57 protein-coding genes, 5 tRNA genes and 1 riboswitch (1 of these 63 only partly in view) are annotated in these 57,671 nt (G+C 36.9%); of the genes, 60 read left to right on the plus strand and 2 right to left on the minus strand.

The genetic code is table 11. The features are described from left to right. Positions 1-76 precede the first annotated feature (76 nt). The 35 genes from tnpA to DW000_RS01310 all read left to right on the plus strand — a co-directional run bounded on the left by tnpA (position 77) and on the right by DW000_RS01310 (position 30,316). Positions 77-541 (plus strand): IS200/IS605 family transposase, encoded by a 465-nt coding sequence (tnpA, locus tag DW000_RS01140; protein ID WP_038125930.1) that lies wholly within the window; start codon positions 77-79, stop codon positions 539-541. Between the two features lie 363 nt (positions 542-904). Continuing rightward, on the plus strand, positions 905-1,711 hold the full coding sequence (locus DW000_RS01145; protein WP_120054737.1) for a basic amino acid ABC transporter substrate-binding protein: 807 nt from the start codon (positions 905-907) through the stop codon (positions 1,709-1,711). Positions 1,712-1,722: 11 nt separating this feature from the next. Further along, positions 1,723-2,379, plus strand: a complete 657-nt coding sequence (locus tag DW000_RS01150; protein ID WP_004693053.1) for an amino acid ABC transporter permease — start codon at positions 1,723-1,725, stop codon at positions 2,377-2,379. After that, entirely contained in the window at positions 2,376-3,101 is a 726-nt protein-coding gene (locus DW000_RS01155; RefSeq protein ID WP_012864269.1) for an amino acid ABC transporter ATP-binding protein, read from the plus strand. Before DW000_RS01150 ends, DW000_RS01155 begins: the two co-directional genes overlap by 4 nt. Before the next feature lie 516 nt (positions 3,102-3,617). Beyond that, the gene (locus DW000_RS01160) at positions 3,618-3,815 is read left to right on the plus strand and encodes a cold shock domain-containing protein (RefSeq protein WP_004693056.1); all 198 of its coding nucleotides are present in this window, start codon (positions 3,618-3,620) and stop codon (positions 3,813-3,815) included. Positions 3,816-4,056: 241 nt separating this feature from the next. Continuing rightward, on the plus strand, positions 4,057-4,584 hold the full coding sequence (raiA, locus tag DW000_RS01165) for a ribosome-associated translation inhibitor RaiA (RefSeq protein ID WP_008600782.1): 528 nt from the start codon (positions 4,057-4,059) through the stop codon (positions 4,582-4,584). Between the two features lie 218 nt (positions 4,585-4,802). Further along, entirely contained in the window at positions 4,803-7,238 is a 2,436-nt protein-coding gene (secA, locus tag DW000_RS01170) for a preprotein translocase subunit SecA (protein WP_004693148.1), read from the plus strand. A gap of 120 nt (positions 7,239-7,358) precedes the next feature. Then, positions 7,359-8,466, plus strand: a protein-coding gene (prfB, locus tag DW000_RS01175; protein WP_012864272.1) for a peptide chain release factor 2 whose coding sequence is annotated in 2 segments (ribosomal slippage) — positions 7,359-7,415 and positions 7,417-8,466 — 1,107 coding nt in all. Because the reading frame shifts where the segments join, the coding sequence is not laid out codon by codon here. 8 nt (positions 8,467-8,474) lie between these two features. Then, positions 8,475-9,170 (plus strand): LmeA family phospholipid-binding protein, encoded by a 696-nt coding sequence (locus DW000_RS01180; protein WP_004697145.1) that lies wholly within the window; start codon positions 8,475-8,477, stop codon positions 9,168-9,170. 12 nt (positions 9,171-9,182) lie between these two features. Continuing rightward, a complete protein-coding gene (locus tag DW000_RS01185; RefSeq protein WP_120054738.1) occupies positions 9,183-11,225 on the plus strand; it encodes a DUF5693 family protein in 2,043 nt (680 codons plus the stop codon). Further along, entirely contained in the window at positions 11,218-12,318 is a 1,101-nt protein-coding gene (gene csaB / locus DW000_RS01190; RefSeq protein ID WP_004693157.1) for a polysaccharide pyruvyl transferase CsaB, read from the plus strand. Before DW000_RS01185 ends, csaB begins: the two co-directional genes overlap by 8 nt. A 33-nt stretch (positions 12,319-12,351) precedes the next feature. Further along, complete coding sequence (locus tag DW000_RS01195) at positions 12,352-13,188, plus strand: transketolase (RefSeq protein WP_012864276.1); 837 nt, start codon at positions 12,352-12,354, stop codon at positions 13,186-13,188. Next, positions 13,188-14,120 carry a transketolase family protein gene (locus DW000_RS01200; protein ID WP_004697368.1) on the plus strand — a complete coding sequence of 311 codons (933 nt, stop codon included), beginning with the start codon at positions 13,188-13,190 and terminating at the stop codon, positions 14,118-14,120. The genes DW000_RS01195 and DW000_RS01200 overlap by 1 nt, the downstream gene beginning before the upstream one ends. A 14-nt stretch (positions 14,121-14,134) precedes the next feature. After that, positions 14,135-14,821 (plus strand): cell division ATP-binding protein FtsE, encoded by a 687-nt coding sequence (ftsE, locus tag DW000_RS01205; protein WP_004693165.1) that lies wholly within the window; start codon positions 14,135-14,137, stop codon positions 14,819-14,821. Next, positions 14,811-15,698, plus strand: a complete 888-nt coding sequence (gene ftsX, locus DW000_RS01210) for a permease-like cell division protein FtsX (RefSeq protein WP_004693167.1) — start codon at positions 14,811-14,813, stop codon at positions 15,696-15,698. Before ftsE ends, ftsX begins: the two co-directional genes overlap by 11 nt. Next, on the plus strand, positions 15,698-16,885 hold the full coding sequence (locus DW000_RS01215; RefSeq protein WP_120054739.1) for a M23 family metallopeptidase: 1,188 nt from the start codon (positions 15,698-15,700) through the stop codon (positions 16,883-16,885). The genes ftsX and DW000_RS01215 overlap by 1 nt, the downstream gene beginning before the upstream one ends. Before the next feature lies 1 nt (position 16,886). Continuing rightward, on the plus strand, positions 16,887-18,026 hold the full coding sequence (locus DW000_RS01220; protein ID WP_008600791.1) for a S41 family peptidase: 1,140 nt from the start codon (positions 16,887-16,889) through the stop codon (positions 18,024-18,026). A gap of 17 nt (positions 18,027-18,043) precedes the next feature. Then, the gene (gene obgE, locus DW000_RS01225) at positions 18,044-19,315 is read left to right on the plus strand and encodes a GTPase ObgE (RefSeq protein WP_004693173.1); all 1,272 of its coding nucleotides are present in this window, start codon (positions 18,044-18,046) and stop codon (positions 19,313-19,315) included. Between the two features lie 8 nt (positions 19,316-19,323). Next, positions 19,324-19,608 (plus strand): ribosome assembly RNA-binding protein YhbY, encoded by a 285-nt coding sequence (yhbY, locus tag DW000_RS01230; protein WP_004693176.1) that lies wholly within the window; start codon positions 19,324-19,326, stop codon positions 19,606-19,608. Positions 19,609-19,679: 71 nt separating this feature from the next. Beyond that, entirely contained in the window at positions 19,680-20,801 is a 1,122-nt protein-coding gene (gene proB / locus DW000_RS01235; protein WP_004693178.1) for a glutamate 5-kinase, read from the plus strand. A gap of 9 nt (positions 20,802-20,810) precedes the next feature. Further along, entirely contained in the window at positions 20,811-22,070 is a 1,260-nt protein-coding gene (locus DW000_RS01240) for a glutamate-5-semialdehyde dehydrogenase (RefSeq protein WP_004697040.1), read from the plus strand. A gap of 139 nt (positions 22,071-22,209) precedes the next feature. After that, positions 22,210-22,824 (plus strand): nicotinate-nucleotide adenylyltransferase, encoded by a 615-nt coding sequence (gene nadD / locus DW000_RS01245; protein ID WP_004693184.1) that lies wholly within the window; start codon positions 22,210-22,212, stop codon positions 22,822-22,824. 3 nt (positions 22,825-22,827) lie between these two features. Then, positions 22,828-23,397 (plus strand): bis(5'-nucleosyl)-tetraphosphatase (symmetrical) YqeK, encoded by a 570-nt coding sequence (gene yqeK / locus DW000_RS01250; RefSeq protein ID WP_004693186.1) that lies wholly within the window; start codon positions 22,828-22,830, stop codon positions 23,395-23,397. Positions 23,398-23,409: 12 nt separating this feature from the next. After that, entirely contained in the window at positions 23,410-24,531 is a 1,122-nt protein-coding gene (locus DW000_RS01255) for an LCP family protein (protein ID WP_021148082.1), read from the plus strand. 16 nt (positions 24,532-24,547) lie between these two features. Continuing rightward, complete coding sequence (rsfS, locus tag DW000_RS01260; RefSeq protein ID WP_021148083.1) at positions 24,548-24,910, plus strand: ribosome silencing factor; 363 nt, start codon at positions 24,548-24,550, stop codon at positions 24,908-24,910. Position 24,911: 1 nt separating this feature from the next. Then, a complete protein-coding gene (locus DW000_RS01265) occupies positions 24,912-25,820 on the plus strand; it encodes a S1-like domain-containing RNA-binding protein (RefSeq protein ID WP_024061794.1) in 909 nt (302 codons plus the stop codon). 5 nt (positions 25,821-25,825) lie between these two features. Beyond that, entirely contained in the window at positions 25,826-27,166 is a 1,341-nt protein-coding gene (gene trkA, locus DW000_RS01270; protein ID WP_008713810.1) for a Trk system potassium transporter TrkA, read from the plus strand. A 12-nt stretch (positions 27,167-27,178) separates the two neighbouring features. After that, positions 27,179-28,666, plus strand: a complete 1,488-nt coding sequence (locus DW000_RS01275) for a TrkH family potassium uptake protein (protein WP_120054740.1) — start codon at positions 27,179-27,181, stop codon at positions 28,664-28,666. Positions 28,667-28,681: 15 nt separating this feature from the next. Beyond that, the gene (locus DW000_RS01280) at positions 28,682-29,278 is read left to right on the plus strand and encodes an MBL fold metallo-hydrolase (RefSeq protein ID WP_021148086.1); all 597 of its coding nucleotides are present in this window, start codon (positions 28,682-28,684) and stop codon (positions 29,276-29,278) included. Between the two features lie 50 nt (positions 29,279-29,328). Further along, positions 29,329-29,404, plus strand: a tRNA-Asp gene (locus tag DW000_RS01285). Between the two features lie 5 nt (positions 29,405-29,409). Beyond that, a tRNA-Phe gene (locus DW000_RS01290) sits at positions 29,410-29,485 on the plus strand. Positions 29,486-29,492: 7 nt separating this feature from the next. Next, positions 29,493-29,567 (plus strand) — tRNA-Gly (locus tag DW000_RS01295). Between the two features lie 9 nt (positions 29,568-29,576). Further along, positions 29,577-29,651: transfer RNA gene (locus DW000_RS01300), tRNA-Cys, on the plus strand. 14 nt (positions 29,652-29,665) lie between these two features. Next, positions 29,666-29,754: transfer RNA gene (locus tag DW000_RS01305), tRNA-Leu, on the plus strand. Positions 29,755-29,860: 106 nt separating this feature from the next. Beyond that, positions 29,861-30,316 carry a DUF523 domain-containing protein gene (locus tag DW000_RS01310; RefSeq protein WP_120054741.1) on the plus strand — a complete coding sequence of 152 codons (456 nt, stop codon included), beginning with the start codon at positions 29,861-29,863 and terminating at the stop codon, positions 30,314-30,316. 94 nt (positions 30,317-30,410) lie between these two features. Here DW000_RS01310 and DW000_RS01315 read toward each other — a convergent pair whose 3' ends face one another. Then, positions 30,411-32,243, minus strand: coding sequence for a phosphoethanolamine transferase (locus tag DW000_RS01315; RefSeq protein ID WP_004693202.1), 1,833 nt, complete (start codon positions 32,241-32,243; stop codon positions 30,411-30,413). 169 nt (positions 32,244-32,412) lie between these two features. On the opposite strand from DW000_RS01315, the gene DW000_RS01320 reads away from it, so the two are divergent. The 13 genes from DW000_RS01320 (at position 32,413) to DW000_RS01380 (ending at position 43,468) form a co-directional block, all read left to right on the plus strand. Further along, complete coding sequence (locus DW000_RS01320; RefSeq protein WP_077708377.1) at positions 32,413-33,138, plus strand: segregation/condensation protein A; 726 nt, start codon at positions 32,413-32,415, stop codon at positions 33,136-33,138. 12 nt (positions 33,139-33,150) lie between these two features. After that, on the plus strand, positions 33,151-33,660 hold the full coding sequence (scpB, locus tag DW000_RS01325) for an SMC-Scp complex subunit ScpB (protein WP_004693207.1): 510 nt from the start codon (positions 33,151-33,153) through the stop codon (positions 33,658-33,660). Position 33,661: 1 nt separating this feature from the next. Next, a complete protein-coding gene (locus tag DW000_RS01330) occupies positions 33,662-34,390 on the plus strand; it encodes a pseudouridine synthase (RefSeq protein WP_004693208.1) in 729 nt (242 codons plus the stop codon). Then, entirely contained in the window at positions 34,387-35,634 is a 1,248-nt protein-coding gene (locus tag DW000_RS01335; RefSeq protein ID WP_024061799.1) for an NAD(P)/FAD-dependent oxidoreductase, read from the plus strand. Before DW000_RS01330 ends, DW000_RS01335 begins: the two co-directional genes overlap by 4 nt. A gap of 8 nt (positions 35,635-35,642) precedes the next feature. Further along, on the plus strand, positions 35,643-36,326 hold the full coding sequence (cmk, locus tag DW000_RS01340) for a (d)CMP kinase (RefSeq protein ID WP_004693214.1): 684 nt from the start codon (positions 35,643-35,645) through the stop codon (positions 36,324-36,326). Next, positions 36,319-36,939, plus strand: coding sequence for a lysophospholipid acyltransferase family protein (locus DW000_RS01345; RefSeq protein ID WP_008600814.1), 621 nt, complete (start codon positions 36,319-36,321; stop codon positions 36,937-36,939). Before cmk ends, DW000_RS01345 begins: the two co-directional genes overlap by 8 nt. Next, positions 36,930-38,828, plus strand: coding sequence for a bifunctional 4-hydroxy-3-methylbut-2-enyl diphosphate reductase/30S ribosomal protein S1 (locus DW000_RS01350; protein ID WP_008600816.1), 1,899 nt, complete (start codon positions 36,930-36,932; stop codon positions 38,826-38,828). Before DW000_RS01345 ends, DW000_RS01350 begins: the two co-directional genes overlap by 10 nt. Before the next feature lie 113 nt (positions 38,829-38,941). Then, positions 38,942-40,276: a ribosome biogenesis GTPase Der gene (gene der / locus DW000_RS01355; RefSeq protein ID WP_008600817.1), complete on the plus strand. Its 1,335-nt coding sequence runs from the start codon at positions 38,942-38,944 to the stop codon at positions 40,274-40,276. Then, positions 40,276-40,872: a glycerol-3-phosphate 1-O-acyltransferase PlsY gene (gene plsY, locus DW000_RS01360; RefSeq protein WP_008713826.1), complete on the plus strand. Its 597-nt coding sequence runs from the start codon at positions 40,276-40,278 to the stop codon at positions 40,870-40,872. Before der ends, plsY begins: the two co-directional genes overlap by 1 nt. A 3-nt stretch (positions 40,873-40,875) precedes the next feature. Then, positions 40,876-41,874, plus strand: a complete 999-nt coding sequence (locus DW000_RS01365; RefSeq protein ID WP_004693223.1) for an NAD(P)H-dependent glycerol-3-phosphate dehydrogenase — start codon at positions 40,876-40,878, stop codon at positions 41,872-41,874. A gap of 67 nt (positions 41,875-41,941) precedes the next feature. Continuing rightward, positions 41,942-42,493, plus strand: a complete 552-nt coding sequence (gene rsmD / locus DW000_RS01370) for a 16S rRNA (guanine(966)-N(2))-methyltransferase RsmD (RefSeq protein WP_008713828.1) — start codon at positions 41,942-41,944, stop codon at positions 42,491-42,493. A gap of 4 nt (positions 42,494-42,497) precedes the next feature. Next, positions 42,498-42,989: a pantetheine-phosphate adenylyltransferase gene (coaD, locus tag DW000_RS01375; protein WP_004693226.1), complete on the plus strand. Its 492-nt coding sequence runs from the start codon at positions 42,498-42,500 to the stop codon at positions 42,987-42,989. 11 nt (positions 42,990-43,000) lie between these two features. Further along, positions 43,001-43,468, plus strand: coding sequence for a hypothetical protein (locus DW000_RS01380; protein WP_004693228.1), 468 nt, complete (start codon positions 43,001-43,003; stop codon positions 43,466-43,468). 167 nt (positions 43,469-43,635) lie between these two features. Here DW000_RS01380 and DW000_RS01385 read toward each other — a convergent pair whose 3' ends face one another. Beyond that, on the minus strand, positions 43,636-45,351 hold the full coding sequence (locus tag DW000_RS01385; protein ID WP_008713830.1) for an NFACT RNA binding domain-containing protein: 1,716 nt from the start codon (positions 45,349-45,351) through the stop codon (positions 43,636-43,638). A gap of 127 nt (positions 45,352-45,478) precedes the next feature. Between DW000_RS01385 and DW000_RS01390 the strand changes: the two genes are divergently transcribed. The 12 genes from DW000_RS01390 to rsmB form a co-directional block, all read left to right on the plus strand. Beyond that, the gene (locus DW000_RS01390; RefSeq protein WP_118091443.1) at positions 45,479-46,360 is read left to right on the plus strand and encodes a YicC/YloC family endoribonuclease; all 882 of its coding nucleotides are present in this window, start codon (positions 45,479-45,481) and stop codon (positions 46,358-46,360) included. A gap of 14 nt (positions 46,361-46,374) precedes the next feature. Next, entirely contained in the window at positions 46,375-46,644 is a 270-nt protein-coding gene (locus DW000_RS01395; protein WP_004695657.1) for a DUF370 domain-containing protein, read from the plus strand. A gap of 8 nt (positions 46,645-46,652) precedes the next feature. Continuing rightward, positions 46,653-47,282 carry a guanylate kinase gene (gene gmk / locus DW000_RS01400; protein WP_004695659.1) on the plus strand — a complete coding sequence of 210 codons (630 nt, stop codon included), beginning with the start codon at positions 46,653-46,655 and terminating at the stop codon, positions 47,280-47,282. 4 nt (positions 47,283-47,286) lie between these two features. Beyond that, complete coding sequence (gene rpoZ, locus DW000_RS01405) at positions 47,287-47,502, plus strand: DNA-directed RNA polymerase subunit omega (RefSeq protein WP_004695660.1); 216 nt, start codon at positions 47,287-47,289, stop codon at positions 47,500-47,502. 52 nt (positions 47,503-47,554) lie between these two features. Then, positions 47,555-48,754 (plus strand): bifunctional phosphopantothenoylcysteine decarboxylase/phosphopantothenate--cysteine ligase CoaBC, encoded by a 1,200-nt coding sequence (gene coaBC / locus DW000_RS01410; RefSeq protein ID WP_118091442.1) that lies wholly within the window; start codon positions 47,555-47,557, stop codon positions 48,752-48,754. A gap of 51 nt (positions 48,755-48,805) precedes the next feature. Next, positions 48,806-50,470, plus strand: coding sequence for a SulP family inorganic anion transporter (locus tag DW000_RS01415; RefSeq protein ID WP_120054742.1), 1,665 nt, complete (start codon positions 48,806-48,808; stop codon positions 50,468-50,470). A gap of 44 nt (positions 50,471-50,514) precedes the next feature. Continuing rightward, positions 50,515-50,615: riboswitch (SAM riboswitch) on the plus strand. A 49-nt stretch (positions 50,616-50,664) separates the two neighbouring features. Further along, complete coding sequence (metK, locus tag DW000_RS01420; RefSeq protein ID WP_004695665.1) at positions 50,665-51,855, plus strand: methionine adenosyltransferase; 1,191 nt, start codon at positions 50,665-50,667, stop codon at positions 51,853-51,855. A gap of 62 nt (positions 51,856-51,917) precedes the next feature. Then, a complete protein-coding gene (gene priA, locus DW000_RS01425; protein WP_120054743.1) occupies positions 51,918-54,101 on the plus strand; it encodes a primosomal protein N' in 2,184 nt (727 codons plus the stop codon). Positions 54,102-54,114: 13 nt separating this feature from the next. Beyond that, positions 54,115-54,603, plus strand: coding sequence for a peptide deformylase (gene def, locus DW000_RS01430; protein WP_004695669.1), 489 nt, complete (start codon positions 54,115-54,117; stop codon positions 54,601-54,603). Then, the gene (fmt, locus tag DW000_RS01435; protein WP_004695671.1) at positions 54,596-55,606 is read left to right on the plus strand and encodes a methionyl-tRNA formyltransferase; all 1,011 of its coding nucleotides are present in this window, start codon (positions 54,596-54,598) and stop codon (positions 55,604-55,606) included. The genes def and fmt overlap by 8 nt, the downstream gene beginning before the upstream one ends. After that, entirely contained in the window at positions 55,590-56,384 is a 795-nt protein-coding gene (locus DW000_RS01440; RefSeq protein ID WP_004695673.1) for a DUF116 domain-containing protein, read from the plus strand. The genes fmt and DW000_RS01440 overlap by 17 nt, the downstream gene beginning before the upstream one ends. Next, positions 56,365-57,671: the 5' portion of a 16S rRNA (cytosine(967)-C(5))-methyltransferase RsmB gene (gene rsmB / locus DW000_RS01445; RefSeq protein ID WP_120054744.1), read on the plus strand. The gene runs 49 nt beyond the window's last position; only the first 1,307 of its 1,356 coding nucleotides appear in the window; the start codon lies at positions 56,365-56,367; the stop codon falls past the right edge of the window. Before DW000_RS01440 ends, rsmB begins: the two co-directional genes overlap by 20 nt.

Here is a 57,671-nt window from a genome sequence, read left to right on the forward strand (position 1 = left end):
AAGGAAAGAACCTCCTAGTGCTAGAATGGAGTTGGTCTGGCAACCACAACATTTCAACATAGGAGGTTCAATGTCAATGAATGACGTAAAAAGCTTATCACATAGTAAATGGAGATGTAAATATCATATTGTTTTTGCTCCAAAATATAGAAGACAAATAATTTATGGTCGGATAAAAGCTGATGTAGGTAAAATTCTAAGAGATTTATGTAAAAGAAAAAATGTAGAGATTATCGAAGCGGAATGCTGTCCGGATCATATCCATATGCTAGTAACAATTCCACCACATTTAAGTGTATCAAGTTTTATGGGGTATTTAAAAAGCAAAAGTAGCCTCATGATATTCGACAAACACGCAAATTTAAAATATAAGTATGGAAATAGACATTTCTGGTGTAGAGGATATTATGTGGATACGGTAGGACGATATGAAGGAGCGATAAAAGAGTATATTCGCAATCAACTACAAGAAGATATAGCACAAGATACATTAAACTTTAAAGAGTATACCGACCCGTTTACGGGTGAGCCGGTAAAATAGGCAAAAGAAAAGCCCCCGAGTAGGGGGCAGCCAGTGGTAATAGAGTGGTTGTCAGATCATTCAATGCCCTCTTTAGAGGGCCACCACTAGAGAAAGACCCTTATAGGGTCAGAGCAAACCACCCGTTCTACGGGTGGTTATGATTATACAGTTGTATATTATAAAATCTATAGAAAACCACTAACTATGGGAAAGTTTTTATACATAACCGTAATATTTATACAAACAATGTATAAAATTAAAATATAAATATAGCGATTTTGCGATTGTATCTAAAATTATATACAAAATTATTGACATAATTATACTAAATCTATATACTATTATAAAGTAGTAGTAAGTTAAAATAATGAGGTTGATAATATGTTAAATAGCAAAGTAAAAAAAATAATTCTTGGCGGTTGTATGTTAGTGATGGCGGCTTCTTTAGTTGGTGGATGTGGTTCCTCTAATCAACCTACATCTAATAAACTTGTCGTTGGCACTAATGCTACATTTGTTCCATTTGAGTTTAAAGATGAAAAAACTCAAGATTATACAGGTTTTGATATTGAATTGATTCGTGCGATCGGTAAGCGTATTAATAAAGATGTGGAGCTAAAAAATGTAGCTTTTGATGCTTTGATTCCAGCTTTGAACACACATGATATTGATGTTGCTGCATCTGGTATGACTATTACAAAAGCGAGAAGTGAAAAAGTATTATTTTCTTCTCCTTATTATGAAAATGCCTTAGCAGTAGTATATAAAGATGGAACGGCTGTGAATTCTCTTGATGACTTAAAGGGTAAAAAAATTGCAGCCCAATTAGGTACTACTGGTGCAGATTTAGCTCATAAAATTGAAGGTACTACTGTAAAAGAATTTGACCATAGTAATGAAGCTTTGTTAGAATTACAAAATAGTGGAGTAGATGCAACTGTAATCGATTTACCTGTAGCTCAATATTACAGTACTAAGCATCCTGACCAACATATTAAATTTATGGCATATCCAAATACTAAAGAATATTTGGGCTTAGCAATTAATAAGGATAACAAAGCATTGCAAGAAGAAATCAATAAAGCAATTGCTGATATGAAGGCTGATGGTGAATTTAATACATTATATAAAAAATGGTTTAATGTAGATGCACCTGCTGATATGCCAGTAGTTTTAGAATTTAAATAATAGGAGAGATTATGAGTTTTAATTGGGGGTTAATTGCGGATAATTTACCGCTCTTGCTACAAGGTGCTCTAGTGACTGTAGAAATTACAGCCATGTCTGTAGGTTGTGGCTTTTTTATCGGTCTTTTAGTATCTTTAGCAAATTTATCTAAATTTAGATTAGTTAGATTGCTTGCAAAATGTTATGTAGATATCATTCGTGGTACACCATTACTGGTGCAAATTTTCCTAATCTATTTTGCTTTGCCTATGATTACAGGTCAACGGATTGATCCATATATTGCGGCTGTTACCGCATGTAGTATTAACTCTGGTGCTTATGTATCTGAAATTTTCCGTGCTGGTATTCAATCTATTGATAAAGGTCAAATGGAGGCCGGTCGTTCTCTTGGTTTAACTTGGGGACAAACCATGCGTTACATCATTATGCCTCAAGCTTTTAAAGCAATTATTCCTCCGTTAGGGAACGAATTTATTGCCATGTTGAAAGATTCCTCTTTAGTTTCTGTTATCGGTTTCGAGGAGTTGACACGTCGTGGTCAATTAATCATTGCTAAAACCTATGCATCCTTTGAAATCTGGGGTACGGTTGCTGTGATTTATCTTATTATGACAGTGACTATCTCACAATTAGTTGGATATCTTGAAAGGAAATATAGCATTAAATGATTAAATTAGAAAATGTACATAAATCTTTTGGTAAAAATGAAGTACTAAAAGGTATTAATTTACATATTGAACAAGGTCAAGTAGTTGTAATCATCGGTCCTTCTGGTTCTGGTAAAAGTACGGTACTGCGCACTATGAACTACTTGGAGGAACCTACATCTGGTAAGGTTATCGTAGATGGTATGGATCTTTCTGATAAGAAAAAGTTAAATGACGTTCGTGCTGAAGTAGGAATGGTATTCCAAAACTTTAATTTGTTCCCGCATATGACGGTTATGGAAAACCTTACCTTAGCTCAAACTAAGGTTCGTAAAACATCTATGGAAGAGGCTAAGAAGATAGGTCAAGCTTTACTTGATCGAGTAGGCTTGGCGGATAAAGCCAATGCATACCCTGATTCTTTGTCAGGCGGTCAAAAGCAGCGTGTTGCTATTGCTCGCGCTTTAGCTATGAAACCAAAAGTAATGCTTTTTGATGAACCTACTTCAGCTCTTGATCCTGAAATGGTTAGTGAAGTGCTAGATGTTATGAAGTCTTTAGCTGAGGAAGGTATGACGATGGTCATCGTTACTCATGAAATGGGCTTTGCGAAAAAGGTAGCGGATAGAGTGTTATTTGTTGATGGTGGCTTGATTTTAGAAGATAATACACCTGAACGCGTATTTGATGCACCTACCAATGAAAGAACAAAATCATTCTTAGATAAAATTTTGTTAGATTAAATAATATAATTATAGGAAGCAAATTCTAGAATTAGAAATTGCTTCCTGTTTTTTTACATTAAATTTAACCTATCTATTTATATTAATTTTTATTATATATGTATAGCTTAATATCTATTAATATATTTGATAACTTTTAGACTGAATTTATTAATTATAAAGAGTTTGTATAAAGCTTTACAGGGTAGATTAATCTGAAAAACACGATTATTGCTATAAATATTTGTGATATAATAATAATTTATACAGTCATTTTTAAAAATAATAATTTTTAATTCACATATTTTTATGATTATAAAAATATATAATTAATTTATAGGGCGTATATAATTATTTATAACATGTATAGATATAGGGATTGTTGAGATTTATAGCAAATGATATTCTTATTTCTAGTGTTTGTATATTCATTAAAAATGTAAATATTGTTGTTTGATATTTTATACATGCTGTGTTATGATACACATATAGAGCAAGACAGCAAGACAATATATATATTTTTAGGAGGATGTTACCATGTTAGGTAAAGTAAAATGGTTCAGCGCAGAAAAAGGTTATGGTTTTATTGAACGTGAAGACGGTAGCGATGTATTTGTACACTACTCTGCAATCCAAGACGAAGGTTTCAAATCTTTGACTGAAGGTCAAAATGTAGAATTTGAGATTGTTGATGGAAACCGTGGACCTCAAGCCGCTAACGTTGTTAAAGCGTAACTACATACCAAAAAAATTATAAAAACAATATATAATTGGACCCTGATAGTATATACTATCAGGGTTTTTGATTTTCTATATACATTTTATACATAATTCTACAAAAAATATAAGATTTTTAGATAAAAAAGAAGGAGTTTTACAGTTGGATGTAGAAATACTAAATATAACACGAGAGATAAGGTTATATAATACCACACACTCGCATCTCGTGGATGATTTTTAGAAAGGGTGTTGACTTATGAAAGTAGCAATTAGAGGAAAAAACATTGAAGTAACAGATGCCTTAAGAGCATATATCGAAAAAAGATTGAGTAAATTGACTCGTTACTTCGATGATGAGTTAAATGCACAAGCGGTTTTATCCGTTGTAAAAGATAAATCTACAATTGAACTTACATGCTTTGTTGATAAAATCGTTCTTCGTGGTGTGGAAACCAACGATGATATGTACGCAGCTATTGATTTAGTAGTGGATAAAATTGTTCGCCAAATCCATAAGTATAAAACTCGTTTGGCTAAACGTTTCAAAAAACAAGAAGCTTTCCATCCTGAAGCTTTGGCAACTCCTGTGGAAGAAGAAACTATTGAAGTTGTAAAACGCAAACACTTTGTTGTGCGTCCTATGGATGTTGAGGAAGCGATTTTACAAATGAATCTTATTGGTCATGATTTCTTTATGTTCTTCAATGCTGAAACTGAATCGATGAACGTTGTATATCGTAGACATGATGGTTTCTATGGTTTGATCGAGCCAGAACTTCAATAATATATAATGTCGGCTGAACTTAATCCTAACTCCTTTCTACTTTAAATCAGCCGATTATTATATTAAGGTGGATGACTTAAAATAGTCATCCACCTTTTTTGCCAAAATAATATTATAAATAATCTTGAAATGCCTTGAATTCTTTGACTATTCAAGGCTTTTTCGTTATAATAAGTTAGATAAAATAATGTAAGATGTCCCGTAGAGGAGTGATTTGTTTGTTAAGCTTTTTACAAAGGCTATTAGGCAATAATAACGCAAAAGAAATTAAAAAAATGCGTGCTATTGCAGATCATATTAATGAAATTGAACCTAATTATATTAAATTAAGTGATGCTAACTTAGTGGCAAAAACTGATGAGTTTAAACGTCGTTTGCAAAAAGGGGAAACGTTAGACGACCTATTGCCAGAAGCATTCGCTGTAGTTCGTGAAGCATCTAAACGCGTTTTAGGCATGCGTCATTTCGATGTACAGTTAATGGGGGGCATTTGCCTTCATAATGGTAATATCGCGGAGATGCGTACTGGTGAAGGTAAAACATTAGTAGCTACATTGCCCGTATATTTGAATGCATTGACCGGTAAGGGTGTACACGTTGTAACAGTAAATGATTATTTGGCGACTCGTGATAGCGAGCAAATGGGACGTTTATATAATTTCTTAGGACTTTCCACGGGTCTTATTGTGGCTAATCTTGACTTTAATCAACGTAAAGAAGCCTATGCGTGTGATATTACATATGGTACAAATAATGAGTTTGGTTTTGACTATTTACGCGATAACATGGTAACCGATGTTGTTCAAATGGTACAACGACCATTGAATTATGCCATTGTGGATGAAGTAGACTCCATTCTTATTGATGAAGCAAGAACACCATTAATTATCTCAGGCCCTGGTCAACGTTCCACTGATAATTATTATAAATTGGCTAAAATTGTTCCTCACCTTATAAAAGATGAAGACTATGTTATCGATGAAAAACAAAAAACTATTGCCCCTACAGATTCTGGTATCGCAAAGGTTGAAAAAATGCTTGGTGTTGAAAACCTATATGATGCAGAAAATATCGAGTTGAATCATTTGCTTGGTGCTTCTTTGCGTGCCTATGCTATGATGCATCGTGATACAGACTATGTGGTTAAAGATGGTGAAGTTGTTATCGTCGATGAATTTACGGGCCGTTTGATGTTTGGACGCCGTTACTCTGATGGTTTGCATCAGGCTATTGAGGCTAAAGAAGGTTTGAAAGTTGAACGCGAAAGCCAAACCTTAGCATCTGTTACATTCCAGAACTATTTCCGTATGTATGATAAATTATCAGGCATGACAGGTACTGCTAAAACAGAGGAAAAAGAATTTATCGATATTTATGGATTAGAGGTTATACCAATTCCACCAAATAAGCCTTTAATCCGGATGGATTTGCCTGATCAAATTTTTAAAACTAAAGCTGCTAAATATCGTGCTGTAGTACGAAATGCAGTAGAACGCCACCAAATAGGGCAACCTATTCTGATTGGTACTACATCTATTACACAGTCTGAAGAACTTTCAGACATGTTGTTGCGTGCAGGTGTACCTCATAAAGTATTGAATGCTAAACATCATGAACAAGAAGCAGAAATCGTTGCAGCTGCTGGACAAATGGGAATGGTAACAATCGCTACTAATATGGCTGGTCGCGGTACAGATATTACTCTTGGAGAAGGTGTGCCAGAACTAGGTGGTTTAGCAATTTTGGGGACAGAACGCCATGAAAGCCGACGTATCGATAATCAATTACGTGGCCGTGCTGGTCGTCAAGGGGATCCTGGTTCTTCTCAATTCTTCTTATCATTAGAAGATGACTTAATGCGTATCTTTGGTGCTGACAATATTACAGGTATCATGGATAAACTTGGTATGGAAGAGGATGAACCTATCGAGCATTCTTTGATTACTAAATCTATTGAACGTGCTCAAAAGAAAGTAGAGGATCATAACTATAATATTCGTAAATATGTACTCGAGTATGATGATGTTATGAATCAACAACGTGAAGTATTATACGAACAACGACGTCGTATTTTACGTAACGAATCCTTGCGTGAAACAATTAATGAAATGATTGACAAGCTTGTTACCGAATCTGTAGATGCTTATGCTGATGAAAAGCTCTATCCAGAAGAATGGGATTATGAAGGTCTCTATAAACATTTAAGTCAATATTTCTTAACAGAGGAGATTATGTCTTCTCAAGATATGGAAGAATATAGTCGTCAAGACTTATTAGAACGCTTATTAGAAATTGCTCATGAAGAGTATCAAGATCGCGTTGATATGCTTGGAGAGGCTATGTTTAGTCAACTTGAAAAGGCGATTATGTTGCGCGTTGTTGATAATAAATGGATGGAACATTTGGATAATATGGATATGCTACGAGAAGGTATTGGCCTCCGTGCATATGGTCAAAAGAATCCGTTGGTAGAATATAAGTTTGAAGCTTTCGATATGTTCCAAAACATGATTGCAGCTATTCAAGATGAGACAATCATGGCATTATATAAAATTCGTGCACAATTGATTCAAGAAATCGAAGAACCAGTTGATCACTTAGAAGGTGCACAATCCCATCATGAAGATGTGTTGGAGCCACAAAACATAGATTAAGATTTGTGAATGGCACGTTGCTCAAAGGGATTTCCACTGGGCAACGGCCATTTTTCTATTTTGTTAAGGTAATAGTTTATTGATGTAATAGGCTAATTAACTAAAGGTGGTGAACATAAATTGTTAGAAGATTTAAAACCGATTATTTCTAATCTAGAAGAACGTATTTATGGGATGAGGGATTCACTTTAACATCGCTCAGAAGGAAGACCGAATATTTACACTTGATGTACAGATGAGTGATCCTACATTTTGGGATAATCCAGATAAAGCTCGTGAGATTTCTCAAGAGGCCACACAACTAAAAAATGCTGTAGAAAGCTATAAGCAACTTGTTAGTGATATTGAAGATGCTAATGTGATGCTTGAAATGGCTATAGATGAAGATGACCTCTCCATGGAGAGTGAAATCAAGGAATATGTTAAGCAAATAGAAGAAACCTTGGAGAAGCAAGAAGTACTTTTATTGTTAAGTGGTGAATATGATGCAAATAATGCTATTTTAACATTTCATGCTGGTGCTGGTGGGACGGAGGCACAAGATTGGTGTTCTATGTTAATTCGCATGTACTTGCGCTGGGCTGAAAAATCTGGCTTCTCCATCGAGTTAATGGATGAACAACCTGGTGATGAAGCAGGGATAAAATCTGCTACATTCCTTGTTAAAGGTGAAAATGCCTTTGGTTACTTGAAGTCTGAGAAAGGTGTGCATCGTCTCGTTCGTATTTCACCATTTGATGCCGCGGCTCGACGTCATACATCATTTGCTGCTGTCGATGTAATGCCTGAAATCGATGATACTGTAGAAATTAATATCGATATGAAAGACGTTCAAGTTGATACATATCGTGCTAGTGGCGCTGGTGGTCAGCATATTAATAAAACCGATTCTGCTGTTCGTATGACCCATAAGCCAACAGGTATTGTAGTACAATGCCAAACACAACGTTCTCAAATGCAGAATAGAGAACAAGCTTTACGTTTGTTACGGGCGAAACTATTTGAGTTAGAGCTCGAAAAGCAAGCTGAACTTAAAGAACAGATTGGAGGTACCTACCAAGCAATTGAGTGGGGGAGTCAAATTCGTTCCTATGTATTCCATCCATATAATCTTGTTAAGGATCATCGTACTAGTGTAGAAACTGGTAATGTTCAAGCTGTTATGGATGGCAACTTAGACCCATTTATCGAAGGTTTCTTAAAAAAAGAGGCTAACTTAACAATTTAGGAGATACTATGAAAAAGTTTTTACTATTCCTATTAGTGCTAATTATTGCTCTTGTAGTGGCATCCCAATTTTTATTACCATCTTTTATTGGCTCTCGTATTGAAAGTCAATTAAATGAAACATTGAAACCAACGGCTCAAACAGTAAATGTTGAGGCTCAACCTGCTTTCAAAATTTTATATGGTGAGGTGGATCGTGTTTATGGCACTTTGGAGAATATTAAACTGGGTAAATTGAATTTTGCTAGCTTCCGATTTGATGCTAAACAAATTTTTGTTAATCCAATTTCTTTATTAGCTAGTCAACAAATTGATATCGTTAGTGTTGGGAATGCTAGTATTGATGGGACTATTAATAAAGCTGATTTAGGGACTTTCTTAAGTAATGAAGCAGGTAGTGATATTCAAGACGTACAAGTTGACATTAGTAAAGATAATATCAGCCTAACCGGTAAAATGAATGTAGGCATGGTGTTTAAAGGGGATGTTAAATTAGATGGGAATTTAGAGTTAAAGGGCAATACATTATTGTTTTCACCTAAAAAGTTCACCATAAATGGTGCTACAATTCCTGGTATGACATCTAATGTGTTAGAAAGTACTCAAATTTATGACTTTAACAATTTTCCAATTCCTGTAAAAGCGGAAAGTTTAACTGTTGATAATGGTGAAATTCTCATTAAAGTTAAACCTGTACTCAACTAGAAAGGATTTGTCGTGAATCATCGGAACGCACAAAAAAGTAAGTACTCATGGATTCTTATACTTTGTATTATTATAGGTCTTTTATCTTCCTTATACTTAGTATTTGAACGCCATCAGATTGAGAAATCTCAAAATCATATTGAAAATATTGTAGACTATGATGCAGTTTTACGAGCCAGCGCCTTTGAAAAGCGTAGTCAACAAGAAGCTTTTGATGCATTACGTAATGCTGGTGTGACTGCTTTTGCTATTTATGATCGCACGTTAGAAAAAGCAAAAGATGCGGGCCAAGTTAAAGTATTAAGCTCTGAAGAGATGGACTCTGTTCGTGTTAATGGCGCTGCGATTAAACCTGGGGCGACTTATGTGGCATTAATTTCAGGTAAAGAAGGTTATTATAAAGAAATTCGAGAGGATTTATACCACCGTATTGGCAAGGACAAGGTGAAAGAGCTTAATACAAGTATTGGTCCTGTTCTTGAATTGTATGGTGCAACAGCAGATAGCTATGCAAAGATGAATCTTGGTATTTCAAAGTTGCAAGCACAAGAGGTTGTAGATCGTGGTTTCAATGTTATCGTTCGTCCAACAAACTATAGAAACGTAACATCTGAAGATATTCAATATGTATTTAAACGACTTGAAGGCATTCCTCATGTAACAGGGATGATTTTTGCTGGTAAAGAAGCTCTAGGTGCACCTAATTTAACGGATGAAACATTAGCATTACTAAATAAAAACCATATTCCACTAGTTGGTATCGAAGCTGTAAATCAGTTGCAGTATGAGCCACAACAAGGTTTCTTGGAAATGGCGGCCAAAAATAATTATAGTGTAGGTCGTGTGTATACTATCGCTAAAGAGGAGTTAAAGAAAATTACCCCTGAAGAAGCGGCACAACGCTTTTACATTAGTGATATAGAGCGAAATATTCGTTTTAACTTGTTTCCGATGTATGAAACAGGTATAAATAATGAAACTGTATTACAGACTACAATCAACTATATTAACATAGCTACAGAGAAATTGGCTGTAAAAGGTTATGAATTTGGTCCAGCGGATATTTATCCTGCTTATACACCAAATCCATTATTAGTAGTTATTACAATGATCGGGGCTATAGCACTTTTTGTATATGTTCTACAAATGATGTTACCAATGTCTAAGCATACGCAACTTGTGGCCTTTTTTGGAATTTCTTTGGCATCCATTGTTGTATTTATTCTTACAAGTGGTACCTTAATTACTCAAATATGGGCTCTATCTAGTGCTATTATGGCTCCTGTAGGTGCTATGATACGCTTGATGGAAGAGTGGCGCCGTTATGATGGTGCACGTCCATTAGGTGCCATTAAGTCTACGATTCTTGCCTTATTATATCTTGTAATTGCTGCATTATTTGCTGCTATTGGCGGAATGTATATCGCATCTTTATTGGGCAATACGAAATTCTTTATGGAGTTTGCTCTCTTTAGAGGTGTTAAGTTGACCTTTGTTCTGCCAATTATTTTAGTTATTATTGCGTACCTTCAACGATTCCCATTGTGGAACGGCCGCATGATTAATTCCAAAGAAGAAGCGAAAACATTTGTAGTGGAATTCTTAACTATGGATGTTAAATTATATGTATTCTTTATAATAGCAGCACTTGGTGGTGCAGTATGGGTATTTGTTGGCCGTAGTGGACACACTGCAGGTGTTCCTGTACCAGGCTTTGAACTTATGCTACGTCGTTTTCTTGAAAATACAATGTATGCGAGACCGCGTGAAAAAGAGTTCATTATTGGTCATCCTGCTTTAATGCTAGCTACCTTTGCGTTCATGCGTAAGTGGCCTACAGTAATTCATTTCTTGTTAACTCTAGCTGGTGTTATTGGCATTGCTTCGATGGTTGAAACCTTCTGTCATCTTAGAACGCCAGTGTTCATGTCCATCATGCGTGGTTATGATGGTTTGTTAATTGGCGCCCTTTTTGGAGTGCTTCTTATCATCGCAGTACGGTTTATGATGTACGTAACACAATGGTTCCAAGCTAGGGAGGTTGACCATGAGTAATATTGTTATCTCTGGTTATTATGGCTTTGGTAATGCTGGTGATGAGGCCATGCTTTGTGCTATTATCGATGCTATTCGTAAAGAAGAGGCTGATGCACATATTACTGTAATTTCTGGTAATCCTAAAGAGACTAGTAAAAAGCATAATATTAATGCTGTAGGTACATTTTCTGCATTGGGTATCTTAAAAGCAATTGCTCATTCGGATCTTGTTATTAGTGGTGGTGGTAGTTTATTACAAGATGCTACTAGTATTCGCAATACTTACTATTACTTAAGTATTATGGCGTTAGCAAAGTTGCTTGGGAAAAAAGTAATGCTATACTCCCAAGGTATTGGTCCTTTAAATCGTTCATCAACACGTCGTGCCGTTGGATTTGTATTGCGTTTTGTAGATACTATTACAGTTAGAGATTCTATTTCAAAGGATGAACTAGTTTCTTTGGGAATTGAAGATGTAGAAGTTACTGCAGATGCGGTATTGGCCATGCAACCAGCAGATCTTTCAATTGGCTCTCATATTCTGAAAGGGTATATATCTAAAATATCTGAAGCAGATGAACAACGTAAACGAATTGGTGTGGCGGTTCGTAGTTGGAAAGAGGATACAGAGTATAGAGAATCCTTAGCTAATGTATTGAGCAGATTACAAGAACAAGATAATGTGGAAATTATCTTTATTCCTATGTCACATCCTGAGGATACAAAAGAGGCTAAGATCATTGCCAGCTATATGCCGAATGGCGCTATTGTGCTAGAAGGTCCGTTCTCTACAGAGCAACAAGTGTCATTATCTGGAAATGTGGACCTCATGATTGGTATACGTCTTCACGCTTTAGTTTTTAGTTCTTTAATGGGAAAACCAGTTATTGGTATTTCCTATGATCCTAAAATTACAAGCTTTTTACATATGATTGGTCAAGAGCCTATTGGCACAATGACTCATTTGCGTGAAGAAGCCTTATATCAATGGTGTCATAAATTGTTGAATTCTCGTGAGGAGTATCAAGCATCTTATGATCGCATTGAATCATTGCGTGTAGATTCCCAACGCAATGCAGAAATTGCTATTTCATTACTTAAAGATTATTAATATATTGGATTTTATCCAGAAAGTGAGGTCTCTATGGCTACATTAACACAAGATGTTAAACAATTAGTTCAAGAGAAGGCAAAAGCTATTCGCGTTGGTATTGTACAGTCTGTAACGGCAGCGAAATCCGGTCACCCAGGTGGTTCATTATCCATCGCCGATGTGATGGCCTTGTTGTACTATGTTGAGATGAATGTAGATCCAGCAAATCCAAAAGCTCCTAATAGAGATCGTTTTGTCCTTTCTAAAGGTCATGCAGCGCCTGCACTATACGCTACATTGGCTGAAAAAGGTTATTTCCCTAAAGAAGAACTTTTGAACTTACGTAAAATTAATCATATGTTACAAGGCCATCCTGATATGAAACACACACCAGGTGTAGATATGTCTACAGGTTCTTTAGGACAAGGCATTTCTGCGGCTTGTGGTATGGCATTGGCAGGCAAAATTGATAATGCAGATTACCGTGTATACTCTATTCTTGGTGATGGTGAGCTTGAAGAAGGTCAAGTGTGGGAAGCTGCAATGTTTGCTGGCTTTTATAAACTGAATAATTTGACAGCTTTTGTCGATTTTAACGGTCTTCAAATTGATGGTGATATTACTAAAGTTCTTTCTCCATTACCAATTCCAGAAAAGTTCAAAGCTTTCAATTGGAATGTTATTGAAGTTAATGGTCATGACCTTGATGAGCTTCATAATGCTATTGAAACTGCGAAAGCTTTCACAGAAGGCCCAACATGTATTATCATGCATACTGTAAAGGGTAAAGGCGTTGAAGAGATGGAAGGTCAAGCAGGCTGGCATGGTAAAGCACCAAGTGAAGAGCAAGGTGTAGCCTTTGTTAATGAAATTATGGGGGTGCAATAATGGGTAAAGCAACACGTGAAGCATATGGTAATGCGCTAGCTCGCATTGGTAAAGAGAATACTAATATTATCGTACTAGATGCGGATTTATCCAAATCTACTAAAACAGATACATTTAAAGCTGTGTGCCCGGAACGTTTCTTTAACGTAGGTATTGCAGAGCAAAACTTGATTTCTGTTGGTGCTGGACTTGCAGCGGCAGGTAAGATTCCATTTGTATCATCTTTCTCCATGTTTGCTACAGGACGTGCATTTGAACAAATTCGCAATGCTGTATGCTATCCTAAATTAAACGTGAAAGTATGTGCTACACATGCGGGCATTACTGTTGGTGAGGATGGTGCAACGCACCAAAGTTTAGAGGATATTTCCTGTATGCGTACATTGCCAAATATGACTGTAGTGGTGCCTGCTGATGAGCGTGAAACAGAGGCTGTTATCGAATGGGCTGCATCTTATAACGGCCCAGTATACGTTCGTTTGGGGCGTGCTGGTGTAGATGATGTAACAACAGAAGGCTACTCATTTGTGCCAGGTAAATCTACTATTTTGGTAGATGGTTCTGATGTTACAATTATTGCTTGTGGTGCATTAGTTGGACCTGCTGTAGAGGCATCTAAAACTTTATCTGAATCTAATATATCTGCACGTGTTATTAATATGGCATCTATTAAACCTATTGATGCTGAAGCAATTATAAAAGCCGCTGCGGAAACTGGTGCTATCGTTACAGCTGAAGAACATAATATTATTGGTGGCCTCGGTTCTGCTGTATCTGAAGTAGTAGTATCTAATAAGCCTGTACCTATGGAATTCGTTGGTGTCCAAGATACATTTGGGGAGAGTGGAACACCAAAAGAACTAATGGCAAAGTATGGCTTAACTGCCAATGATATTGTAGAAGCCGTAAAACGTGTAATCGCTCGTAAATAATCAAAGGGGATCCCATGATTGAATTTAAGAATGTTAGTAAAGTCTATGATAATGGTTCTGTTGCATTAGACGATGTGTGTTTAACCATTAACGATGGTGAATTTGTTCTCGTTTGTGGTCACAGTGGTGCAGGGAAATCAACATTATTTAAGTTATTAACACATGAGGTAGTGCCAGATGCTGGTACTGTCATTGTTGATGACTTTGATGTTACGCGTATGAAGCGCAGTAAAATTCCTAAATTGCGGAGAAAGCTTGGCGTTGTATTCCAAGACTTCCGATTATTGCCTAATAAAACGGTAGCAGAGAATATTGCTTTTGCTCTTGAAGTTATTGAAGAAAAACCAAAAATTATTAAAGAAAAGGTGAGTCATGTATTAGACCTTGTTGGTTTATCTGAGAAGGCTAATGATTTACCAGAGGATCTTTCTGGCGGGGAACAACAACGTGTTGCTATTGCGCGTGCAATTGTTAATCGCCCAACAGTATTAATTGCTGATGAACCTACTGGTAACCTTGATCCTGATACTAGTAAGGATATTGTTGAATTGTTTAAGCATATTAACAATTTCGGCACTACCGTTATTATGGTTACCCATAATATGGATCTTGTTTCATACTTGAATAAACGCGTTATTCGTTTAAAAGACGGCCGTGTTCAAAGTGATAATATGAGAGGTGCAGAAATTAATGAAGCCTAGAACGATAAAATACTATTTTAAAGAAGCACTGAAGTCTATGAAACGTAATGGACTTATGACATTAGCGTCCATTTCTACAGTGGCTTTATCCTTATTTATGCTCGGTGTATTCCTTTGTGGTGTCATTAATTTGAATAACATGGCATCCAGTCTAGAAAATCAAGTACAGTTAAGTATTTACTTAAAGGATGGCTTAACAACTGATCAAATTATGGCAGTAGGAAAGCAAATTAAGGCTATACCTAACTTAAAGCATTTAGAATTTGTTAATAAAGAGCAAGCTATGAAGGAGTTCAAAGAACGCCTTGGTGATCAGCAACAATTGGTGAATGCTTTAGGTGATGTAAATCCGTTGCCTAACTCATATGTGTTAACCTTTGATAATCCTAGCGATGTAAAAGCAACTGCAAAATTAGCTACGACATTCCAAGGCGTAGAAAGTACACACTATGGTCAAGATATTGTAGAAGAGCTTTTCCGCATTACGCAAGTAATTCGTATTGGTGGGATTGTATTGATTGCTTTCCTAGCAGCTGCAACACTATTCATCATTTCAAATACAATTCGGTTGACTGTATTCGCACGTCGTAAAGAAATTGCAATCATGAAATATGTAGGTGCTACTAATGGATTTATTCGTTGGCCATTTTTGATTGAAGGCATGTTGTTAGGCTTAATTGGTGCTATCATTGCCGTTCTTTGCGTTGGTGAATTTTATCACTTCATCACAATGGAAGTTTCTGAATCATTAGCATTCTTCCCTTTAGTACCAATGTTCCCATTCTTCTATGATGTAGCCCTTTATATCTTAGGTGGCGGCATAGTAGTAGGTGCTATTGGTAGTACTATTTCTTTGAAACAATACATGAAGGTGTAATGTTTATGAATAATAGTATATTTAAATCTCGCTTCGTAGCGGTAATTTTGACTGGTATAGTGGTATTGGGAACACCATTATACATCGTTGCAGAGGACGAAGATTTAACAAATCAACTTGATTCAATTCAACAACAAGTTAATCAACAAAATGCTAAAAAGGCAGATGCTGAAACTGTAATAGTCAGTGTATCCGAACAGTTACGTCAAATCGAAGAACAATTACGTCAGGCTCAGCAACAATTGGATTCTATTCAACAACAACGTATAGCTGTTGAAAATGATATTACAGTGAATGAAAAATTACTTGCTGAAGCACAAAAGCGACTAGAAGGGCGAGAAGCCGTATTTTATAAGCGTGTACGTGATATTTATATTAATGGTCGTTTAAGTTACTTAGATGTAGTTATTGGATCTAAAGATTTTACAGACTTTGCTAATCGTTTAGAAATTTTAAAACGAATTATTGATTCTGATATTAAATTAATTGAGGAAATCAAAAAAGAGCGCGCTGAAATAGCGGCTCGAAAGCAAGCACTAGAACAGTCTCGCGCAAAACTAGTTGAGCTTGAAAAAGCAGCTGCGGCAAAACGAGCTGAAATAGAGCAAAAGAAGAAAGAACGTGAGGTAGTTCTTCAAAAGGCTCAAAATGATCGTGCTACAGCAATGCAAGCAGTAGAAGAATTAAATGCATCTTCTGCACAGATTACAGCGTTATTGAAAGCACGTCAAGCAGAGCGTGCCGCTGCTCGTGCTGCAGCAGCGGCTCAACAATCTTCACCAACTTACTCTTGGGTACAAGGGTCTGGTCAACTTGGGTGGCCTGTAAGTGGTGAAATTACCTCTCCATATGGCTATCGTACACATCCGATTTGGGGCACTACAATTTATCATTCTGGCATTGATATTGGTGTTGATGAAGGTACACCTGTTCATGCTGCAGATGGTGGTACTGTTGCTTGGTCGGGTTGGATGGGTGGCTATGGTTATGCCGTAGTTATCGATCATGGTAATGGCATGTCTACTCTTTATGGACATAATTCTGAACTTGCTGTCTCTGAAGGGCAAGATGTAGGTAAGGGTCAAGTTATTGCCTATGCTGGTAGCACAGGTAATAGTACAGGGCCACATGTACATTTTGAAGTTCGTATAAGTGGGGATCCTGTGGATCCTATGGGATATTTATAATATGAAATTTGATACACGTACAGTGTTATGGAGTCTATTGAAATATATAGGCTCTGGCATTGTTATTATGTGGCTTACATTTTGGTATCTTTCCGGTTCATTCTGGGGGCTACCAAGATTATTTATAGCCTATTATACTGCGAGTCAAGTTTTTATGACACCTATGGCTAAAACTACCCTTTATGATGGTATGCTAAAGGGGTTAATTGACTCTTTGGGAGAACCGCATAGTGTTTATTTAAATGCAGAAGAATATAAATCTATGAAAATGCAAACATCTGCAACATATGCTGGTGTTGGTATGGTCCTTGGTACTGATGATAAAGGTCTATATGCAGTTAGCGTAATGGAAGACCAACCAGCTTTTAAAGCTGGAATTAAACCTGGAGACCACATTATTGCTATCGATGGACAATCCACTACTGAAATTCCGGTAGAGGAAGCATCTTCTCGTATTCGTGGCGAAGCTGGTACTACTGTATCTCTAGATATTGAACGTAATGGTGAAAAGTTGCATTTTGATATCACTCGTGAATCCATAGTTTTGCCTACTGTTAAAAGTAAAATGCTTACTAGCACAGTTGGATATATTCGTATTAGTCAGTTTGCAGAAAATACCGCAGAAGATTTTGCCACTCAATATAAAGAGCTTCAATCTCAAGGTATGAAGGCTCTTGTCTTGGACCTACGAGATAATCCAGGCGGTTTATTATCTACTACTGAAAAGATATCTAACTATATTATGCCTCCAGGTACACTCGTAACAGTACAAAATCGATCAGGTAAAAAGGATACTTATAAGTCAGATGGACCTGATGTAGCTATGCCATTGGTTGTTTTAGTTAATAAGGGCTCTGCTAGTGCATCAGAAATCATAGCAGGGGCTGTTCAAGATCGTAAATTAGGCACTATCGTAGGTACTAATACATATGGTAAAGGTACCGTTCAAACTATTTTCCCTAGTTTAGATGATGAAGGAATTAAAGTAACTATTGCTAAGTACCACACGCCAAGTGATCGTGTTATTGATGGAACAGGTATTAAACCTGATGTAGAAATCGATTTACCAAAAGGTGTACATCCATCTAGTACATTAGATGATATTCAAATTAAAAAAGCATTAGAGCTATTACAGCAATAATGCATAGGAGTTAAATTATGTTTATAGATAGAGCGCGCGTCTTTGTTAAAGCTGGTGACGGTGGGGATGGTATGTCCAGCTTCCGTCGAGAAAAATACGTTCCAAATGGCGGCCCTAGTGGTGGTGATGGTGGTAAAGGTGCGGATGTTGTTTTTAAAGCTGACAAGAATATTAATACGCTTGTAGACTTTAGATATAAACGTCAGTTTAAGGCACCAGCTGGCGGTAATGGTGAAAGCTCTAATAAGCACGGTCGAGGTTCCGATCCTCTTATCATTCCAGTTCCATTGGGTACAGTAATTAAAGATGAGGAAACAGGAAAAATCTTTTGCGATCTTGTCAACGATGGCGATACCTTTGTTATTGCCAAAGGTGGTCGTGGCGGCCGTGGCAATGCTCGATTCCAAACTAGTGCTAACCGTGCACCAACCTTTGCAGAAAAGGGTGAACCTGGTGAAGAATTCTGGTTACAATTAGAGCTTAAAGTATTAGCTGATGTAGGTTTATTAGGTTATCCATCTGTTGGTAAATCTAGTATTTTGCGAAAAGTATCTAAAGCTCAACCAGAGGTGGCAGCATATCACTTTACTACACTAACACCAGTACTTGGGGTAGTTACAATTTCTGGAGATCGTAGCTTTGTTTTGGCCGATATTCCGGGCCTTATTGAAGGGGCTAGTGAAGGTGTAGGTTTAGGTCACAATTTTCTACGTCATGTTGAACGTACGAATATTTTAATTCATGTTCTAGATGTATCTGGTATGGAAGGCCGAGACCCTAAGGTCGACTTTGATGCGATTAATGAAGAGTTACGTAAATACTCTGAAAAATTGGCTAATAAGAAACAAATTGTAGCTCTCAATAAGATCGATATGGTCTTTGATGACACGACGATTCCCGAAACAAAAAAATATTTTGAAGATAAAGGCTATGAAGTATTTCTCATTAACGCCTTAAGTGGTGAAGGTTTGTCAGAGCTTATGGAACGAGCTTACTACTATGTAGAAAACTACGAACCAGAGCCTGAAGCAAATGATGACACAGTTGTATACGAAGCAAAACAAGATGTAGAATTTGTCATTACTCGTGGTGATGATGCTGCTTTCTACATTACTGGTAAACGTATTGAACGATTAGTAGCTATGACAAATCTTGACGATGATCAATCTCTTCGTAGATTTCAACGCATTTGGCGCTTTATGGAGCTTGATGCAAAATTGAAGGAAAAAGGCTGTAAAGACGGTGATGAAGTTGTAATCGGCGATCAGCGCTTTACTTTCCAAGAGTAGGAGTAATAATGACAGGAAAACAAAAACGGTATTTACGTTCATTGGCGGCTACAATACCACCGGTTGTCCAAATTGGTAAAAATGGTTTAGAGGATAGCGTTATAGATAGTGCTCGTGCAGCGATTACAGCACGTGAGCTTATTAAGGTTAAATTACATAATAATAGTCCTGAAGATAAGACAATTTTTCAAGACTTAGCAGATATGCTTGGCGCTGAACTAGTTCAAGTGATTGGTTTTAATGGTGTTTTATATAAAGCTAAAAAAGAACCTAAAATCATTTTGCCAAAATAATTTTATATCTAGTAGATCATAAAAATTTGTATACATCGTAGTTAAGAATTTCAACCTTAGGAGGTTAGTCTATGCGCAGCGCCATCGTTAATGCAAAACGAATTGTAGTCAAAGTTGGTAGCAGTACGCTTTGTTACACTAACGGACATTTAAATTTGGAGCGTATTGAAAGATTAGTGCGCCAATTATCAGATTTGGCTAACCAAGGTAAAGAGATTATTCTTGTTTCCTCTGGTGCTACTGGTGCAGGTCTTGCCCCTTTAGGCTTTAAAGAAAAGCCTAGAGATCTCGTATTAAAACAAGCAGCTGCTGCAGTAGGTCAAGGTATTCTCATTCATATGTACGAGCGCATGTTTCGAGAATATGGTCGAACCGTAGGGCAAATTCTTTTAACGAAAGAGGATAGTACTGGACGACATAGTTATCTTAACTTGCGTAATACATTACATACTTTATTGCAACTTAACGTTATTCCTATTATTAATGAAAATGACGTGGTTGCTATCGAAGAATTTAAAATCGGTGATAACGATACATTATCTGCTACTGTTGCAGGTATTGTAGATGCAGATTTACTTATCATTTTGTCAGATATTGAAGGCTTATATACAGCTAACCCAGCCACTAATCCAGATGCTACTTTGATAGAAACTGTTTCTGAAATTAACGATGAAACCTATGCTATTGCAGGTGGTGCTGGTTCTAATATGGGAACGGGTGGTATGTATACAAAAATTAAAGCTGCTCATATGGCAACAAATTCTGGTGTACCAATGGTTATTACCTCAGGTGAAGTAGAGGATTCTGTTCGTCGTGTATGTAAGGGTGAACAAATTGGGACACTCTTTGAAGCCCATGATGCAAGTTTATCTGGTAAACATCATTGGTTAGCTTTTGGTAAACGATTAAAAGGCTCCATTACGATTGATGACGGGTGTGCTCGCGCTGTTTTAGATAAGGGTGCTAGCATTCTGCCCGCTGGTATTATTGAAGTAGAGGGGACTTTTGGACCTGGTGATACAATTTCCATTTATCATGATCATAAGGAAATTGGTCGTGGACTTATTAATTATAGTATTGATGATATGAAGGCGATTAAAGGTCACAATACAAATGATATAGCCGAGATTCTGGGTATTAATACGACCTATGATGAGGCTGTACATCGTAATAATCTAGTTTTATTACACTGAGGAAATCCTATGAACCAGTATGAAAAAATTTGTAAAGATATGGGCCAGAGAGCTAAAACGGCATCTTTTGAATTAGCCCAACTCGACCAAGAAACTTTAGATTCTGCATTGTTAGCAATTGCTGATGCTGTAGAAGCACAAACAGATGAAATTATGGCGGCTAATGAGTTAGACCTAGAAAAATCTGTTGACTATAATTTACCTCGAACTATGATAGATCGATTGACTTTGACACCTAGTCGCATTGCTTTAATGGCAGAAGGGGTGCGTCAAGTGGCTGCTCTTGAAAGTCCTGTAGGTTCCATTATAGAAACAATCACTCGTCCTAATGGTTTGATTATTGAAAAGCGATCCGTACCTTTTGGTGTAATTGGTATTATCTTTGAAGCCCGTCCTAATGTAACCATAGATGCAGGTGTTCTTTGTTTAAAGACAGCAAATGCTACAATTTTACGAGGTGGTAAGGAGGCATTTCACACGAATCAAATCATCGTGTCTATCATGCGGAATACCTTAGAGTCGTTAGGTATTAATGGTGACTCTATTCAACTCGTTGAGGTGCTTGATCGAGATCTGGTTGGAGTACTTTTACAACAACGGGAATATATTGATGTAATCATTCCACGTGGGGGTGCTGGACTTATTCGTCGTGTTGTAGAAGATAGTAGTATCCCTGTTATTGAAACTGGTAGCGGTGTATGTCATACCTTTGTTGATGAATTTGCTGATTTAGAGATGGCTTTAGAAATTGCAGTCAATGCTAAAGTCCAACGTCCATCTGTATGTAACTCTATGGAAACCTTACTAGTTCATCAAGCTGTGGCTAGAGAGTTTTTACCACGCCTTAATATAGCACTACTAGAATATGGTGTTCGTATTCATGGTGATGAGGCTGTAGCTCAATATATGGTAAATACAATTCCTCTAACAGAAGAGTCTTTCAGCACAGAATACAATGATATGGACTTAAATGTGCGTATCGTTGAAAATCTTGAAGAAGCTATTGATCATGTGAATCGGTATACTACACATCACTCTGAGGCTATTATCACAGATGAACCTATGCGTGCTAATGTGTTTATGAATTTAGTGGATTGCTCTACTGTGTATCATAATGCATCTACACGTTTTACAGATGGCTTTGAGTTTGGCTTTGGTGCTGAGATTGGCATTAGTACACAAAAACTCCATGCTCGAGGTCCTATGGGGTTACAGGCTCTAACATCTTATAAATATTTTGTATTTGGAGAAGGCCAAGTACGGACGTGAAGAAATTATATTATTTTTTAAGGGCATACTATAGATATATTCAAACACCAAAGGGACGATATGAATGGATATCCTATATAAAAGCATTGCTCATATTCATCATTATTTGTGTCATTGTCATTAAGGGAGTGACCACATTATGGTAGATAAACGTCGTATAGGTATAATTGGTGGAACATTTAATCCCATTCATTTAGGTCATCTAATGATTGCAGAGGTGGCTTGTGAAAGCTTTAATTTAGAAAAGGTTATCTTTGTACCTGCTCGTATTCCACCACATAAGCAACATGATGTGATTGATAGTCATCATCGCTATGCTATGACGGCGGCCGCAGTTTCGGATAATCCAAATTTTGAAATTTCTGATGTAGAGATGCGCCGAGAAGGCCCTTCGTATACCGTTGATACGATTCAATATTTTAAAAAACTATATGGTCCTACTGTTGAATTTTACTTTATTGCAGGGACTGATACTATTCGTGCATTACCGACTTGGAAATTTATAGATGAACTTATAGATGAGGTTCATTTTATTGGAGCTACTAGGCCAGATGGATCAAGTGCTATTGATTCTACTTTGGATGAGTTAGGATCTAAAGCACGTGAAAAAATACATGTTATGGAAGTGCCTGAAATGAAATTGTCTGCTACGTATTTACGAGAGCGCTTACGGTCTGGAAAGACCGTTCGTTATATGTTGCCTAAATGTGTAGTGGATTATATAGAAGAAAACCATATATATGGGAAGGAATAAATGATGTTATCGTTTGATGAAATACAACATAGGGTAAGCCAATGGATGGGGAAAAAACGTTTTAAGCATACTCTAGGTGTTGTTGAATCCGCAACTCAGTTGGCTAAACTTTATAATGTTGATGTAGAAAAAGCACGATTAGCGGCATTGCTACATGATTGTGCTAAAGAAATGCCTTTGAAAGAGATGCAAGATTTGGTGAAGGAGAATAATTACAAAGCTGATGAAGAATTATTAGCCAATGGTAATCTTTTACATGGATTAGCAGGTATGATTCGAGCTAAACTTGAGTTCTCTATAACCGATTCAGAGATTTTAGAAGCTATTCGTGTTCATACAACTGGTAAGGTGGGAATGTCTAAATTAGATAAAGTTATATTCTTAGCAGATTATATTGAACCCAATCGTGATTTTCCAGGTGTTGATGAACTTCGAAATGTGGCTAAAAAAGATCTAAATAAGGCTGTATTGCTTGGTTTTGACAATACTATTAACCACCTTATTGAGCAACATCTTTCAATTTATCCTTTGACCATTCTTGGTCGTAATGATGTATTAAAATCTTGTAAATAATGGAGTTTTTATATGGACGAACGTGAACGTGCAAGAGCTCGCCGACGTAGAAAAAGACGTCAACAAAAGCCATCTGTGAAGTGGCCTAGAGTTATTTTGGCTATTGTTGTAGTTTTCACTTTGCTCGGTGGGATAGGGTATGGCATATATAGTGGTGTATCTTATGCATATAGAGCAATTGTAGGAACTACTGAAGCTACTGAAGCCGTGACAGATAGTGGAAATAAACAGGACGCAAATACTGTATCAGTAGAGCAAAAAGGCTTAGATAAACCTTTATATATTTTGGTTATCGGCACTGATGACAATAATCCTAGTCAAGGTGATAGTCTATTCCTATTATCTGTAAACCTTGATCAAAAAACGATGGACGTTATCGGCATTCCAAGTAATAGTAAAATCGATAATCGTGATCAAACCGATGCGACTATGTTAAATAGTATTTATGAAAAAGGAGGCATTGAACTTACTAAAGCTGTTATTGAGGATATGTTCCATATTTCAATCCCGTACTATGTAGTAGTTAATCAAACTGCCTTCAAGAAAACTAATGATGTGTTAGGAAATCAGCAAATTTATGTAGAACAACCGATGGAACATATTGATGCAGAAGGCAATATAGATATTGATTTGCGACGTGGTTACCAAACTTTAGATAGTAATAATGCCTTAGCGTATTTACGATATTCAGATCCTAAACACGATACCTTTACTCGTGTGCAACGACAAGAAAGATTCCTAAAATTGTGGGTGGAACAAGAACATAATGCATTTTTCTTAACAAATGCATGGCATATTTGGCGTATTTGGGATCATTATGATAGTAATATTTCTACTTTAGATGCTATTAAGTTGGTATACAATGCGAGCAAAATTAATAAGGAAGAAATTCATTTCTATATTCTTCCTGGAGAAAAAGAGCTTATAGGTGAAACGACTTATTGGAAGGTAAACCCTACGGAAGCTCAACGTTTAGTAGGGATAACAATGGGTAATTTGCCAGCTAATGAAATGACACAATTTATATCTGCACCAACTAATAGTACGTCGAAGGTTGCACCTGAATCAGAACATAATGGTGGCACTATTACAAAGCCAACAGAACCTGGTGAGGAGAGCGGTAGTAAGCGATAAGATAAGAGGCTAAATAATGAAAAAGAAAGAAGATATTAAACAAATCGTATTAGAGCTTGCACAAGCTGCATTTGATAAAAAGGGGAGAGATATTGAGATTCTTGATTTAGAAGGAATTTCTATGTTAGGCGACTATTTCTTAATTGTTAGTGCAAATAATAGTAAGCAATCTCAAAGTATTGCTGATGAAATGGAAGATAAAGCAGCCGAATTAGGTATAACAGTACAGCATAGAGAAGGTTATCGTGAAGGTGAATGGATCTTATTGGATTTTGGCGATATAATTTGTCATGTCTTTGGTGGTGATGAATTGCGTGAATTCTACAGTCTAGAAGAATTGTGGAATGATGCTGGTCGAGTTCCATTTGAAGGAGTATAATATGGCTACAGAATTGTTGGAAAATACAATTGCCACATTAAAAGTGTTGCGTACTAGTGATCAAGGTGCTTTTTTAGATGGTCAAACTGGCAATACTAATGATGATATATTGCTTCATAAAGATCAACAAATTGCTCCTGTGGCTATCGGAGATGAAGTCGAGGTTTTTTTATATCGAGATCCAAAAGGTCGTTTAACTGCCTCTATGCGTCTACCAGCCATGAAGGTTGGCCAAATTGGTTATGTTGAGGTTATCAATACTACAAATTTTGGTTGTTTTGTTGAGGTAGGTACAGAACGTGGTATCTTTATGCCTCATGCGGAGATGCGTGGTAGACCTCAGGTAGGTGAAAAAGTATGGGTTCGTCTATATACTGATAAATCCGGTCGTTTGGCGGTATCCATGGATGTAGATGATGAAATGCGTCGTGCTTCTAAAGCTGCAACAGAAGCTATGGTAGGACAACTTGTAAAGGGGGCAATCTATAATTTAACTAGTGAGGGGGCTTTTTTTATTACCCCTGAGCGTTGGATTGCCTTTTTGCATCGTTCCGAAATGACGAGAAAGTTAAAAGTAGGGGAAATGATTGAAGGCCGTATTACTTTCAAACGTGATGATGGTCGCGTTAATGTCTCTATGCGTCCTACAAAGGAAAAGGCTCTTGTTTCAGATGGAGATATTATCATGGGGTACCTGTTAAATCGTGGGGGTAAGATGCCTTATAGTGATGAATCTTCTGCTATGTTGATTAAAGATAAATTTAACATTAGCAAATCTGCCTTCAAACGTGCTTTGGGGCATTTAATGAAAGAGAAAAAGATTGTTCAAGAGGAGGGGTGGACATTACTTACCGACATAGGTCGGCAGTGGACACCGCCTGCTAATAATGAGTCCCAAGATGAGGAATAAAGTCAATGAAAATAGTCATTGTAGGTGCTGGTAAGGTTGGTTATTCATTAGCACAACGACTTATTCAAGATGATCATGATGTATATGTCATCGACCGTTCTCCAGAACGCATTCATAATCTTGAAAATACGTTAGATGTTAGTCTAGTTCTAGGGAATGGCAGTGATGTTCAATTATTGAATGAAATCGATATGTCTGATGTTGGTATGTTTATTGCTGTTACTGATTCAGATGAGGTTAATATGCTATCCTGTTCGGTAGCAAAAATAAAAGGTGTTCCTACGACTATTGCACGCGTTCGCGATAATAGTGTGGCGGAACATATGGATGAGGAAATACGAGCTCAATTAGGTGTTGATCTCTTCATCAATCCTGAAATGGTTACAGCTCAAGAGTTATTACGAATTTTAGAAACACCATCAGCTATAGATGTTGAGGAGTTCGGACAGGGTGCTGTGCGCCTTATGGAATTCAAATTGAATAATGAATTTCCTCTATTAGGACAGCCATTAAAAGAGATTCGCTTTCCTGAAGGTGTTCTGTTAGTTGGTATTTTACGCTATGGTGAAATGATTATTCCTCATGGTGAAAGTCGATTACAGGCTGATGATAGTGTATTTTTCCTAGGTTTGAAAGAGTCCGTTTCTGAAGTGGAGAACCTTTGGTTCCATAATTATAATACATTCTATAAACGGGCTGTCATTATTGGGGCAGGTCTCTTAGGTCGGAACTTAACTGTATTACTAGAAAAAGCTGGTTTTTCTGTGAAGGTTATTGAAAAAGACTTTGACCGTTGTGAGAACCTGGCAAATCAAGTGGATAAAGCTATGGTTATCAATGGAGATGGCACTGATTTTGATTTGCTTGAAGCTGAGGAAATTGCTGATAGTGATGTAATTATTGCTCTAACTGATGACGATAAACTTAATTTACTAGTAGCACTCGTAGGTAAGCATATGGGCATCCCAAAAACCGTTGTTCGTGTGGGACGGCCAGAATATATTATGCTGATGGAGCAAGTAGGTATTGACGTTGTATTTTCTCCACGTTTATTAACAGCAAGTCAAATTTTGCGCTTTGTACGAAGTGGAGAAGGGGTTGTATCTATTTCCACCTTTGAAGGTGGTAAAGCCGAATCTATCGAAATTGAAATTACCAATGAATCGCCTGTGGCAGGTAAACAATTGAAAGATATACGTTTACCTGGGAAGGCCTTAGTAGGTGTAATTTTACGGGAAAATGAAGCTATCGTACCTCGTGGTAATACTCAAATTTTAGATGGTGATCATATCGTTCTCTTTACATTACCTGAATCGGTAAGCAAATTGCTTAAATATCTTACTTAGTAAGGAGGGGCTATGCGAATTCAAATCGTTATGTCCTTAGTGGGTCGACTACTCTATATATTTGGGGTTTTTACTTTAATCCCTTTTATATACAGTGTTGTATTTGAAACTGCATATTGGTCATTCCTTATAACTACAAGCCTTTCTTTAGTTTTGGGGACGCTTTTATCTTATTACGGTTGTGAAAGTCAAAGCTTTAGTATTCGTGATGGGTTCTTAGTTGTATCCTCTACTTGGATATTCACGGTTATTTTGGGGGCTTTACCTTTTTTGGGGAGTGGCATATTGACTAATGTTTTTGATGCTTTATTTGAAGCCACTTCGGGTATTACTGCAACTGGTGCAACTATTATTTATAGTGTTGATGCGTTACCAAACACATTTGTATTGTGGCGTGGTCTTATGCACTGGGTTGGAGGGATGGGGATCATCGTCCTTATCTTATCATTTTTAAAGAATTTAGGAGCAGATGCAGCACATTTCTTTAATGCAGAGGCATCTGTACCAAAGCCTGGCGTTGTAATGCCACGTATTCAATCAATGGCCACCAAGCTTTGGCAGTTGTATATTGCCTTTACTGCTCTTTGCTTTCTTATGCTGTGGGCTGGCGGCATTGAACCTTTTGATGCGTTAAACTATGCCTTTTCTATTATTGCCACAGGTGGATTTGCACCGACATCAGCAGGGGCTTTTATTTATGAACAAAGTAATTATATTTGTTTCGTATTTATATTCTTTATGTTTCTTGCTGGTGGCAATTTCTCTGTGTATTACAATGCACTTCAAAAAGGAATTCGCGTTTTAATTAATGATTTTGAAACACGTATGTACTGGCTTGTAGTGTTTATTGGTATTGCCATTGTATCAATATCTCTAGCATTACAATCTAGCTATTCTAGTCCTTTAGAGATTGTTAGAAATGCTGCCTTTAATTTAGTTTCGCTTCAAACTGGTAGTGGTTTTGCTATTAGTGATTATGATTTGTGGCCTGCTGCAGCACAGATGATGTTATTTATTTGTACATTTTTTGGTGGTTGTAGTGGTTCTACAACGGGCGGTGTAAAAATTATACGACTTATTATTTTGATTAAGAGTTCTATAATTTATCTGCGAAAATCAATTCATCCTGATATGGTTCAAGTAGTACGTATTAATGGCAAACCGATGCCTACTAAATGGATCCAGATGACACATCAATTTTTATTTTTATATTTAATGATTTATGTGATATCTGTTTTTCTAATGACTTGTACTGGTCTTAATACATATGATTCTATGCAAGTGGTTACGGCCTTTCTTAGCAATGTAGGACTAGGGTTTGGTGGCTTTGGTCCTACTGATTCCTTTAATGTTATGCCGGATACTGCTAAATGTATTGCTATTGTAGACATGTTACTAGGTCGTTTGGAGTTATTTACGATTTTAGTTATGCTTCACCCTCAGTTTTGGGAAGGGTATTTTATTAAAAAAGAGGTTCCTAAACGATATCGTATTCTATAGGAGGGCGGGAACTATATGGAAGTTATAAAACGTCCTCTAGGGCTTTATAAAGCAAATTGTTATGTGCTTATCAAAGAGGGAAAATCTATAATTATTGATCCGGGCTTTCATTGTAACCATATTATTGATATGGTTGCAGATTCTGAACCCATAGCAGTTTTATTGACACATGGTCATTGTGATCATGTGTCAGCCTTGGATGAAGTGTGTACACATTATAATATTCCCGCTTATTTACATCCTTTAGATCAAGAGTTGTTACAGTTAATTCGACGGAGACCAAGTGTATATAAGAAAAAAATGTATACACATTGTAATGATTTAGTAGAGGGGCAATTAAATTTAGATCCTTTTGATATATTAGTTCATCATACACCTGGGCATAGTGCGGGATCGGTTTGTTTAGAAATTGAAGGGTATCTATTTACTGGTGATACCTTATTTAAGCAAAATGTGGGAAATACAGATAATTATAAAAGTGATCCAGCTGATTTGATTAAGAGTTTGAAATATCTTTTAACTTTGTCCAAGGATTTGATTGTTGAGCCAGGACATAGGGAATCTACCATATTAAAAAATGAGGAAGAATTTATTAAAAATATTGTAGTATAGTGTTGACAAAAGTCCTGATAACCGATATACTAAGCAAGTACTTTGGTTACGGCCCCGTGGTGTAGCGGTTAACATGTCGCCCTGTCACGGCGAAGATCGTCAGTTCAAATCTGATCGGGGTCGCCATTTATGCCTCGGTAGCTCAGTTGGTAGAGCAACGGACTGAAAATCCGTGTGTCGACAGTTCGATTCTGTCCTGAGGCACCATTTATATGCGGGAATAGCTCAGCGGTAGAGCACCGCCTTGCCAAGGCGGGGGTCGCGAGTTCGAATCTCGTTTCCCGCTCCAATTTTATATGGCGGCATAGCCAAGCGGTAAGGCAGAGGTCTGCAAAACCTTTATTCCCCAGTTCGATTCTGGGTGCCGCCTCCACAATCGTTACCCATGCCGGGGTGGCGGAACAGGCAGACGCAACGGACTTAAAATCCGTCGGTTGGAAACAACCGTACCGGTTCGATTCCGGTCCTCGGCACCAATTAAGACTAACTTAGGGTTAGTCTTTTTTCTTATATACAATTAAAACGATTTGTGAAAATTATTACTATAAGTTACGTATAAATATATAAGAGATAGATAAATCTATGAATAAGAAACCTAAGTTATTAATTAGTGAATGCCTATTTGGTGTACCTTGTCGATATGATGGCAAAGACAATTATATAGAAACGATAGAGGCTCTAAAGGAATATTATGAATTAGTACCTGTATGTCCGGAAGTGTTAGGGGGACTTAGTACGCCTCGTGATCCTGCGGAGCGGCAGGGTGAACGTATATGTACTGTTAATGGAGCTGATGTTACCGATGAGTTTGTAAGAGGTGCTCAATTAACAGTTGATATTGCACTAAAATATGGTTGCAAGCAAGCTTTGATGAAGGCGAAAAGTCCTAGCTGTGGATATAAGCGCATTTATGATGGAACTTTTACTAGAACAATGAAAAATGGCCATGGATGTACTGTAGAGGCTCTACTTGAAAAGAATATAACAATTTATACTGAAAATGATATAGAGCTTTTACTTGCAAAAAAAAAGAGATGAGTTTAACTCATCTCTTTTTGATTATATCAAGTTATTTTACTAGTAAAATAACTCAATATAATAGAAAAATAATGGCTACAATATTAATTAAAGACTACTTGTTTGCATTAACAGGATCATTTGCTAATGGTTGTTCACCAAGTAATGTAGTTAAGTTATGTAGATTAAATCGATATTGAGCATTACTAAAATCTCGTGTTGCATCATATCGTTGACTTGGAGCATGCATGAGACCAACTAATGTATCGTATAGCAAATCATTAGTAAAGAATTGATGCTCGTGTTTTGCAAGTACCTCAGCAGTCTGTGGATAGGTTGAGCGATATTGTGGAGATAGGTATACCCAGAATGGAATATGTGTCATAACAAAATCAAATGTATCAGGGTTATGCGATTTGTCTAAACTTTCACCGTGATCGGAGAAATACACCATGGCTTGTAAGTTTAATTTGTCTTTGCCATAATTGTAAATTTGTTGTAATAACCAGTCTGTGTATAATTGGCTGTTAGCATATGCTTCTTGACCATCAGGATACGGACCTTGTTTCCACTTGCTAAATTCATGAGGGTAACGGTCATTGTAATAAATATGACTACCCATAATATGTATAACGATAAAGTTGTTTTTGGTAGGATCTACAGTTTCTAATAATGGCAATAGAGCTTCATCATATCGATCTGAGAATGCATAAGATTCATGGGCCCATTTTGTTGTGTCTGCAGTCTTAGCCATTAATGAAATAGCTGTATCATATTCACCGAATACACCTTGATTGCTAAACCAAGAAGTCGTGTATCCCGCTTTTTTAGCAATATCTAAGATATTGGCTGAATCAAGAAATGGTTTATCATCATATTGATTTCGTTCAGATAGTGCACGCTCCAAGGTTGGTACTGTTTGTACGTACGATGAATAGGCATTATCAAAGAAGACAAAGTCTTTATTGTCCGAACGCATATTGCCTTGCCATGGAGTATCGTCATATGGGAAGTTTGGATTATATACTTTCATATAATCTCGAGAACTAGATTCTCCAATGACTAGAATAATAGTACCAGGTGTTTTGTTCACCGCTGTTTCCTTTGTGTCTAAATTAAAGGAATCAAATACTAAGTGGTGATTATCATTATATTGTTGCATTTGTTTTACATAATCGCCTGCAGCAATCCAGTTCGCCACAATACAGGTTTGTGGGAACAAGAAGAATGGTACATATACTAAAAAAGCTACAAGGGATGCGATAAGCATAGCTGAGCGCATAGGGCGTGTAGTATTTAAGTTTACTACTGCTTTCATCCCTAAGTTAGACCAGTACAATAAATAAGTCCATAAGATAAGACCAATACTTATTGCTATAAGACCAGGTATTCCAGCTGCATTCTTTAAAAAACCAAATGCTTCTTCTGGATTGGTCATATATACGGCTAGCAGACTGGCTGGCGTTAAGCAATGCCAAGTAGTCATGTAATAGCCAATTTGTAAGAATGGTATTAAGCTCAAGATCATGGAAATGATAGCCATGATTAAGGATGTTGTTTTATGGAAGCGATTTGTTTGGTTCAGTAAAAACTGAATGCCTGATAATCCCATGAAAATTAATAAGCCAAATAAAAAATCATTAGCAAATTCATAGAAGTATAATGGCTTCACATAGGACCAATGGAATAAAAGAGGAAAGGTAAGTGCCCATAAGATTCCGACTAGGCCATACCCTAAAAAAGGCCTGTGGAAAACGGTACACCCCATAAAATATTGAAATAAAAAGGTACCTACAATTGTTGGTACAGCTAAAATCGTAATATCCTCTACATCAAGCCCTAAGGTTATGGGCTCATAAATTAAAAATAAGATGATATATAAAACAATACCTATAATACCAAAGCGAAAAATTGGATTTCGCCCAATTTGCCTCACACTCGATGACATAATAAATCCTCTCTAAAAGGAATACACAATAACGTATCTTTTTTTAATATAAAATAATTACAATAATAAAGATAGCAGATGAGTGTAAAAAAAACAATTATTTGAAAGTACTACTATAAATGCTTTATAATTATATAGTTAAAAACATTTTTTCTGAGGATTGGGTTTTATGGGAGATTATAACTACAAGTTGGACGTTTTTGAAGGTCCCCTTGATCTGCTCTTGCATCTCATTGAAAAACATAAAATAGAAATTACCGATATTCCTATCGTTGAAATAACGAGTCAATACTTGGCATATCTAGACAATTGGAACCATTTTGATATTCATTATAGTAGTGAATTTCTTGTTATGGCATCTACCTTATTACAGATTAAATCACGCATGTTATTACCTAAGGCTGAACCTGAGCCTGATGAAGCAGAGGATCCACGTGACGAGTTGGTAGCAAAATTAGTAGAATTTAAGAAAATTAAGGATATTACATCTCTATTAATGGAGCGTACCGCTGTATCTGCGAATATATTTAGTCGTCCTGAAGAAACGAGTGTGCTTGGATTAGATAGTGTATATAATTTGGAACTTTCACAGTTATATCAAATTTTTTATCAAACTATAAAACGGGCTAAAGAGTTACCAGAAGAAGAGACAATTCGTGAGGTAAAGGTTGAAAAGGATACGTATAGTTTAGAGGACATGATTATATCCTTGTCTAGTCGTATACATCGTGGCGAATGTCTATATTTTAGGGAGTTATTAGTAGCAATTGATACGAAAAGTGGTATGGTAACTATCTTTATGGCTGTTTTAGAATTATTAAAACAACAAGTTATTGAAATGCGCTATGAAGATGATGATATTATATTCACTGCTACCTTAGAGAGGGCCGTGTAGAAAGGGGGCCATATGAGCTTACCAACGATGCATTTAGAAGCCGTTTTGTTTTCATCGGCAAAGCCTATATCGATAGATATGTTAGCAGAAGTGTTTGGGCTTTCCACAGAGGCGACACAAAAATATATAGAAGAATTACAACGAGAACTAGAAGAACAGAATCGAGGTATTCGAATACGTATATCTGGAGCTGGTGTTGAATTAGTAAGCGCTGTTGAATGTGCTGATTATGTTGGGCATATTCGTAAAAGAGAAGATAAATTATCTAATGCGGCTATGGAAACATTAGCTGTTATCGCCTATAAGCAGCCTATTACAAAGGCTGAAATCGAAGAGGTGCGCGGTGTAAATAGCGATAAAATTATAAAACAATTATTAACTCGATCTCTTATAGCTGAATTAGGTCATAAGGATACTGTAGGTAGACCGATTCTATATGGCACGACTGATGAATTTTTGAGAAGTGCTGGTGTAGAATCGATAGAAGCCTTACATCAAGAAGTTTCGGAAACAGAAGGATAGCATGGAACGATTACAAAAATATATTGCCAGTTGTGGTATTGCATCACGGCGTAAGGCAGAAGAACTAATTACAGAAGGTAAAGTACAGGTCAATGGTCGCAAGGTAACCGAATTAGGGGTCAAAATTAATCCACAAAAAGATAAGGTTAAGGTTAATGGCCAATTATTGGCTCAAGAGAAACCAGTATATTATTTGTTAAATAAACCAAAGGGTGTCATTACATCTGTGTCTGACCCTCAAGGTCGAGAAACGGTTTTAGATTATATAAAAAATGAAACGAAAAGAATTTACCCTATTGGTCGTCTCGATTTATATACAGAAGGTTTGTTACTGCTTACGAATGATGGAGAGTTGGCACAAAATCTAACACATCCATCTAAAGGCATTGAAAAGACTTATGAAGTTCGTATCAAAGGTCGTGTTCGCGATGATGATTTACAAATTATTGCAAATGGTGTAGAGCTTGAAGATGGTATAACTGCACCTGCAACAATTGTAGATTTAGGTTTTGATGATCATAATGGTGTACATGAAGTAGAAATTACAATTCATGAAGGTCGTAATCGTCAAGTTCGTCGTATGTTTGAACACTTTGGCTATCGTATTCATAATTTAAAACGTATTGCGTATGCTGGTCTTACTTTAGGTGGTGTGAAACGAGGCGCTTCTCGTCAACTAACAATTCGTGAAGTAAAAGCGCTAAAAGCATTGGGGACAGATAAGGCATGAAGCAAATCATAGTTATTGGCGGTGGTGCGGCAGGTCTAATGGCAGCTGTTATAGCAGGCCGTGAAGGAGCACGCGTCATCTTATTGGAAAAAATGAATATGGTTGGCAAGAAAATGGGCATTACCGGTAAAGGTCGCTGTAATATTACGAATAGTGCAGATATGACCGAATTTATAAAAAATACGCCTGGTAATGGTAAGTTCTTGTACGGTGCTTATGAACGCTTTAGTAATGAAGATCTTCTGGACCTTTTGCATAGCTGGGGGTTAAAAACTAAAGTAGAACGTGGGGGACGAGTGTTTCCTGAATCCGATTCTGCATTAGAAGTTCGCAATATCTTTATGAAAATCCTAAAAAAGTATAATGTTCAAGTTCATTTAAATGAACCTGTTACATCGATTACTGTACAGGAAAATCGTGTAGTTGGTGTTACAACGGATAAGGAACAATATGCTTGTGATGCTGCTATTATTTGTACTGGTGGTGCATCTTATCCATTGACAGGCTCTACTGGTGATGGTTACGTTTTAGCCGAAAAAGTGGGACATACTATTACTGATATTCGTCCATCCTTGGTTCCTATCGTTACAAACGAAACGTGGGTAAAGGAAATTATGGGGCTTAGTCTTCGTAATGTTGAGGTTTCCGTAATTTCTAAAAGTAAGGTACAAGCAAAACAATTTGGGGAAATGATGTTTACTCATTTTGGTCTTACGGGGCCTACAATTTTATCATTAAGTCACACGGTAGGTAAGTTGCTTCGTAAGAAAAATCCTCAAGTTACCATTGAAATTAATCTTAAACCTGCTTTAACTGCAGAAGTATTGGATAAGCGCTTGCAAAAGGATTTTGATTTATACTCTAAAAAACAATTGTCTAATGGGATGAAGGATTTACTACCTGTTAATCTTATTCCCATTGTTATAAAGCTTGCTGAGTTAAATCCGGCTAAACCAATTAATCAAATTACAAAGGAAGAGCGTTTGCGCTTATGCCATGTATTGCAACATATGACAGTAACTGTTAAGGAATTACGACCTGTAGCGGAAGCTATTGTTACAGCAGGTGGTATTTCATTAAAAGAATTTAATCCTAAAACTATGGAGTCTAAATTGATTGGTGGTTTATATGGTGCTGGTGAAGTACTAGACATAGATGCTTTTACAGGAGGCTATAATTTACAAGCTGCCTTTTCCACAGGCTATGTGGCGGCTATGCATGCCGTACACGGTGATAAAGAATAGAGGTTATTATGAACACTAAAAAAATTGCCATTGCTATTGATGGTCCTGCTGGGGCTGGTAAAAGTAGCATTTCTAAAGTAGTGGCCAATGAATTAGGGTATTTATATATCGATACAGGTTCCATGTATCGCGGTGTTACATGGGCAGTTCTTGATAGTCAAATCGATGTTAAGGATCAAGCTGCTGTAGAAGCTTTATTACCTTCTTTAAATTTGACTTTAGAGCCTACTGCAACAGCATGCAAGGTCTATATTAAAGGGAAAGATGTTACATCATTAATTCGCCAGCAGCAAATTAATGATAATGTATCGACTATAGCTTCTTATAAAGGGGTTCGACAATATTTGGTAGAACGCCAACAAGAGATGGCCGCCGTTGGGGGAGTTATATTAGATGGACGTGATATCGGTTCTGTCGTATTACCTAATGCAGAGCTAAAAATTTATTTAACCGCTTCTGTAGATGCGCGTGCAAAACGTAGATGGTTAGAAGTACAAGGTACATCAAACGAGCAAACACTAGATGAAATTAAAAAGAATGTTGTTAGTCGTGATGAAATGGATAAAAATCGTGAAGAGTCTCCACTTGTATGCGTTGAAGATGCAGTAGTTGTAGACTCTAGTAATATGAATTTCGATGAAACTGTGGCATATATATTGAATTTAGTACAGGAGACAATCAATCATGAATAAATTTTCTACCTGGTTATGGCGTACCGCTTTTTGGCTTCGCTATAAGGTAGGGTATGGGTTGAAAGTATATGGTCGCGATAATTTTCCAATGGAAGGGCCTGTTATCGTGGTGCCTAATCATTTAAGTAATAACGATCCCCCTATCTGCGGCTATGCTTTGCCTAGACATGTACACTTTATGGCTAAACAAGAATTATTTGTGAATCCCATTTCACGTTTTTTTTGTACATGGCTTGGTGCATTTCCGTTAAATCGCGGTGCTATTGATAAAGTTGCTATTCGTCATGCCATGGGACTACTTAAAGACAATAAGGTTTTAGGCATATTTGCAGAAGGAAACCGTCAAAAAAGTGGTAAACTTGGTAGATTCCATGATGGTGCAGCATCAATTGCTCTTAGAACAGGTGTTAGCATAGTGCCTGTTGCTATCATTGGCTCTCACAATATGGAACGTAATAAAGTGGCTTGTATTATTGGTAAACCAATCCCAGTTGAAAAAGCTAAAGCGACTCCAGAAGCAATTCAAAAAGTAAATGATAGTGTTAAAAGTGAAATCCAACGAATGATAGATTCTTATCATAACAATTGTATAGAGGAGACTTTATGGAAATAATTTTGGCTGAAAACCATGGTTTTTGCTATGGTGTAAAACGGGCTGTCGAAATGGCAAATGAAGCTGCAAATAGCGATGGTAAAAGCTATACATTAGGACCTATTATTCACAATCCTCAAGTTGTAGGTCGTCTTGAAGATAAAGGGGTAAGCCCTGTTCAAGAAGTGTCTGATATCGCTGAAGGCACAATGATTATTCGCTCTCATGGTGTAGGACCTGCTATTTATGAAGAGGCAGAAGAAAAAGGATTACATGTTGTGGATGCCACATGTCCACATGTAAAAAAGGCACAGCAAGATGCAAAGTCTGTTATAGATGAAGGTATGACTTTGGTGATTTTGGGAGAAAAAAACCATCCTGAGGTCAAAAGCATTAATTTATGGGCAAATAACGAAGGAATAATCATCGAAGATGAAGAATCCGCTCAAAAACTACAAGTTGTGGAAAAAATGGGCGTTGTTGTACAAACAACCTTTTCACAATTCAAATTTAACAGTATAATAGACATATTAGAGAAAAAATCTAAGAATCTTAAGGTTTTCAAAACGATATGCAATGCAACGCAAGAACGACAGAATTCTGCCGTTGATTTAGCACGTAATGTAGATCTTATGATAGTGATAGGCGGTAAAAACAGCGGCAACACAAACCGATTGGCAGAGGTTTGTCGTGACGTTGGATGTACAACGTATCACATTGAAACTTCTACTGAATTACAACTGGAATGGTTTAACCGAGTACAGACGGTAGGAGTAACAGCAGGAGCATCGACTCCCGACTGGATTATTAAGGAGGTCATTGAGACAATGAAAGATTTTGCAGAATTATTAGCAGCCGAAGGTCAAGAAGAATTTAAGAAAGGGAACGTTGTAGAAGGTACAGTAGTTCAAGTCGAAGATGAACGAGCTTATGTATCTTTTGGCTACAAAACTGAAGCCATTTTGAACAGAACTGAAATTTCTTATCCAGCACCAGAATCTGCCAAAGATGTGTTAAAAAATGGTGATGAAATTAAAGCAGTTATCATGAATCACATCAAAGAAGATAATCCTATTTATCTTTCCATGACTCGCTTGGCTAAAGATGAAGATTGGCAATATGTTATCGAAGCACAAGAAAAAGATGAAGCTATCGTATGTAAAGGTATTGATGCTATCCCAGCAGGTTTAGTAGTAACAGTTAAATCTCTTCGTGGTTTCATTCCATTGTCCCAAGGTGATGTTCATTTCGTGAAATCCTTGGACAACTTGGTTGGTACAGAATTTGAAGCTAAAGTACTTGAAATCGATGAAAAGAAAAACCGTTTGGTTCTTTCTCGTCGTGCAGTATTGGAAGTGGAACGTCAAGCTAAATTAGCTGAAGCATTGAAAAATATCAACGTTGGCGAAAACTATAAAGGTATCGTTCGTAAAATTATGCCTTATGGTGCATTCGTAGATATCGGCGGTATTGAAGGTTTACTTCACATTTCCGATATTTCTTGGCAAAAAATCAAAAAAGTGGAAGATGTTCTTTCCGTTGGCCAAGAAATCGAAGTTAAATTACAATCTTTCGACGCTGAAAGCAATAAATTATCCTTGTCCTTAAAAGCTTTATCTAAGAGCCCATGGGACGTTGCTGAAGAAACATTGCATGTTGGCGATGTTATTAAAGGCAAAGTTGTTCGTTTAGTAGCTTACGGTGCATTCGTAGCTGTTAATGACGACATTCAAGGTTTACTTCACATTTCTCAAATTACAAAACAACGTAATGCGAAAGTTGAAGATTACTTGAATCGTGGTCAAGAAGTTGAAGTTAAAATCATTTCTCTTAACAAAGATGAAAAGAAATTGGGTTTGGCTTTGACTGAATTGATGGAATCAAAAGAAACTGCAGAAGACGCTGAATAATTCATTGTCTAATATAAGGCTAGCCAAGGTTTCCTTGGTTAGCCTTTTTGCGTACTTTACTTAGTATATGATAAAATATAGTAATGTATTAGATTAGATAATGAGGTGAAACTATGGCAAAACCATTAGTGGCTGTTGTAGGCCGTCCAAACGTAGGTAAATCTACACTTTTTAATGCCATTGTTAATAAACGTATCTCTATCGTTGAAGATATTCCTGGTGTGACAAGGGACCGTATTTACTTCGATGCAGAGTGGTTAAATCGTGAGTTTACAATGATCGATACTGGTGGTATCGAGTTCATTACTGACAATAGTCATGTTATTCCTAAGATGATGCGACTACAAGCGGAATTAGCAATTGAAGAAGCAGATGTAATTCTATTTGTCGTTGATGGTAAACAAGGTATTGTACCTGCTGATGAAGAGGTCGCAAATATTCTTAGAGCTAGTGGAAAACCTGTTGTACTCGTAGTTAATAAGATTGATAGTGTAAATCAAGAACCGAATATTTATGAATTTTACAATCTTGGTTTGGGGGACCCCATTGGTATTTCCGCTAAAAATCTTATGAATTTAGGTGATCTATTGGATGATACTGTAAAACATTTTCCTCCAGTAGGTACTAATGTAGATGATGAAGATACTATTCATGTTGCTATTATAGGTCGTCCAAATGTGGGTAAATCTTCTTTGACTAACGCATTGTTAGGACAAGATCGTGTAATTGTATCTGATGTAGCAGGTACTACTCGAGACTCTATTGATACGTATTGGACTCATGAGAATCAAAAGTTTGTACTTATTGATACAGCAGGTATGCGTCGTAAGTCTAAAATCGAAGAAGCCGTTGAACGATATAGTATTGTTCGTTCTTTGCGATCAGTAGATCGTGCTGATATTGTAGTCCTTGTACTAGATGCTCAAGATGGTGTTACAGAACAAGATAAAAAAATTGCAGGTTACGCTTACGAAGCTGGCAAGGGTGTAGTGATTGTTGTAAATAAATGGGATCTTGTTGAAAAAGATGACAAAACAACATTGCGTTTTACTGAAGATATTTATGATGAATTAGGTTTCTTGCAGTTTGCACCTATCCTGTTTGCTTCTGCTTTAACTAAGCAACGTATTCATCGTTTAGCTGATATGTTGAAGTTCGTATCTGAACAACAATACCGTCGTGTATCTACAGGGACGTTAAATCAATTATTACAAGATGCACAAACCGTAAATCCTGTGCCGTCTCGCAATGGTAGAATTCCAAAAATCTATTATATGACGCAAGCTAGTGTTAAGCCGCCTACATTCATTTTATTTGTAAATGAACCAGAGCTAATTCACTTCTCTTATATGCGTTTCTTAGAGAATCGATTGCGTGAATCCTTTGGTTTTGAAGGAACACCGATTCGTTTAGTATTACGTGGCAAGAAACGGGATGATGAAGACTAATGGATATTATGATTATTGTATATGCTGTATTATCATATCTTATCGGTTCGATTCCTAGTGGATTAATTATAGGTAAGTTTTTCTTTAATACAGATGTACGGCAATATGGCTCTAAAAATATTGGCGCTACTAATACATATCGTGTTATAGGTCTTAAAGCAGCCTTACCTGTATTTCTATGTGATGCTTTAAAAGGGGCAGTAGGAGTAGTGCTACTCTCACCCTATGGGCCTATGTTTATGATCTTAGGTGGTATTCTTGGAATGATGGGGCATAACTGGTCTGTTTTTCTGGGCTTTAAAGGTGGTCGTGGCGTTGCTACGGGTTTAGGTGTACTTATTGCTCTTTCACCAATAGTAGCATTGATTTGCTTTTTGGTATGGGGTGTTATCGTATACTTCACTAAACTTGTATCTTTAGGCTCTATCATTGCCGCTGCATTAGTACCAGTACTGATGTATTTCACTGGAGAATCCTTCTGGTTTGTTGGCTTTGGCGGATTAGCAGCTTTGTTTGTCATTGTACGTCACTGGGATAATATTAAGCGTCTACTTGCTGGAAATGAGTTAAAAGTAGAGCGCATTAAAAAGGATTAAAGAATGAATGTTGTTGTTATCGGCTCTGGTAGTTGGGGGACGGCCCTTGCTATTAAATCCGTTTTAGCTGGAAATACTACAACTATATATTGTCGTCGTCCAGAATTTGCAGATAAACTTGCAAAAGACTTAGAGAATAAAGACTATTTACCAGGTGTAAAACTTCCAGAAGAATTACAATATAGTTCTGATTTAGAGGCCTGTATTAGTAATGCCGAAGTGGTATTAATGGTTACTCCTTCTGTACATGTACGTACCAGTTTAGAGGCTATTAAACCGTATGCTCATAAAAATCAAGCCTATATTCTATGTTCAAAAGGTGTAGAACGAACCAGTGGCAAACTTTTGACGACTGTGATGAAAGAGGTTCTTGCTACCATAGGGTGTAATTTAGCGGTTTTGTCTGGACCTAATCATGCAGAAGAGGTTGGTCGCAACTTACCTGCTGCATCTGTGCTGAGTACTGAAAGCCTAGAGGTAGCTACAACATTGCAAAAGGCATTATGTAGTCAAAATTTTAGAATTTATGCAAATACTGATATGATTGGTGTTGAACTAGCAGGAGCCACGAAAAACATCATTGCCCTTGCAGCTGGTATTGCAGATGGTTTAGCTTTAGGGGATAATTGTAAGGCTTTACTATTAACACGTGGTCTTCATGAGATGACTCGCTTTGGGGTGGCCTTAGGGGCCCAAAAAGAAACCTATGCTGGTCTTGCTGGTATGGGGGATTTGATTGCTACTTGTATGAGCCCACATGGTCGTAACCGTGCGGCTGGTCAAAAACTAGCCGAGGGTAAGACTATGGATTTTATTGTTAATCATACTAATATGGTTGTAGAAGGATTTTTCGCAACAGAAATTATTTATACAATGGCTTGTAAACATCAAATTGAAATGCCTATAACGAAGGCTTTATATGAGGTTTTATACGAAAAAAAATCTCCATCCATAGCATTAGCTGAGTTGATGGGGCGTGATATTAAAATTGAAGTATCATAAATAAAAGATACTTTTAATTTGGTTATTTATATACTATAATTAATGAGTATAATCTTGTGAGGGTTGTATGCGAATTATTGGCGGAACTGCTAAGGGACATGCTATAAAAGCACCTAAAGGATTAGATACTAGACCTACACTTGATCGTGTTCGTGAAAGTGTATTTAATGTATTAGCAAATAGAGGTATATTTGGTTCTGATATACTAGATATATTTTCTGGCACTGGTGCAGTAGCAATTGAAGCCTTAAGTCGTGGTGCAGCACATGCAGTAGCAGTGGACTTTAAAACGGGAAAACTAATTTTAGAGAATGCTAAACATTGTCGTGTGGATGATCGGTTAGAAATTATTCCGAGGAAACTTTCACAATTAAAAAATTATATAGTAGGGCGACAGTTCGATTATATATTTTCTGACCCGCCATATGAAAATGGATTTATACAAGATACTATAGATTTGGTTGTGAACTATGATTTGTTAAAACCTGAAGGTGTTTTATTATTAGAACATCATAAGGATGAGGTTTTTACCTTACCAGAATCATGGGAATGTATAAAAGAACAGAAATTTGGTTATACGTTGGTTTCCTATTTTGTAAAGACAGCTGAAAGGAGCTAAACCTGTGCGTATAGGTGTATGTCCGGGTAGTTTTGACCCAGTTACTAATGGACATGTTGATATTTTTGAACGGGGCAGCCGATTGGTTGATAAATTAATCATTGCTGTCAGCTCAAATCCGAATAAAAATTCCTTATTTTCTATGGAAGAACGGGTTGAGATGATTCGAAATTCTGTCAAACATATTCCTAATGTTGAAATTGATTGTACAGGTGGCTTACTCAATGAGTATGTTAAATCCAAGAATGCTACTATTATTATTCGAGGATTACGTGCATTGAGCGACTTTGAATATGAATTTCAGCGCGCATTATTTGCAAAATATTTGGATGATGACATTGAAACAGTATTTATTATGACAAATAACAAATACTCTTTTGTCAGCTCCACGGGTATTCGTGAACTAGCTAAATTTGGTGGTAAGCTAGATGGTCTTGTTCCGGATGATGTTAAGGAAAAACTTGAAGAACGCTTTAATACGGTCCATAATAAATAGGGGTGAATTGTATGAAAACAGAAAAATTATTAGAAGATTTAGAGGTTCTTATTGAATCTAGCAGCCGTATTCCTATGACTACAAAACGTATGGTTGAGGAAGACGAAATTATGCGTATTATTGATTCTATTCAGGAATCCTTACCTTTGGAACTTGAAGAATCTCGTCGTATTGTAGCAGATAAAGATAAAGTGTTAGCTGATGCTCAACGTCAGGCTGAAACTTTGATCGATCAAGCTAAAGACTACATTGCTAAATTGACAGCTGAAAGTGAACTTGTAAAACAAGCTCAAGAACAAGCGAATCAAATTATTAATGCAGCAAATCAATCCTCTGATGAGTTGAAAGCTAGTTCTATTCAATATGCTGGTGATGTTCTTAAATATGTTGAAAACAACTTGGAAAAAACATTGGAAAGTTTGCGTCAAAATCGTGAAAGTTTGAAACAAACTGAACAACGTACAGAAGAAAACCAATAGTTTAAACAAAGGCTAGATATCATATTATATCTAGCCTCTTTTTTTATATTTTAAATTCCATAGAAAACTTAAGATAAGTAATATCAATTTTCAGATAAATATGTAAAAAATAATGTGAGCGAAATAATAAACCAAAAATAAAAGCGAAGGGATACCTTCGCTTTTTATCATTCATTATAGTTTTCTGGCTTTTTAGGCTCCACAATCATAGTTTGATGGGTATTAAAAATAACAAATCCCAAAGGAGATCCAGGTGGCTTTTTGATATTTTTAATGTATGTATAATCTACTGGGACCTTACTAGTATCACGAGCTTTACTGAAGTAGGCTGCATATTGAGCTACTTTAGATAGAATCATATCGTCTGGCTCAACATTGAGTCTTAAAATAAGGTGCGAACCTTGGATATCCTGTGTATGGAACCAAATGTCAGTTGGCTTTGCAAATCGGTGTGTTAAATATTCGTTTTGTTGATTGTTACGACCGATGAATATTTCACCTTCATCAATTGTTAAGTGAATGTAGTTAGATTTGCCAAGCTTGTAAGATAGTGGTTTTTTTGATTTTTTTATGATACCTGCATCCATGCATTCTTTGCGTATTTCTTCTAAGCTTTCACGAGTTGTGGCTAAAGAGATGCTGTACAGAATAGATTGTAAGTATGCTAGTTTTGTAGTACTAGCATTGAGTTGGAACTCGCCACTAACCATACGATTTTTTAGTTTTGTATAAAGCTTATAATACCATTGTGCATTTTCCACAATCGTTAAGTTTGGCTTTAAAGGAATCGTTAACATTTCATTTTCTTCAGAGAGCAGATTTTGTAATTCAATAGAAGGCTCATATTGCACTTGAAGGTGTGCATTTATCATTAGAAGATCACCATATAATTTATAGGTTTCCATTTTCTTAGTATCTTCTAATTCATCTTTAATCTTTTGATGGCGACCTTCTTCCTTTTTGATGGCTGCTGTTAAGATTTTTTCTAACTCTTTATCAGCTGTATGAATTGCTTTTGTATTATGAATGGATTCCTCTAAGGCTTCAGAAATAGTGTTGTATTCTTTTAATACCTTATAGTTATGTAATAAAATACTTGCGTAAGCTTTTTTATTGTTATCGTTGACTAAAGTAAACAAACCTTTGCTATTTTCGAGTTTTACCTTGAGATTGTACAAGGCTTTAGCAAGTGTATCTAGTTGAGAAGTATCTAAATCAGTTATGATTTCCTCACCACTTAATTTGGAAATATATAAAAGTTCATCCAATAAAGGTTTACCAAAACCATTAAAGATAGCTCGAATAGATTGCTGCACAGAGCCATTACCAAAGGAAGTAAGTAGATTTTTTATTTCATTATTATCAAAGTCCATTAAACTTACGCGATTAGCATTAGGTGGTAAATCATACTGTAATTTTGGACTAATAATACGTTCACGGTTCATGAGAGGGGAAACGTGAATTAAGGACTCTAAAATAATACCGTCTTGTACGAAGATACAGTTGGAATATTTGCCCATTAATTCAATATAAATATATGTACTCGTAATAGAACCATCCATTTCTAGTTTATCCGTTTGGATACACATGATACGGTCGCCGTTGATTTGTTCCACCTTTACGATGCGGCTACCTTCAATATGCTTTCGTAAGAACATGCAAAGTGAGCTTGGTTCTTTTGGTAGATCTTGAAGTGGTTGGCTAAGATACATTGCTGGTGTGGCACCTACGGTAATAATTAAGTTTTGGTCTTCGTTAAGTGCTCGAACTTTAAATAATAATGTAGTTTTATCTATTTGATATAGTTTTTGTATTTGACCTGTTTGTAGTCGCTCGTTTAATTCTTTAGCGAGTACAGACATGGTAAGTCCGTCTAAATTCATAGTACTCCTTTCAAATATATTTAGAAGTATAGTTTAGTATACCATAGTGTACATATAATTCTTAGTATTTAAACACGGATTGTGTAATTCGTGGTACAATAATAAAAACTACTAAGGAGGATGATTTATGAAAAGTATGACCGGTTTTGGTTCTGGCACAGCAACCAAAGATGGCATTACCTGTACGGTAGAAATTAAGTCCGTAAACGCTCGCTTCTTGGATCTGTTTATTCGTAGTCCAAAACAAATGAATCCTTTTGAAAGTACTATTCGTGGAATGATACAAGATCGTATTACTCGTGGTAAGGTTGAGGTATCAGTTTCTATTTTAGATACAGGGGAGCGACCTAAAACTTTTACTATTAATAGTGTATTGAGAAAACAAATACAAGAGTTGTTGGTACAAGAAGAATTCTATGATGATTCTAAAAAGGTACCTTTACAAGCTGTAAATTCGATTTCTACCGAATGGGTTCAACAACAAGATACACCAATTGGAGAAGATGTTCTATCAGATATTGTAAAAGAAGCAACGACTCAAGCATTAGATGCTTTAATAGCAATGCGAACTGCGGAAGGTCAACATATCAAGCAGGATTTATTAGATCGTATCGATACACTTGAAAAGATCATTACTAAAATTGACACTAATAAATCTGGTGCTGTAGAAGCATATCGCGAACACATAAAAACTAAAATTCAGGAATATTTAGTTTCTTTAGAAGCGAGTATTAGTGAGGATCGTTTTATACAAGAGATTGCTCTATTAGCTGATAAGACGGATATTACGGAAGAGATTGTCCGATTTACCTCTCATGTGGTACAATTAAAAAATACACTTGCAGATACAAACTCAATCGGTCGTAAGGTCGATTTTATTTTGCAAGAAATGAATCGTGAGGTAAATACAATCGGCTCCAAAGCAATGGATTCGATTATTACTGAGCTTGTGGTTCAACTTAAATGTGAGTTAGAGAAAATTAGAGAACAAGTACAGAATGTAGAGTAATAGGAGGTCTATGAATGAGTATTCAATTACTGAATATAGGCTTTGGTAATATGGTATCTGCTAACCGTGTTATGGCTATTATTAGTCCTGAATCCGCCCCTATAAAGCGGATGGTTCAAGATGCTAGAGACAAGGGATTGCTCATTGATGCCACATATGGTCGTAAGACACGTGCTGTATTAGTTATGGATAGTGGTCAAATTGTATTATCTGCAATTCAACCTGAAACCGTAGCACATCGACTTGTGCAACATGATGTGGATGTAGATACAGTGGAATCATAGGAGTGCATATGTCAGACAGAGGATTATTAATCGTTATATCCGGGCCATCTGGCGCAGGTAAGGGTACGATTTGTGCGAATATTCGTAAAGAAATGCCTAATTTAGTTTATTCCGTTTCTATGACAACCCGTGCTCCACGTGTGGGTGAAAAGGAAGGAATTAACTATTTCTTCCGCTCTAAAGAGGAATTTGAGTCTTTACTTAGTGAAGACGCATTCTTAGAATATGCTAAGGTATATGATAATTACTATGGTACTCCAAAACAACATGTAATGGATTTATTAGATGATGGAAAAAGTGTACTATTAGAAATCGATATTCAAGGCGCTATGCAGGTTAAGGAACGTTTTAGCGATGCTGTATTTATTTACATTGTACCGCCTTCACTATCTGAGTTATCTGAACGTTTACATAATCGTGGCACAGATGCTAAAGAAGTCATTGATAAACGATTGTCATTGGCTTGTTCAGAATTGGCCTTAGCTCATCGTTATGACTATATCGTCGTAAATGATGATTTAGCAGAGGCTTCTGAAAAGGTTGCCTCTATCTTGCGAGCTGAGTCTTGTAAGATTAGTCGTAATAAAGAGCAAATTCAATATATTTATAAACAATATCAAGAGTCTAAGGAGAAGTGATAGTATGATGGTAAAACCTCCATTAAAAAAATTGGAAAGCCAAGTAGATAGCAAATATACATTGGTGACTTTAGCGGCTAAACGCGCTCGCGAATTAACAGATGGCGAACCTTGCTTAGCAGAATCTACACATGCGACTGACAAGCCTGTATCTTTGGCATTTTATGAAATTGCTGAAGGTGAAGTGACATATAAACGCACTAAAGAAGGCATTAAATAAAAAATCAATTCCTTGTATCATTGATACAAGGAATTTTTAAAAGGAGAAGAACATGCGCGGAAAACATATCATTGTCGCAGTATCTGCAGGTATTGCAGCGTATAAGGCAATTGAAGTGGTAAGCAGACTTCGTAAAAAAGGGGCTGAAGTAAAGGTTGTAATGACACAAAATGCAACGTATATTGCGTCACCTTTAACATTTGGCGAAATCAGTGGACATCCTGTAGCTCTAGACATGTTTGAACAAGTTCATCAGTGGGATGTAGAACATATTGCACTGGCCACTTGGGCAGATGCATATGTAGTTGTGCCTGCAACAGCAAATGTGATCGGAAAAATTTATGCAGGCATTGCTGATGATATGTTAACTACAACAATTATGGCTACCACAGCACCTAAGTATCTTTGTCCTGCTATGAATACAGAAATGTATAATAATCCTATTACTCAACGCAATTTAGAAGGATTACGTTCTTTGGGGTACCATATTATGGACCCTGCAGAAGGCTGGTTAGCTTGTGGTATTACTGGTGTAGGACGTTTACCGGAGCCCGAAGCAATTGTGGATTGGCTAGAAGCTAAAATGTGCAGCACCAATGAGCTTGAAGGTACTACTATACTTGTTACAGCTGGCGGAACACAGGAGAGTATTGATCCTGTTCGGTATATTGGAAATCGTTCTAGCGGTAAGATGGGATATGCCATTGCAGAACAGGCTGCACACATGGGGGCTAAGGTGATATTAGTAAGTGCTCCCACATCCTTGCCTATACCAAGTGGCGTAGACTTTATTTCTGTAGATTCTGCGGTATCTATGCAGGAGGCTGTTGAAGCTCGTTATAATGATGTTAATGTAGTTATTATGGCTGCCGCTGTTTCTGACTTTAGAGTCCTTCATAAAGCAGAGCAAAAAATAAAAAAAATGGAGTCTATGACCATAGAACTTGTAAAAAATCCAGATATTCTACAAGGGTTGGGCTCTAAAAAAAGTCATCAAATTCTTGTTGGTTTTGCGGCAGAAACAGAACATGTAATCAAGTATGGTCAGGATAAAGTGGCTAAAAAAAATCTAGATATGCTTGTGGCCAATGATGTAAGCAAATCGAATGCAGGTTTTAATGTAGATACGAATGAAGGCTATTTTTTATATCCTGATAAAGAGCCTAAAGAAATGCCTAATATGAAAAAATCTGACCTTGCTCGACATATCCTTAGAGAAGTTATTGACTTAGTAGCAAACAAACATAGCTAACATAAATTAATTCTTGTGTGTGTTCTTTTAAGAAGGGTGTGTTTTTGTTATATGTTTGCTATACAAAAAGCGTATTTAGAGGGCTCCTTAGGAAAGGGAAAATGGAGTAATAATATTATCGCCGGATTGGTCGTAGGGGTTGTGGCTCTGCCTCTAGCAATGGCCTTTGCTATTGCTAGTGGAGTTACACCGCAAGCGGGCATTTATACGGCAATCATTGCAGGTATATTTGTATCCTTGTTTGGTGGCTCCCCTGTTCAGATTGCAGGCCCTACAGGGGCATTTATCGTTCTATTGAGCAGTATCGTTGTCAATTATGGCTTTGAAGGTTTACAAATTGCGACCATGATGGCAGGGATTATTCTGGTTTTAATGAGCGTTGCAAAGTTAGGGACAGTCATTCGGTTTATACCGACACCTGTTATTATGGGTTTTACAGCAGGTATTGGTGTTACGATCTGGGTAGGGCAATGGCCATATTTCTTTGGATTTCCACCGTTGCCTTATATGGCTCATTTCCATGAAAAATTATGGGCTATGATTCAGTCCTTACCATACTCTGACTTACCTACATTGGGGATTGCACTCTTAAGCTTAAGTCTACTGTTAGTTTTACCTAAAATCCCATATATTAATAAAGTTCCAGCTCCCATTGTAGCTATGATTGTTGCTACGGTTATTCAAGCTATCTACCAATTTCCTACGGTTTTAACCATTGGTAGTGCATTTGGTGGCATACCTCAAGATTTGCCAGAATTTTCTGTACCAAAATTGAGTTTTGATAAAATCTTATCCTTAATCGGGCCGGCTTTTACAATTGCCATGCTAGGCGCTATTGAATCCTTATTGTCTGCAGTTGTTGCTGATGGTATGAGTGGCACCAAGCATGAATCTAATACTGAATTATTTGGACAAGGATTAGCTAATATATTTGCGCCATTGTTTGGTGGAATTGCATCAACCGGTGCTATTGCGCGAACTGCTACAAATATTCGTCAAGGTGGTAATTCTCCGGTGGCAGGTATTGTTCATGCCATTACATTAGGTGCCATTCTTTTATTTTTAGCCCCATATGCAGTGTATATTCCGTTGGCATCTATGGCAGCCATATTATTTGTAGTAGCCTACAATATGAGTGATGTACCACGTTTTATACGAATGCTTATTCTCGCACCTCGTCCAGATCAAATAATATTATTGCTTACCTTTTTCCTGACTATTTTTACGGATTTAGTAGTAGCTGTAAATGTAGGTGTAGTACTTGCAGTGTTGCAGTTTATGCGCAAAATGGTTAATACAATTGATGTGCATGAAGCAAGTAGTGCCGAATTATCAGCACAGATTAGGCATGAGATTACAATCCATCCAGAAATAATGGTATACACTGTAGAAGGCCCATTATTCTTTGGTGCTATAAGTGCATTTGATAGAGCGTTAAACTCTATACATAAAGATCCTAAATATTTAATCATTCGTTTTGTAAAAGTACCATTTGTAGATTTAACGGGTTTACGTATTTTACGAGGTATTATTGAAGAACTTCAAAAAAGAGGCATAGAAGTTTTGCTTAGTGATGTGAGTTACGATATACGTAGAGAGATGTATAAATCTGATTTCTTGGATATTCTGGGCCGTCATCATATGTATCGTCAGTTTGAAAGTGCCCTTCATAAGGCTGAACATGATTTAGCTTTAAAAGAGGCAAGAGAGGTATAATAATGACTTGCTTTCTCACTGTAAATACACTATAATATTTCTGTAACTCATCAAGAGTAGTGGAGGGATAGGCCCTGTGAAGCTACAGCAACCATTCCAAGCGGAAAAGGTGCTAATTCCTATGACAAATGTCGTTAGATGGGAGGGTCTCTCATGAGTGCATGAGAGACTTTTTTTCGTATTAGGAGGATAAAATGGCTGAAAAACATATGTTTTTTACTTCTGAATCTGTTACTGAAGGCCATCCAGATAAAATAGCTGACCAAATTTCTGATGCTGTTTTGGATGCGATTATTGAAAAGGATCCAACTGCTCGTGTGGCTTGTGAAACTTTAGTTACTACTGGTTTAGTTCATGTAGTAGGTGAAATTTCTACTCACACATATGTAGATATTCCTCGCATCGTACGTGATACAATTCGTGAAATTGGTTATACTCGTGCAAAATTTGGTTTTGATTGTGATACTTGTGGTGTACTTGTATCCATCGATGAACAATCTGCGGATATCGCCATGGGTGTTGATGAAGCACTTGAATCAAAAGATGGCAATGGTGAAGTGCTTGATAAAATCGGTGCTGGTGACCAAGGTATGATGTTTGGCTATGCATCTAATGAAACACCTGAACTCATGCCTTTGCCAATTTCCTTGGCACATCGTTTATCTCGTCGACTTACAGAAGTTCGTAAGGATGGGACCTTAACTTACTTACGTCCAGACGGTAAGACTCAAGTTACTGTAGAATATGTTGATGGTAAACCTAAGCGCATTGATACAATTGTTATTTCTACGCAACATAGCCCTGAAGTTACCCAAGAACAAATTAAAGCCGATTTGAAGCGTTATGTAATTGACGCAGCGTTGCCTGCTGAATTCGTTGATGAAAATACTAAATACTTCATCAATCCAACTGGTCGTTTCGTAATTGGAGGACCTCATGGAGATGCTGGTTTAACTGGCCGTAAAATTATTGTAGATACATACGGTGGTATGGCCCGTCATGGTGGCGGTGCATTTTCTGGTAAGGATCCATCTAAGGTGGACCGTTCTGCAGCATACGCAGCGCGTTATGTAGCTAAAAATGTTGTAGCAGCAGGTCTTGCTGATAAATGTGAAGTGCAAGTTGCTTATGCAATTGGGGTTGCTCATCCTGTATCTATTTTAGTTGATACTTTTGGTACAGGTCGCATAGAGGAAACAAAAATTCAAGAGCTTGTTAAAAAACATTTCGACCTTCGTCCAGCAGGAATCATTGAAATGCTTGATTTGTTAAAGCCTCATTATCGCAAAACTGCAGCGTATGGTCACTTTGGTAGAACTGATGTGGATTTACCTTGGGAACGTACAGATAAAGCACAAATTCTAAAAGAAGAAGCTGGCTTATAATACAAAAGGTCTTGGTAGAATTTCTACTGAGACCTTTTATAATAAACGAAAGGAAAAAATGTATGCGCGTAGCACAAGTTATAATTAACAGACCGGCCAAACAACTTCATAAACCTTTGAGCTATTTAATGCCTGAAAAGTTTGGTAATGTCTTACCTGGTACGCGCGTACTCATTCCTTTAGGACATAGTCGTGAAGAAGGCATTCTTATTGGTTACGACGAGTTAGTTGAGCCACCAGAGTTCACTTTACGAAATATTGTGCAAGTATTAGATAGCGAACCTTGGTTTACACCGAAAATGATGGATACGGCCCGCCGTCTAAATGAGTATTATTTATTCTCTTATGGCGATGCATTGCGATTGTTTACAGTGAATAAGACATTAAAATCTTACGAGGCACCAAAGGAAGAATGGTTAGTAGTCATGCCAGAATTTTCGGTGGCACAATTTAGTGAACGAAAAAAGAAGCAACGAGAATTAGCAAAATACTTACTTGAAGTGGGCGGAGCATCTAAGGCATTACTACTAGCTAAAGGCTATTCTCGTATGGTCATTAAACAAGTGAGTGAAGCTAAAGGTATTGTCGTTGAAGCTCGTTTTAAAGCCACAAAAACAACATTTGATGAGCTTTTAACAGAAGAAGTTAATATTCCTCTTACTGAAGCTCAACAAGCTGTATATGGACCAATACAAGATGCAATGAATAGCCATGAACATAAAACCTTTTTACTTCATGGTGTCACTGGTAGTGGTAAGACTCAATTATATTTACGTGCTACAGCAAGATGTATTAGTCAGGATAAGACGGCTATTATTTTAGTACCTGAAATTATATTGACTGATCAAATTGTGAAACGATTTGTAGAAACTTTTGGTGACGAAGTCGTAGTATTTCATAGTAAATTGACGGTACAACAACGGAACAATAATTGGGAGCGTTTGCGCCGTAAGGATAGTCACATTATTATTGGCGCTCGTTCTGCCGTATTTGCGCCAGCTGAGGATATCGGCCTTATTGTGGTCGATGAAGAACATGATACATCTTATAAACAAGAGGATATGGTTCGATATCATGCACGTAACGTGGCATTGTGGCGTGCTGAGGCACATGGTTGTCCCGTTATTTTAGGTTCTGCTACACCATCTGTTACTTCGTACTATAAAGCTAAGCAAGGGGAGTATCATTTACTAGAGTTGCCAAATCGCATTTTTGAGCAATCTATGCCGAAGGTTACTATAGTAGATATGAAGGAAGAAATTCTTCATGGAAATTACTCCGTTTTTTCTGATGCCATGAGTCGCTTAATTCAACATACATTAGATGAGCATAATCAAATGATTATTCTGTTAAATAGACGTGGTTATAATACTTTTGTTATGTGCCGGGATTGTGGGGAAACTATTATGTGTCCTCATTGTGATGTAGCTATGGTTTATCACCAAGCTGGTGAAGAATTGCGTTGTCATTATTGTGAACATCATGAACCAATTCCAACTGTTTGTCCCAAATGTAATAGTAAGAGGATTAAGTTTTTTGGTTCAGGCACACAAAAGGTAGAGGAAGAGTTACGTCGTCACTTTAAATCGGCTCGCATTGCTCGTCTTGATCAAGATGTGACAAAAAATAAGCAATTAGCAGAAGATATTTTACATGACTTTGGAGCTCATAAATATGATATTTTGTTGGGAACACAAATGGTATCTAAAGGTCATGACTTTAAAGATGTAACAGCTGTTGGTATTTTAACAGCCGATTCAGTTTTGAATATTCCTGTTTATACAGCTTCAGAACGAACTTTTGATTTACTTACTCAAACGTCTGGACGTGCCGGTAGGGGTGAAAAACCGGGTAGCGTTGTAATACAAACATATAATCCTTTAAATTATGCTATAATAAAGAGTAAGGCTCATGATTATATAGGCTTTTACAATGAAGAAATTCAAAACCGTAAATCTTTAGGATATCCTCCATTTCGCGAAATGATTCATATGGTTGTGCGTCATCAAGATATGAAAACATTAGAGTCTATAGCAAATCGTATTGTCGATGACTTGGAGTCTTATAAAGGAAATCAGGATATTTTGATTAATGGTCCTTATGAAGCGCCTATAAAAAAAGTGCGCGATATGTATCGTTTAGCTATTATGATTCGCGGTACAGATTTAACGAATTTGAAAGAATATATATATAACTCATGGATTTTCACGCAAGAAGGACTGCTGATTGACGTGGATCCCGTGTAGTGTAGGAGTATCAATGGCTGTATTAGATGTTGTGAAAGCAGGTCATCCCGTTTTAAAACAAGTGGCGGAACCTGTAGAACATGTTAATAAAAAACTTAGAGCCCTTATCGATGATATGGCTGAAACTATGTATAAGACTGAAGGGGTTGGTCTTGCAGCACCTCAAGTGGCTGTAGCTAAACGTATTATCGTTGTAGATGACCAATCTGGTAGTGGTCTTATTGCGCTAATTAACCCTGAAATCACTCATGCTGAAGGTTCTCAAGTTGGACCTGAAGGATGCTTAAGTGTGCCAGGATATTTCGGAGATGTGGAACGATTTAATAAAGTCACTGTTAAAGGTATTGATCCACATAATAAGAAGGTAACTATAAAAGCTGAAGGTTTTTTGGCGCGTATTTTCCAACATGAAATTGATCACTTGGAAGGTCATTTGTTTATTGAAAAAGCAACTAACTTACGATTAATTACTGATCATCCAGAGGAGAAAGAAATTGTCTGATAATAAACAATTACGCATCGTTTTTATGGGGACACCAGACTTTTCTGTGCCTACCTTAGAGGCTTTGATTCAAGCTGGTCATTCTATTGTCGGTGTGTATTGCCAGCCTGATAAACAAAAAGGGCGTGGTAAACAAGTTCAAATGCCCCCTGTAAAAGTAGCTGCTTTAGAGCATGACTTGCCTGTATATCAACCAGTCACTTTGCGTGATGAACAAGTGAGAGCCGAATTAGAAGCATTACAACCAGATGTAGTGATTGTTATTGCGTATGGTAAAATATTACCTCCTTGGCTTATTCGATTGCCGCAATATGGTTGTATTAATGTTCATGCCTCTATTTTACCTAGTTATAGAGGCGCTGCGCCAATTCATTATGCAATTCTTAATGGAGACTCTAAAACGGGTGTTACCATAATGCATATGGATGATGGCCTTGATACAGGTGATATCATTGACATTGTGGAGATAGATATTTTACCCGGTGAAACGACAGGACAGTTATTTGAACGTATAGCTGTACTGGGGGGTGAAACTATAGTGCCTGTATTAACTCGTTGGGTTAATGGAGAAATTGTGGCTACACCACAAGATGATTCAATGGCTACACATACTACTAAGATTACAAAGGAAATGGGGCAGATCGACTGGTCTAAGCCGGCTAATGAAATTGCAAATCTCATTAGAGGACTTAATCCAGCACCTGGATGTTATACATATCTCGATGGAAAACGTTTAAAAGTATGGTCTGGAGAAGTGGTTCCCAGTGATACGACTCACTGTTTGATAGATGTCCATGGTAAACATGTACCAATTGCTATATCAGCCACAACTGTGCCTGGTACAATCGTATCTAAAATAGCCGGTTTAGGTGTATTTTGTGGTGATGGAAATATAATTCTATTAACAGAAGTCCAACCAGAAAATAAAAAACGCATTTCTGCAATTGATTTTATAAATGGTCATCAAATAAAGGAAGGTATCGTTTTTGGGGACTCAATATAAGCAGTACGAAACGTATCCGTTATACTTGATTTTATCAACTATTACATGTGCTTTGCTCACAGCAGTACTAGCCTTTCTAATGTATATATTAGAACCAGGACTTTTACAATTGCATCCATTTGCATCAATTATAAGTAGTGTAGTTATATCTATACTTATTGCTATTATATGGATTTTGTGCTTATCTTTAATTGTTGCTAGCACAGGTATTATAAGGTTACATCCTATTGTTTTAAGACTAGCCAATCAGTTTATTTATGGATTATTTCCATTAACTTTGGCGATTGGTAAGGTGAGAGGGGTTACTAAGGATCAACTCCGCCAGTCTATGATTGATTTAATCAATCATTTAGTAATGCTAGATATGTATACGGTAGATCCAGAACGTATATTATTATTAACTCCTCACTGTTTACAAGAAAGTTCGTGTGTTCATAAGGTTACACATGATGTATATAATTGTAAGCAGTGTGGGCGATGCCAGGTTGGTAATTTGTTGCAAGTGGCTAAGGACTATGGTTGTCAATTTATAGTTGTCACTGGAGGCACCTTAGCGCGGATGAAGGTAAAGGAAGCACGGCCAAAAGCTATTGTAGCAATAGCTTGCGAACGAGATTTAGCAAGTGGAATGGCTGATGTATTTCCCATTCCAGTTATTGGGGTATTAAATGAACGTCCTAATGGGCCATGTTGTAATACAACAGTCGATTCTGAACGTGTTCGAGCAGTAGTAGAACAATTGATTGGTAGGAATAGTAATGATAGAGGTAAAGACTAATCAACAACAAAATATTCGATTGCTCGCTGTAAAAGCATTGAGTGAAATTAATCGCAATGGTGCTTATGCAAATATAAAGTTGCAAGAGTATTTACAGAAATATCATCTATCCGATTTAGATCGAAGATTCTTTACTGAACTTGTGTATGGGGTCATTCGTAGAAAAAATTACTTGGATGCTATTATTGTTCACTTTGCAAAGCGACCCTTAAAGAAACTATCTTCTATGGTTGTGGAAATCCTTAGACTTGGTATTTATCAAATTATCTATATGGATAAGGTTCCTGAAAGTGCGGCTGTTAACGAATCTGTTAAACTCGCCAAAAAGCTAACTAGAGGTTTATCTGGTTTTGTAAATGCTGTTTTGCGTTCGGTTTTACGTGAAAGTGATAGCATTTCTATCGGTGAACTAGCTAAGTCCGAAGCTGAAGAAATTTCCTTTATCTACAATCAACCATTATGGCTTGTCAACTTATGGATAAAAGAAATGGGAAAAGATAAGACCGTAGATCTTTGTTCTTGGTTTAATGAACAACCTCGTTTGACGGCTCGCATAAATACAGTGAAAGTATCTATTGAGGATTGTTTAAAAGAATTAGAAGATTTAGATTGGATTGTAGAACAGGATACATATATTCCTGAAGTAGTTTATATTGATGGACATCAAGGTCATTTAGAAAAAGCTAAACCTGTTTTAGAAGGTCATATTACTTTTATGGATAAAGCATCTATGTTAGTAGCCCATGTGGTAGATCCTCAACCAGGAGAGCGTATCTTAGACTGTTGTGCTGCACCAGGTGGCAAGTCTATGCATATGGCAAGTCTTATGAATAATACAGGAGCTATTATGAGTTGTGATATTTACGACCATAAATTAGAACTGATTAATCAAAATGCTGAGCGATTAGGTGTATCTATTATTTCTACTAAGCTTCAAGATGGTCGTTATCTTCCTGATAATTGGAAAGAACAATTTGATCGCGTCTTAGTTGATGCTCCTTGTTCTGGTCTAGGTATATTACAAAAGAAATTAGACATGCGTTGGCGTAAAACAGAGTCTTTACTTATTGAGTTGCCGCTGTTACAACTTGAAATATTAGAAAAAGCTTCTGAAATGGTTAAGGTTAATGGATATTTAGTATATTCCACATGTACTATGAATAGTGGTGAAAATGAAGCTGTTCTAAATAAATTCTTGGCAATTCATAAGAACTTTATCATCGATCCTGTATCATATAAAGGGGCACCACAAGCTATAGATGGTATGATTACAACCTATCCACCGCG

Source organism: Veillonella sp. AF36-20BH, assembly GCF_003602765.1.
GTDB lineage: Bacteria > Bacillota > Negativicutes > Veillonellales > Veillonellaceae > Veillonella > Veillonella hominis.

Bases quoted from the DNA above. Each gene is read 5' to 3' on its own strand.
- tnpA (WP_038125930.1), top strand. From the start codon at position 77: ATGAATGACGTAAAAAGCTTATCACATAGTAAATGGAGATGTAAATAT.
- DW000_RS01145 (WP_120054737.1), top strand. From the start codon at position 905: ATGTTAAATAGCAAAGTAAAAAAAATAATTCTTGGCGGTTGTATGTTA.
- DW000_RS01150 (WP_004693053.1), top strand. From the start codon at position 1,723: ATGAGTTTTAATTGGGGGTTAATTGCGGATAATTTACCGCTCTTGCTA.
- DW000_RS01155 (WP_012864269.1), top strand. From the start codon at position 2,376: ATGATTAAATTAGAAAATGTACATAAATCTTTTGGTAAAAATGAAGTA.
- DW000_RS01160 (WP_004693056.1), top strand. From the start codon at position 3,618: ATGTTAGGTAAAGTAAAATGGTTCAGCGCAGAAAAAGGTTATGGTTTT.
- raiA (WP_008600782.1), top strand. From the start codon at position 4,057: ATGAAAGTAGCAATTAGAGGAAAAAACATTGAAGTAACAGATGCCTTA.
- DW000_RS01180 (WP_004697145.1), top strand. From the start codon at position 8,475: ATGAAAAAGTTTTTACTATTCCTATTAGTGCTAATTATTGCTCTTGTA.
- csaB (WP_004693157.1), top strand. From the start codon at position 11,218: ATGAGTAATATTGTTATCTCTGGTTATTATGGCTTTGGTAATGCTGGT.
- DW000_RS01195 (WP_012864276.1), top strand. From the start codon at position 12,352: ATGGCTACATTAACACAAGATGTTAAACAATTAGTTCAAGAGAAGGCA.
- DW000_RS01200 (WP_004697368.1), top strand. From the start codon at position 13,188: ATGGGTAAAGCAACACGTGAAGCATATGGTAATGCGCTAGCTCGCATT.
- ftsE (WP_004693165.1), top strand. From the start codon at position 14,135: ATGATTGAATTTAAGAATGTTAGTAAAGTCTATGATAATGGTTCTGTT.
- ftsX (WP_004693167.1), top strand. From the start codon at position 14,811: ATGAAGCCTAGAACGATAAAATACTATTTTAAAGAAGCACTGAAGTCT.
- DW000_RS01215 (WP_120054739.1), top strand. From the start codon at position 15,698: ATGTTTATGAATAATAGTATATTTAAATCTCGCTTCGTAGCGGTAATT.
- DW000_RS01220 (WP_008600791.1), top strand. From the start codon at position 16,887: ATGAAATTTGATACACGTACAGTGTTATGGAGTCTATTGAAATATATA.
- obgE (WP_004693173.1), top strand. From the start codon at position 18,044: ATGTTTATAGATAGAGCGCGCGTCTTTGTTAAAGCTGGTGACGGTGGG.
- yhbY (WP_004693176.1), top strand. From the start codon at position 19,324: ATGACAGGAAAACAAAAACGGTATTTACGTTCATTGGCGGCTACAATA.
- proB (WP_004693178.1), top strand. From the start codon at position 19,680: ATGCGCAGCGCCATCGTTAATGCAAAACGAATTGTAGTCAAAGTTGGT.
- DW000_RS01240 (WP_004697040.1), top strand. From the start codon at position 20,811: ATGAACCAGTATGAAAAAATTTGTAAAGATATGGGCCAGAGAGCTAAA.
- nadD (WP_004693184.1), top strand. From the start codon at position 22,210: ATGGTAGATAAACGTCGTATAGGTATAATTGGTGGAACATTTAATCCC.
- yqeK (WP_004693186.1), top strand. From the start codon at position 22,828: ATGTTATCGTTTGATGAAATACAACATAGGGTAAGCCAATGGATGGGG.
- DW000_RS01255 (WP_021148082.1), top strand. From the start codon at position 23,410: ATGGACGAACGTGAACGTGCAAGAGCTCGCCGACGTAGAAAAAGACGT.
- rsfS (WP_021148083.1), top strand. From the start codon at position 24,548: ATGAAAAAGAAAGAAGATATTAAACAAATCGTATTAGAGCTTGCACAA.
- DW000_RS01265 (WP_024061794.1), top strand. From the start codon at position 24,912: ATGGCTACAGAATTGTTGGAAAATACAATTGCCACATTAAAAGTGTTG.
- trkA (WP_008713810.1), top strand. From the start codon at position 25,826: ATGAAAATAGTCATTGTAGGTGCTGGTAAGGTTGGTTATTCATTAGCA.
- DW000_RS01275 (WP_120054740.1), top strand. From the start codon at position 27,179: ATGCGAATTCAAATCGTTATGTCCTTAGTGGGTCGACTACTCTATATA.
- DW000_RS01280 (WP_021148086.1), top strand. From the start codon at position 28,682: ATGGAAGTTATAAAACGTCCTCTAGGGCTTTATAAAGCAAATTGTTAT.
- DW000_RS01310 (WP_120054741.1), top strand. From the start codon at position 29,861: ATGAATAAGAAACCTAAGTTATTAATTAGTGAATGCCTATTTGGTGTA.
- DW000_RS01315 (WP_004693202.1), bottom strand. From the start codon at position 32,243: ATGTCATCGAGTGTGAGGCAAATTGGGCGAAATCCAATTTTTCGCTTT.
- DW000_RS01320 (WP_077708377.1), top strand. From the start codon at position 32,413: ATGGGAGATTATAACTACAAGTTGGACGTTTTTGAAGGTCCCCTTGAT.
- scpB (WP_004693207.1), top strand. From the start codon at position 33,151: ATGAGCTTACCAACGATGCATTTAGAAGCCGTTTTGTTTTCATCGGCA.
- DW000_RS01330 (WP_004693208.1), top strand. From the start codon at position 33,662: ATGGAACGATTACAAAAATATATTGCCAGTTGTGGTATTGCATCACGG.
- DW000_RS01335 (WP_024061799.1), top strand. From the start codon at position 34,387: ATGAAGCAAATCATAGTTATTGGCGGTGGTGCGGCAGGTCTAATGGCA.
- cmk (WP_004693214.1), top strand. From the start codon at position 35,643: ATGAACACTAAAAAAATTGCCATTGCTATTGATGGTCCTGCTGGGGCT.
- DW000_RS01345 (WP_008600814.1), top strand. From the start codon at position 36,319: ATGAATAAATTTTCTACCTGGTTATGGCGTACCGCTTTTTGGCTTCGC.
- DW000_RS01350 (WP_008600816.1), top strand. From the start codon at position 36,930: ATGGAAATAATTTTGGCTGAAAACCATGGTTTTTGCTATGGTGTAAAA.
- der (WP_008600817.1), top strand. From the start codon at position 38,942: ATGGCAAAACCATTAGTGGCTGTTGTAGGCCGTCCAAACGTAGGTAAA.
- plsY (WP_008713826.1), top strand. From the start codon at position 40,276: ATGGATATTATGATTATTGTATATGCTGTATTATCATATCTTATCGGT.
- DW000_RS01365 (WP_004693223.1), top strand. From the start codon at position 40,876: ATGAATGTTGTTGTTATCGGCTCTGGTAGTTGGGGGACGGCCCTTGCT.
- rsmD (WP_008713828.1), top strand. From the start codon at position 41,942: ATGCGAATTATTGGCGGAACTGCTAAGGGACATGCTATAAAAGCACCT.
- DW000_RS01380 (WP_004693228.1), top strand. From the start codon at position 43,001: ATGAAAACAGAAAAATTATTAGAAGATTTAGAGGTTCTTATTGAATCT.
- DW000_RS01385 (WP_008713830.1), bottom strand. From the start codon at position 45,351: ATGAATTTAGACGGACTTACCATGTCTGTACTCGCTAAAGAATTAAAC.
- DW000_RS01390 (WP_118091443.1), top strand. From the start codon at position 45,479: ATGAAAAGTATGACCGGTTTTGGTTCTGGCACAGCAACCAAAGATGGC.
- DW000_RS01395 (WP_004695657.1), top strand. From the start codon at position 46,375: ATGAGTATTCAATTACTGAATATAGGCTTTGGTAATATGGTATCTGCT.
- gmk (WP_004695659.1), top strand. From the start codon at position 46,653: ATGTCAGACAGAGGATTATTAATCGTTATATCCGGGCCATCTGGCGCA.
- rpoZ (WP_004695660.1), top strand. From the start codon at position 47,287: ATGATGGTAAAACCTCCATTAAAAAAATTGGAAAGCCAAGTAGATAGC.
- coaBC (WP_118091442.1), top strand. From the start codon at position 47,555: ATGCGCGGAAAACATATCATTGTCGCAGTATCTGCAGGTATTGCAGCG.
- DW000_RS01415 (WP_120054742.1), top strand. From the start codon at position 48,806: ATGTTTGCTATACAAAAAGCGTATTTAGAGGGCTCCTTAGGAAAGGGA.
- metK (WP_004695665.1), top strand. From the start codon at position 50,665: ATGGCTGAAAAACATATGTTTTTTACTTCTGAATCTGTTACTGAAGGC.
- priA (WP_120054743.1), top strand. From the start codon at position 51,918: ATGCGCGTAGCACAAGTTATAATTAACAGACCGGCCAAACAACTTCAT.
- def (WP_004695669.1), top strand. From the start codon at position 54,115: ATGGCTGTATTAGATGTTGTGAAAGCAGGTCATCCCGTTTTAAAACAA.